This is a genomic window from Bradyrhizobium sp. LLZ17 (assembly GCF_041200145.1).
In the GTDB taxonomy this organism is placed as follows: domain Bacteria; phylum Pseudomonadota; class Alphaproteobacteria; order Rhizobiales; family Xanthobacteraceae; genus Bradyrhizobium.
In genome coordinates, this window is record NZ_CP165734.1 from 1,526,710 (window position 1) to 1,584,380 (window position 57,671).

Below are 57,671 nucleotides of genomic sequence, written 5' to 3' on the forward strand. Positions count from 1 at the left end.
GCCAATCAAAGACGTTGCCGCCCGGAGCAAATGCTGTGTTCACGACCGTGCCCTTGTTGTCGAGGCCCGAGATCGTGCCTTCCATGCCGAACACATAGTTGTTGGCCTGCCAGTTGTAGCCGATCTGGGCGCCGCCCATGAGGCCCGTCCCGCGCTGACGATAGCCCTGCCCCGACGTCAGATCGCCGAACGGCGCGCCGACCCCGTTGTTGATGAATTGCTCGTTGGTCCAGGCGCCGCCGATGTGGCCGCCGACATAGAAGCCGGTCCAGTTGAACAGCGGCTCGATATAGGCCGGTGCCTTGGTGTACGGCCGCGCGCCGAGATCAGCGGCAGAAGCAGCGCCCGCCGAAACCAGAGCGGTCGCGCAGGCGAAGGCGGCAATCAACTTGTTACGCATGGTACACCCCGTGTCCTTTGATGGATGCACGCTCACACGCAGTTCTTACTCAAATTTGAATCAAGAGAGTTAAGGCGCCGGATCGGCGTATAACCGGCTTTGAATCCGCCCGCGCTGTTGCACGCGCGCAACGCGCCGCGTGCGCTTTAACGCGGCGTTATCCTTGACGAATTTCCGCGACACCGCCCGGCGCCGCTTTCGAATGCACGTGCTCCGGCCGCACGCCGAGCGCAATGAAGCGCGCCGTGATGCCCTGAAGCCACGGCAGCGCGCTGATGAGGCGCAAGAGCAGCGGCACCTTCAGCGGCCGGTCGCCGCCTCGCAGCGCGCCGCTGATGATATTGTTCTGCACGATCACCTGCATTCGCTGCGTCATCTTCACCGGAAACTCGCGGCGGCGCCGCACGGCATCGAGTTCGTCATCGGATGGACAGCCCCGCGTCAGTCGCGCAGCCAGCAGGTTTGCCGTCGCAACCGCATCCTGCACGGCGAGATTGACGCCGACGCCGCCGACCGGCGACATCGCATGCGCGGCATCGCCGATGCAGAGCAGGCCCGGCCGCGTCCAGCGCGTCAGGCGGTTGATGGCAACGGTGAGCAGCTTGACGTCGTCAAAGCTTTTCACGTCGGCAATTCCGCCCTTGAGGACCGGCGCCATGCGCACGATGTCGTCGAGCAGCGCCTGCAATCCCCTCGCCTTCACCGCATCGTATTGCCCCTTGGCGATGACATAGGCGCATTGCCAATAATCACCACGGTCGAAGGTGACCATCATCCTGCCGGGCTCGACCCGCGCGAACAGGTTTTCGGTCTGGTCGGGCGTTCGGCCCGCACGGAACCACAGCACGTCCATCGGCGCGCCGATCTCCTCGACCGCGAGGCCGGCGCGCTCGCGCAGCAGCGAATGCCGGCCGTCGCACGCGACGGTAAGATCGGCCTCGATGTCGATCGTGCCGTCCGGCGTCTTTGCGCGCACGCCGGTGATGGTGTCGCCGCGGCGGATCAGGTCGACCGCCTCCGTGCTCATCATCACCTTGAGCGAGGCGAAGCGGCGGCCGGCCTCGCGCAGGAAATTCAGAAAATCCCATTGCGGCATGAAGGCGATGAAAGGATATTTGGTGCGCAGCCGGCTGAGGTCGGCGAGCCGCACATGCGTGCCGCCAAACAGGCCCTCCATCTTCTGCAGCTGCTGATGCGGCAGCTTGAGAAACGCGTCGATGAAGCCGAGCTCGTCCATCACCTGGAGCGTCGAGGGATGCACGGTGTCGCCGCGAAAGTCGCGGAAAAAATCCGCGTGCTTCTCCAGCACCACAACGTCGATACCGGCACGCCCCAGGAGATAGCCGAGCATCATGCCGGCAGGGCCGCCGCCGACGACGCAGCAGCGGACTTTGATGGAGCGGGTTGCGGGGTGATCTGACGTGGTTCCATCCATGACCCGGCCTCACGACTGCATCGATCCTTGTTGACCGATTGTAGCGCAGGCAGGCGTCCAAGGCATGTTCAATTGTTGCTGCGGTTCGCCGTGCGAAACGTCTTGATCTCCGACACGCTGCCGTCGCGATAGGTCAATTCGATCGACATGAATTGCGTTGTCGGCGGAAGCTTCTGGTAAAGCAGCATGCCCGCCGAGACCGCAGTGGGATCCCGGAGATCGCAGGGCGGCAGCTTCAGCACCTTGTCGGGCACGGCTGTGTCGAACCCGATCCGCGCCTCGCGGATGGCGCAGCGGTAGGAGACCAGGTGCGTGTAGTACACCAAGAGCCCGTTGAACTCGCGGAATGACAGCCAGCTCGTAGCGGTCATGTCGAGGATCTTGCGTTGATCCCGGATCAACGCCGCTTCGGGGTCGAACTTGATCGGGAACGGTCCCTGCAAGTCGCCGGATTGATCGACATAGCGGACCTCGATCGTGCCGGCCTGCGCATCCGGCGGCAATTCGATCGACGGATTCGGCATCCGCCTGCGCGTGCGCGGATCGAGCGTGTCGATGAAGCCGGTCTCGCGGAAATCGCCATTGCCGGCCATGCGCCAGGATACTCCCAGCGTCGGATCAGCAAAGGAGAACGTCACGCTCCAACCGCCATTGTGGCGCGAGAAGCTCGCGATCGGCGCGTTGGTTGTCTCCTCCTTCGGCACGCGCGGCACCGAGACCGGCGGCAGTGCCGCAAGCTGCTGCGGCGGCGGATCGGCCGGCCGCGCGGCGGCGGCGGCATCCTTGGCGATGCCGCTGAGAAAGACGTCGTCGACCATCTGGTCGAAATAGACCGGCACCTGCTTGTGCTTGACGGTGTCGGCCATCTCGCTGACCAGACGGCGCGTATGCTGCGCCACCTGCACCAGATTCTCGCCGGGCTGGAGCAATTCCCTGGCGAAGGTGCGCGTGAACACCGAATTGGGATTGGCATCGTCATTGGAGAGACGATCGAGCGCGGTCTGGCGGGGACCTGCCGAGAACACCGAGAACACGCCCTCGGGCAATTGCGTCATCGGCGCGAGCCCGCCACCGCCGGCGACCGCGCGGGTGCCGCTGCGCTCGAACGGATTGTTGCGGCAGGCGTCGAACACCAGGATCGATGTCCGCGCCTTCTTGTTCTGGAGACGTTCGACGATGCGGTCGGCCAGAACCGAGGCGTCGCGTACCAGCTCTTCCTGGCCTTCCGCCGCCGCCGGCACGTCGGTCGGCAGCAGGTAGTTCTGGCCCGCGATCTCGAAGCCGTGGCCGGCGTAGAAGAAGAACGCGGTGTCGCCGGGCTCGATCGCCCGGTCGAAGGCGAGCAACGTCTCGGAGAATTGCTGCCGGTTCTGGTTCTCGGCAACCATCACCTGGAAGCCGAGCTGCTTCAGCGTGTCGCCCATGGTGCGGGCGTCGTTGACGGCCTTCAGGAGCTTCGGGACGTTCTTGTAGTCGTTGTTACCGACGACGAGCGCGACGCGCTTTTCGGCATGTGCGGCGCTTGCGAAGCTGCCGAGGCCTGCCACGGCAGCAAGTGCCACCAGGAATCTGAAAAGCCGATGTCGCATCGAAAATCCCGTTGCAGGATCGCCCGACCGGATCGATTTGACCGCTTTCGGGGAGCTCTCGCCACTGATGTCGTAGTCGGCTAACGCATTGGCAGGGTTCAACCGGGCGCGGAGGTTCCGACCAGGCCGGCGGTGGCCGCGGAAAAGCGAGCCGCGCCCGTTATTTGGGCAAAACCCCAGAGTTTTTAGGGCCTTCCCGCGGCTGCTCCATTGACTTTAGCCGATTCCCCCTATGTTCCGGGTCGACGCGGCTCGGTATCGAAGAGGGATTCCTGAGCCTTGCGCTTTGTTCGCGTGAGTCAGCACCCCCAGCTTCTTTGAAAGCGCGCCGTTTCGGGGTGGAACGCGACAGCCTTATTACCCTCGATTCCGAACGGCGGTTTCGACCAGAGGCTCAATGTCCTTTACCAATCTCGGACTATCCGAAAAAGTCCTCGCTGCAGTGGCGGCCACCGGTTACACCACCCCCACCCCCATCCAGGAACAGGCGATCCCCCACGTCCTCGCTCGCAAGGATGTGCTCGGCATCGCCCAGACCGGCACCGGCAAGACCGCGGCCTTCGTGCTGCCGATGCTCACCATCCTCGAAAAGGGTCGCGCCCGGGCGCGCATGCCGCGCACCCTGATCCTCGAGCCGACCCGCGAACTCGCGGCGCAGGTCAAGGAGAACTTCGACCGCTACGGCGCCGGCCAGAAACTCAACGTCGCGCTGCTGATCGGCGGCGTCTCGTTCGGCGACCAGGATGCCAAGCTGACGCGCGGCGTCGACGTGCTGATCGCAACCCCGGGCCGCCTGCTCGACCATACCGAACGCGGCGGCCTCCTGCTCACCGGCGTCGAGCTGCTCGTCATCGACGAAGCCGACCGCATGCTGGACATGGGCTTCATTCCCGACATCGAGCGCGTCTGCAAGCTCGTCCCGTTCACGCGGCAGACCCTGTTCTTCACCGCGACCATGCCGCCGGAAATTCGGCGCATCACCGAAACCTTCCTGCACAATCCGCAGAAGGTCGAAGTCTCCAAGCCCGCCACCACCGCGGTCACCGTTACGCAGTGTCAGGTTCCGGCCGGGCGCGAGGCGCATGAGAAGCGCGAATTGCTGCGACGCCTGCTGCGCGAGGCCAAGGATCTCCAGAACGCGATCATCTTCTGCAATCGCAAGCGCGAAGTCGCCGTCGTTCACAAATCGCTGCAGAAGCACGGGTTCAGCGTCGGCGCGCTGCACGGCGACATGGACCAGTCAGCCCGCACAGCGGCGCTCGAACAGTTCCGCAAGGGCGAACTGCCGCTGCTGGTCGCCTCCGACGTCGCCGCCCGCGGCCTCGACATTCCCGAGGTCAGCCACGTCTTCAATTTCGACGTTCCTCACCATCCCGACGACTATGTTCACCGCGTCGGCCGCACTGGCCGCGCCGGTCGCTCCGGCATGGCGATCTCGCTCGTGACGCCGCTCGACCAGAAGTCGATGGTGGCGATCGAAAAGCTGATCGGCCAGACCATTCCGCGTGCCGAGGGCGACTTCGAAGTCCGCACCGATGCTTCCGATGCGAGCGAGCGTCCGCGCGAACAACGCGGCCGTGAGCGTTCACGCGCCGGACGCGGCAAGCCGGCGCGCGGTCGCGACCGTGAGCGCAGCCACGAACCGCGCGAGGCGCGGCCTCCAGCCGAAACACGCTCCGTCCCCGAGCCGAGACCTGAACGCGAGCCAAGAGCTGAGCGTGAAGCAAGGCCTGCACGCGAGGCAAGGCCTCCGCGCGAAGCCAAGCCGTCATCCGAGGCGCGCAGCGGATCGCGCCCACCGGCCAATCCATCGCACGTGCCCTCGATTGGCCGGCCCGAGCCGCGCCGCCAACGTGAAGCCGATAACGAGCCCGGCGATCACTCGCATCTGCCGGCATTTCTGCTGCGGCCGGTTCGCTCCCCCGCCGGCGCCTGAAGTGCGTTGCGCTGCAGGCTTTGGTTGCAAAAGACACAACCAGCACTTTTTGGGTGCATTCAGCCACGTACATTTACGGGTCGTTCACGATCGTCCGTTAGCCTACGAACATAATTTATAGCTATTGCTGCGATCGGCTGCGCACCGATCGTCGTGGGGAATGTTCAGTGGTCAACGTGCTTGACGAACACGAACGCACGATGGCGTTCGCCGACGTGGCGCTCGGTCAAATCCGGTCGCTCAAGCAGACCGCGATTCCCCGCAATTACGAGATCTGGTACGTCTACGCCACCGGCTACAACGCGCCGCTCAACAAGATCATCAACGAAACGCTCGCGCGCAGCGGCAAGCTGACCGAAGCCGATCTCGAACAGATCCACGATACCTATCTCTCCCACATCAAGACCACCGATCGGATCGACAAGGTCGGCGCGCGTGTGATCGGCGAGATCGACGATGTGATGAATGTCCTCGGTCACGCGCTCAACATGAACGGCACCTACGATTCCAGCCTGTCGGACGCGACCGAACAATTGTCGTCGGCCAAGAGCCGTGAGCAGATCGGGACGATCGTCGAGAGACTGCTGCGCTCGACCGGCGAGATGCGCGAGGCCAACAAAGCACTGGAAGACCGGCTGACGCTGTCGAAGCACGAGATCAACAATCTCCAACAGAGCCTCGAAGCGATCCGCACCGAAAGCCTGACCGATCCGTTGACGGGATTGGGCAACCGCAAATATTTCGATCGCATGATCGCCTCGGCCGTGCAGAACGCACTTGCCTCAGGCGAGCCGCTGTCGCTGCTGCTGTTCGATATCGATCACTTCAAGTCCTTCAACGATTCGTATGGCCATCTCACCGGTGATCAGGTGCTGCGGCTGGTCGGCGTGTCCTTGAAACAGAGCATCAAGGGCCAGGACATCACCGCGCGCTATGGCGGCGAGGAGTTCGCCGTCGTGCTGCCCAACACCGCCCTGCGCCAGGCGCTCACGGTCGCCGACCATATCCGCCACGCCGTGATGGCGAAGGAATTGAAGAAGAAGTCGACCGGCGAGATCCTCGGCCGCGTCACCGTCTCCGTCGGCGTCTCCTTGCTGCAGCAGGGCGACGACACCGACGCGCTGATCGAACGCGCTGACGCCTGCCTCTACGCCGCCAAGCGCAACGGCCGCAACCGCGTGATCTGCGAAGCCGATCCCGAATACGCGATCGAGACGCGCAGCCGCGTGGCGTAGCCATCTCCAATCCGAGAACTGCTCAACCCTCATGGTGAGGAGGCGCGCAAACCCGTCTCGAACCATGACGGCCCCCGGTCTAGCTGTGGTCTGTCAGGAGGTTGTCCATCTGGTCTGAACCGAGGAAGCTGAGGTTGCGAAGCTTCAGTGTTCCGAGGAGAGACCAGATGAACGTCCACAAGAATGCGCCTTTGACGCCCAAAGGTCGAGAGGCGATGGTCCGAAGCGTGGTCGAGGGCGGGCTGACGCAAGCCGCCGCGGCTGACCTGTTCAACATCTCGTCGAAGACGGTTGCCAAATGGGTCAAGCGGTTCCGCGCTGAAGGTGTTGCTGGGTTGCGAGATCGTTCCTCCAAGCCCCATTCATCGCCGAGCCAAACCCCGCCAGCCACGTGTACACGCCGCGAACAAACGGAAAAGCCGAGCGCTTCATCCAGACCGCGCTTCGGGAATGGGCTTACGCCAAAGCCTACCCAACATCAGATCGGCGCGCTCAAGAGCTGCCGATCTGGCTGCATCAATACAACTGGCACCGTCCCCATGGTGGTATAGACTCACAAATCCCGATCAGCCGACTTGGTTTGACCAGGAACAACCTCTTGAGGCTCCACATCTAGCTCGCGGCCATGCTTCGAAACGACCGCCGCGCGGTCTTCTCAGGATGCGGCTTGACTTTGCTCCGGGAGCTACGACATCTGGAGCTGCATTGCCGGCCTCCTGCACCTCCCCCGCGCACGCAAAGGTGTTGTCGTCTTGCCAAACCCAATTGATTTTCACCTGCCGCAACCGTCCTACACCAGGGACGAACTGCTGAGGTCGAGCGAAGGCGGCTATTTTGGCCCCGGCAACGCGCAATTGCCGGCTCCGCCCATGCTGATGATGGACCGCATCACCGAGCTCAGCCTGGACGGCGGTGAATTCGGCAAGGGACACATCGTCGGCGAACTGGATATCGCGCCGGGCCACTGGTTCTTCGATTGCTACTTTCGCGGTGACGCCATGATGCCGGCCTCTCTGGGGCTCGATGCCATGTGGCAGATGATCGGCTATTGGCTGGGCTGGTCGGGCTCACCGGGAAAGGGCCGCGCCATCGGCGTCGGCGAGGTGGCGTTCACGGGATCCGTCACACCGCAGACGCGCCGCGTGCGCTACGAGGTCGCGATGCGCCAGGTCAGGCGCGGCAAGCTGGTCCTGGGATTTGCCGACGGGCGCGTGCTTGCCGACGGCACCTGCGTTTACATGGCCAAAGATATGAGGGTCGGCCTGACAAGGGCCGTGGATTGAAGTCGCGTGGCGTGGGCAAAGGCGGAACGCGCCGTGCCCACCATCTCTCCACATCGCAATCCTAACGGTGGGCACGCTTCCGCCTTCGCTCTGCGAGCTACGGCGGACGAGTCGCTTTGCCCACCTTACGAACCGAGCTCTTCGCTGCCTTCCTAGCCACTCTCTTCTTCGCGGGATTGTTCGCGGCCTTCTTCGCGACCTTCACCGCCTTCGGCCGCTTCTTCACCTTGGCGCGCTGGGCGGCAGCGAGCGCGGCCCTCGCCCAACGTACGAGATCCTCGGAATCGTCGAACAGGCGCGCCGGCAGCTCCCAGTAGGAGTTCACCACCACGGTCTTGGCGCGCGTCGAATACTGGAATGGTTTTGAGCCTTCGGCCTCGTAATTCGGGATGGTCTGCTCGTCGGCGCGGAAGAACAGGCCGGCGCGCAAAGCAAGCGCGAAGTTGATGCCGTCGGCGGAGATGCCGTAGCCGGAAAACATTTTGCGGATCGTGACCGGGCCGAAATCGGCGAACAGGTCGATCAGGAATTCGCGGTCCATGGCCCCGGTGCCTTCCCATCGTCGTCCCGGCGCAGGCCGGGACCATAACCCCAGGGAGTAGTTTAGCGAAGACTGGCAATCTTGACAGCGCCGGTACGGACACCGCGCATCATCGCGAGATCACGCGGTATGGGTCCCGGCCTTCGCCGGGACGACGGCGGAGCGAGAGGCGCGAGCCGGGCCTACCCGTCGATCTTGGCCGGGCGCAGCTCGACCGACTCGCCGCAACCGCAGGCGGAGATCTGGTTGGGGTTGTTGAAGACGAACTGGGCCTGCATCTTGTCGGCCTTGTAGTCCATCTCGGTCCCCAGCAGGAACAGCACGGCCTTGGGATCGACCAGGATCTTGACGCCCTTGTCCTCGACCACCTCGTCGGTCGGGCGGACGTCATGGGCGTATTCGACCGTGTAGGACTGGCCGGCACAGCCGCCGTTCTTCACGCCGACGCGCAGGCCGACGATCTCCGAGTCGGCGCGCTGGGTCAGCTCGCTGATGCGCTGGGCGGCGGCATCGGTCAGCCGCATCACTTGCGGGCGGGGCCGCCGCGGCTTGGCGGTGGATGCTGGTGTCGAGCCGGACGATATCTGGGTCATGTCAGTGATGTGGTCCGTTGCGGAGCAAATTCAATGCCAGTTCTGCAAAGCGAGGTGAGTCAGCGTCACCACATGTTGAGCACGAGGCGGGCCTCGTCGCTCATGCGTTCCGGCGTCCAGGCCGGCTCCCAGACCACCTTGACGTCGACCACGCCGACGCCGGGAACGCTGGCGACCGCGTTCTCGACCATGGTCGGCAGCTCGCCGGCGGCCGGGCAGTTCGGGGTCGTCAGCGTCATCTGCACGTCGACCGAACGATCGTCCTTGATCTCGACCTTGTAGATCAGGCCGAGCTCGTAGATGTCAGCCGGGATTTCCGGGTCGAACACGGTCTTCAGCCCGGCGATGATCTCGGTGGTGAGACGCTCGGTCTCTTCCGGCGGCAGCGCCGACCGGGTTTCCATCGGATTGGTTTTGATTTCGGCGGTGTCACTCATGCGAACAAATCCCGCGCCTTCAACAGCGCCTGAGCCAGATGATCGACTTCTTCCCGCGTATTATACATGCCGAACGACGCCCGGCATGTGGCTGTGACGTTGAACCGCTCTAAAAGCGGCATCACGCAATGGGTGCCGGCGCGCACCGCTATGCCCTGGCGGTCGATCACGGTGGCGACGTCGTGGGCGTGCGCGCCCTTGAGCTCGAACGAGATCACCGGACCCTTGCCACGGGCGGTGCCGATTAGGCGCAGCGAGTTGATCTCGCGCAGGCGGCCCTGGGCATAGGTGACGAGATCGTGCTCGTGCGCGGCGATGCGCTCCTTGCCGATCGAATTGACGTAGTCGATGGCGGCGCCGATGCCGACGGCCTCGACGATGGCCGGCGTGCCGGCCTCGAATTTGTGCGGGGGATCGCCGTAGGTGACGATCTCGCGCGAGACCTCGCGGATCATCTCGCCGCCGCCGTTGTAGGGACGCATCGCGACGAGGTGATCGTACTTGGCCCAGAGCACACCGATGCCGGTCGGTCCGTAAACCTTGTGCCCGGTGAAGACATAAAAATCGCAGCCGATGTCCTGGACGTCGACGGGCAGATGCACCGCGCCCTGGCTGCCGTCGACCAGCACCGGAATGCCGCGGGCATGCGCGATTTTTACGACGTCCTTGACCGGGACGATGGTGCCGAGCGCATTCGACATCTGCGTGATCGCGACCAGCTTGGTCTTCGCGGTCAACAGCTTTTCGAATTCGTCGATCAGGAAGTTGCCCTCGTCATCGACCGGCGCCCATTTGATCACTGCGCCATGACGCTCCCTGAGGAAGTGCCAAGGCACGATGTTGGAGTGGTGCTCCATGATCGAGATGACGATCTCGTCGCCCGCCTTGATGTTCGGCTCGCCCCAGGACGACGCGACCAGGTTGATCGCTTCAGTGGCGTTGCGGGTGAAGATCACTTCCTCAGGTCGCGGGGCGTTGATGAACTGCGCGACCTTGATGCGGCCGCCCTCATAGGCTTCGGTCGCGGCGTTGGCGAGATAGTGCAGCCCACGATGCACGTTGGCGTATTCGCTCGTATAGGCCTGCGTCATGCGATCGAGCACGACTTGCGGCTTCTGCGCGGATGCGGCGTTGTCGAGATAGACCAGCGGCTTGCCGTAGACCTGCATGGCGAGCGCCGGGAAATCCTGGCGCACGCGGGCGACATCATAGGCGCCGTTCTTGACTGCCGGATGCGTGCTCATTGGCGCCGCTCCAGCCAACGCTCGGCAATGCCGATCACGTGCTCGCGCAAGCCGTCGTCGGCGATTTGCTCGATCGCTTCGCCGACGAACGCCTGGATCAGCAGCGCCTGCGCTTGCTTCTCCGGCAGGCCGCGCGCTTTCAGGTAAAACAGCAGGTTGTCGTCCAGCGCGCCGGCGGTGGCGCCGTGGCCGCAGGAGACGTCGTCGGCAAAAATCTCGAGCTCGGGCTTGTTGTCGGCTTCCGCCTCGTCCGATAGCAGCAGCGCGCGGGTCATCATCTTGCCGTCTGTCTTCTGCGCGTCGGGACGGACGATGATGCGGCCCTGGAACACCGAATGGGCACGGTCGTCGATCACGGCCCGGAAGATCTCGCGGCTGACGCAGTTCGGCACGGCGTGGTCGACGACCAGCGTGGTGTCGCCATGTTCGGTCTTTTTCAGGAGGTTCACGCCATTGATCGCGAGCTCACTGCCCTCGCCCGCCAGCGTGATGAAGCCCTGGAGGCGGCTGACCGCGGCGCCGCTGGTCATGTTGAAGAAGTTGACCTTGGTGTTGGCGCCGACGGTGACGAATTGCGAAGTGATGTTCACGGCATCAGGCGCATCGTCCATCAGGCGGATATAAGCGACGTCGGCGTCATCGCCGATCCAGAGGATCACCGCGTCGCTGACCTGGTAGGCGCTCGTGTTTCCGGCCGCGACGAAGCTTTCGATGATCGTCGCCCGGGCACCCTTGCCGATGCGCAGATGCGAGCGCGTGAACGTCGAGGCTGACGATGCGGTGGCGACATGGATGAGCTGGATGGGCGCGGACGGCTGGGCGCCATCAGCGACCGAGATCACCACGCCATCGGTCGCCATCGCTGCATTGAGCGAGATCACGGCGTCGCTCGAAACGGTCTGCAGGAGATCGGCGGCAGCAGGATTGGCCTTGCTCTCAAGCACCTCACGCAGCGTCTTGACGCTGACCTCGGAGCCGAGCGCCTTCAGGTCCGACAGGTCGGCCGCGAACACGCCGTCCACCAGCACCAGCTTGCGGGCACCCGCGATCGCACTTGCCTTCACCGCATCCGCGGCGCGCTTCAACGCGGCCGCATCGGGGCTGGCCGCCAGCGGCAGCACCTCGCCGAGCAGTGCGCGCAGATCGGTGTATTTCCATTCCTCGATCCGGCGGTGCGGCAGGCCGAGACGCTCATAGGCCTCGAACGCCTCGCGGCGTGCCGCGATCACCGCCGGCGAACCCGGCAGCCGGCCTTCGGCGCTGGTGAAGAGATCGCTCACCGCGCGGCCCTTTCCGGTCTTTGCCACAGCAACGTTCATCACAAAATTCCTTACGCGGCGTCCTCGAACTGGGCGTAGCCGGATGCTTCCAGCTCCAGCGCCAGTTCCTTGCCGCCGCTCTTTACGACCCGGCCCTTCGACATCACGTGCACGACGTCGGGCACGATGTAGTTAAGCAGCCGCTGATAATGGGTGATGACGACCATCGCGCGCTTGGGCGAACGCAGCGCGTTGACGCCGTCGGCGGCAATGCGCAGCGCGTCGATGTCGAGGCCGGAATCCATCTCGTCGAGGATGCAGAGGCTCGGCTCGAACAGCGCCATCTGAAGCACCTCGTTGCGCTTCTTCTCGCCCCCGGAGAAGCCGACATTGACGCCGCGCTTGAGCATGTCCTGCGGAATGTTCAGCGACTTCGAGACCTCGCGGACTTTCTTCAGGAAGTCCGGCGTCGAATATTCGCTTTCGCCGCGCGCCTTGCGCTGCGCATTCAGCGCCGTGCGCAGGAAGGTCATGGTGGCGACGCCGGGGATCTCCACCGGATACTGGAAGGCCAGGAACACGCCCTTGGCCGCGCGCATGTCGGGCGACATCTCCAGAAGATCCTCGCCCCTGAACAGGATCTGGCCGCCGGTGACTTCATAGCCGGGCTTGCCGGCGATCACGTGGGACAGCGTCGACTTGCCGGAGCCGTTCGGCCCCATGATCGCGTGCACCTGGCCCTCGTTCACGGTCAACGTCAGCCCGTGGAGGATCTCACGCTCCTCGACACGAACCTGCAGGTCTTTCACTTCAAGCAAAGCAGCCATAATCTTTTTTCCATCTATCCCCTCATCCTGAGGAGCGCCGTAGGCGCGTCTCGAAGGATTGAGGCCAAAATCTTCCCGTATCCATCCTTCGAGACGGCCGCTTATGCGGCTTCCTCAGGATGAGGCCGGAGCTAGCCGACCGATCCTTCCAGCGAGATCGAGATCAGTTTCTGCGCTTCCACCGCGAACTCCATCGGGAGCTGCTGGAGCACGTCCTTGACGAAACCGTTGACGACCAGGCCGACGGCTTCTTCCTGGGAGAGCCCGCGCTGCACGCAGTAGAACAGCACGTCCTCGGAGATCTTCGAGGTCGTCGCCTCGTGCTCGAACGTCGCCGACGAGTTCTTGGCTTCGATATACGGCACGGTGTGCGCGCCGCATTTGTCGCCGATCAGCAGCGAATCGCAGGCGGTGAAATTGCGCGCGCCGGTCGCCTTGCGGTGCGCGGTGACAAGCCCGCGATAGGTGTTCTGCGACTTGCCGGCGGCAATGCCCTTGGAGATGATCCGGCTCGTCGTGTTCTTGCCGAGATGGATCATCTTGGTGCCAGAGTCGACCTGCTGATAGCCGTTCGAGATCGCGATCGAATAGAACTCGCCGCGCGAATTATCGCCGCGCAGGATGCAGCTCGGATATTTCCAGGTGATCGCGGACCCCGTTTCGACCTGGGTCCAGGAGATCTTGGAATTGTCGCCGCGGCAGTCGCCACGCTTGGTGACGAAATTGTAGATGCCGCCCTTGCCTTCCGAATTGCCGGGATACCAGTTCTGCACCGTCGAATATTTGATCTCGGCGTCGTCATGCGCGACGAGCTCGACCACAGCGGCATGCAGCTGGTTCTCGTCGCGCTGCGGCGCGGTGCAGCCTTCGAGGTACGAGACGTAGGAGCCCTTGTCGGCGATGATCAGCGTGCGCTCGAACTGGCCGGTGTTGCGCTCGTTGATGCGGAAGTATGTCGACAGTTCCATCGGGCAGCGCACACCCGGCGGCACGTAGACGAACGAGCCGTCGGAGAACACCGCCGAATTCAGCGTCGCGTAGAAATTGTCCGAGGTCGGCACCACGGAGCCGAGATATTTCTGCACGAGCTCGGGATGCTCGCGGATCGCCTCCGAGATCGGCATGAAGATCACGCCGGCCTTCTTCAGCTCCGCCTTGAAGGTGGTCGCAACCGAGACCGAATCGAAGACGGCATCGACCGCGATCTTGCGCCGGGCCGGATCCTGATCACCGGGCTTGGGCTCGACGCCCTCGAGCATCGCGACTTCGCGCAGGGGAATGCCGAGCTTCTCGTAGGTCTTCAGGATCTCCGGATCGATCTCGTCGAGCGAGGTGATGGTCTTCTTCGGCTTCGGCGCCGAAATAATAGAGGTCCTGGAAGTCGATCCTGGGATAGTCGACGCGGGCCCAGGTCGGTTCCGTCATGGTCAGCCAGCGCCGATAGGCCCCTAGCCGCCACTGCAGCATCCAGGCGGGCTCGTTCTTTTCCTCGGAGATGAACTTGACGGTCTCTTCCGACAGCCCCCTGGGGGCCTTGTCGGACTCGATCAGAGTCTCAAACCCATAACGATACTGGTCGACGTCGATGCGCTTGACGCGCTCGACCGTCTCTTGGACGGCTGGCATTCTATCCTCCGCTCGCGGTTTCAAGGACCGCGGTGGATCAAACTCGGACGAGTATTACGATGTTTGCGTGCCGAAAGCACGTGCTTAGAACCGTTCAAGCCGTGTTTCGTCGCTCTCCCTTAAGTAGGGTATTCCCGAGCTTCCGCCAAGCCTCTAACGCCGTATTGATGTCCTCGGGTCCCGTGGACCAGCCCAGACTGAGGCGCACCGCTCCCTGGGCGGTGGCCGGATCGAAGCCCATCGCCGAAAGCACGTGGGACGGCTGGACCTTCCCCGACGAACAGGCCGAGCCGGACGATACAGCGATGCCCTCGAGGTCGAAGCCAATCACGGCCGTTTCAGCCTTCAGCCCGGGGGCGGTGAATAGGACGGTATTTGGCAACCGCGTCACATCATCCGCGAAAACCCTTGCCCCGGCTATCGCCCGAATGCCGTTTTCCAAGCGATCCCTGAGGCTTGCCATGCGCTCCGCATCCTCCGGGAGAGCCTCAAGCGCGGCCTTCACCGCCGCCCCGAAGCCGGCGATGCCCGCGACATTCTCGGTTCCCGCCCGCCGGCCGAGCTCCTGGCCGCCGCCGCGCAGCACCGGTTCCAATCCGGCCAGCCCTTCGGCGACAACCAGCGCACCGATACCCTTGGGACCGCCGATCTTGTGTGCAGAAAAGGTCGCAAGATCTGCGCCCAGAACGTTCATATTAAAAGCAATCTTGCCGAGCGCCTGAATTGCGTCGACGTGCATCAGGCCGCCGGATTCATGAACGATGCGGGCGGCCTCGGCGACCGGCTGGAGCGCTCCGGTCTCGTTGTTGGCTGCCATGATCGACACCAGTGCCGGGGGCCGTCGGCGAGCAGCGCCTTCAGATGATCGAGATCGACCACGCCGGAGCGCGTGACCCGGATCTGGCTGATCGAAGCGGCTGGGAATCGGCCCCCGGCCAGCACGGAGGCATGCTCGACCGCCGAGATCAGGAGCCTCTGCACCGGACCGGCCGAAGCACTCCGCAGCCCGGCCGACAGCGCCAGCGCGTTGGCCTCGGTTCCGGTGGAGGTGAAGACGACGTTTCGCGGCACCGCGCCCACCGCCTTGGCGAGCGCCGCGCGGGCGTCCTCGACCAGCCGTCGCGCCTCCCGCCCCTCGGCATGGACCGAGGACGGATTGCCGATCAGCTCCCAGGCAGCCACCATCGCGGCCCGTGCCTCGGGCCGCAGCGGCGTGGTCGCATTCCAGTCGAGATAGACGCGGTCGGGCATGAAAGTAATATATTACCTGTCCTGGTGGTATCGGCCCCTGCGGCCCCGATCCCCGACATGGGCCAGCACCGGGCGCTTGGCAACCGCGATTCAGATCCGCTCTTGATCAGCGCCTGGCCATGACGCGGCTGTAACAGGCTAACACGTTGAGCCGATTGCGGGATGTTCAAGATGCTTGCTTTTTGACCCATGCCTCATGTTAGAACGCGCGCGTCAGTTCACCGCGCGCCGCTCGCGCATCCGAGGGCGCCGCTCCACCCTTCCATTCGCGGTCTGGTCGGCAGAGCAGTCCGATGCAGTCCGCACAATCGGTTGGTTGTTGAGGACCGTCTTCAAGGGATCAAGAGATCATCCATGCCTGAAGTTATTTTCACCGGCCCCGCTGGCCGCCTCGAGGGCCGCTATCACCCGGCCAAGCAGAAAAACGCGCCGATCGCGATGATCCTGCATCCGCATCCGCAGTTCCACGGCACGATGAACCATCAGATCGTGTACCAATGCTACTACGCGTTCGCACATCGTGGCTTCTCGGTGCTGCGCTTCAATTTCCGCGGCGTCGGCCGCAGCCAGGGCTCGTTCGATCACGGCACCGGCGAATTGTCCGACGCGGCAGCGGCGCTCGATTGGGCCCAGACCATCAATCCGGAGGCGCGCGCCTGCTGGGTCACCGGGTTCTCCTTCGGCGCCTGGATCGGCATGCAGCTTCTGATGCGCCGACCGGAGGTCGAGGGTTTCATTTCGATTGCGCCGCCGGCCAACCTCTACGACTTCTCGTTCCTCGCACCCTGCCCGTCCTCGGGGCTCATCGTGCACGGCGAGAAGGACGCGGTGGTGCCGCCGAAGGACGTCAACACGCTGGTCGAGAAGCTCAAGACGCAGAAGGGCATCGTGATCGACCAGCAGGTCATCCCCGGCGCCAACCATTTCTTCGACAGCAAGCTCGAGCCGCTGATGGAAACCATCACCGCGTACCTCGACATGCGGCTCGCCAACGTGCGCTGAGGCTCATCCGTGGCCGCGTTCATCGCCTTGCTCCGTGCCGTCAATGTCGGCGGCACCGGCAAGCTGCCGATGAGCGAGCTGAAGGCGATGTGCGAGGAGCTCGGCTTCACCGCCGTGCACACCTACATCGCCAGCGGCAACGTCGTCTTCGCCAGCCGCAAGTCGGAATCGGCAATCAAAAGCGCACTCGAAAAGCGCCTGCACGCCTATGCCGGCGCGCCGGTCGGCGTGCTCGTGCGCAGCGCCGCCGAGATGGCGCAGGTCCTGGCCGACAATCCCTTTCCCAAGGCCGCACCCAACCGCACCGTCGCGATCTTCCTCGACAAGGCGCCGCCGGCGGATGCGCTCGCCGGAATCCGCGGCCAGAACAAGGAGGAGGTCCGCCTCGGCCGCCGCGAGATCTACGTGCATTACGGCGACGGCATGGGCACGTCGAAGCTGGTCATCCCCGCCGCCAAGACCGGCACGGCCCGCAACATGAACACAATCGCGACGCTCGCGAAGATGGCCGCAGAGATCTAGGCGAGCTTCAGCGCGGCGATACCTCCCAGCACCAAAACGATCCCGGCGATTTTCATCGCGCTCAGCGTCTCGCCGAACAGCATGACGCCCATTGCGAAGGTGCCGGCGGCACCGATGCCGGTCCACACCGAATAGGCGACGCCGACTTCAAGCACCTTCAGCGCCCGCCCGAGCAGCAACACGAAGGCGGCGAGCAGCAGCAGAGAAATGATGCTCCAGCCGATGCGCGTGTAGCCTTCGGCATATTTCATCGAGATTGCCCAGCCCACATCGAGTGCGCCGGCGATCACCAGCATCAGCCAGGCCACGGATGGCGACATGGCTCAGGCTGCGAGCTTTAGGAGGTGCGCGTCGTGGCGCGCCAGGAACGCGCGCAGCAATTGCGGATAGTCCGCGCCCACAGCTGTTTGAACGCTCGGCCGCTTCGCCAGTTCTGTTCGCCAAGCTCGCACCTTCGGCACATCGCTGAAGATGCCGAGCTCGGTCACCTCGTCGAAGACGTCGAAATAGCGGAAGACGGGTGCGAACACGGCATCGACCAGGCTGAACCTATTGCCGCCGAAAAACGGCCCAGCGCCAAGTGCAGCCTCGACACGCGCAAATTTCGCCGATAGCGCCAGGCGCTTGCTTTCGAACGTCGCCGGATCCGTCGTGGTCTCCAGCCCCCAGAGGTCGCCGAGGATCGCGGAGCCGAATTCCATCCAGGCGCGATGTTCGGCGCGGGTCAGCGGATCGGCCGGATGCAGCTTCGCACCTGCTTGCGTCTCCTCAATGTATTCGCAGATCACGTTGCTCTCGAACAGCGCGACCTCACCCTTGTCGGTCGACACCACCAGCACCGGTACCTTGCCGAGGGGTGACAGTTTCAGGAACCAGTCGGGCTTGTTGGCGAGATCGATGTCGATCCGCTCGAACGGTACGCCCTTCTCGTTGAGCGCGATCACGGCGCGCTGCACATAGGGGCAAAGCTTGTGGCTGATCAGTTTGAGCGAAGTGGTCATGACGACAATCCCGGCGGTTGGATGCACTCGCTCCAACATAGATGCACTTGCATTGATCCGTCAAGATCCATGCATTTGCATTGACCGGCGAAACTCACGGCCGCGCGATCACTCCGCCCGTCATCGGCATCGGCACGCCCGTGGTAGCGGGATACGACAGCGGCAGGCCCTTGAGGCCGCGTGCGGCGAGGAATCCGAACGCCTGCGCCTCGATGGCGTCGGAGGCCCAGCCGAGCGTCTCTGCGGCTTCGACGGTGGCCGAGCCCACCCGCTCCCGCAGCATGCGCAGCATGGTGAGGTTACGCGCGCCGCCGCCGCAGACGATCCAGCTTCGCGGCCGCCGCGGCAGCAGAGGAATGATGCGGGCGATCGCGGCCGCGGTGAAGGCGGTGAGCGTCGCGGCGCCGTCGGCCGGCGCGACATCGCCAAGCCTGAGCGCGGCAAAGTCGTTGCGGTCGAGCGATTTCGGCGGCGGCGCTGCGAAGAACGGCAGCTCCAGCGCGCGCACGATCCAGGCCTCGTCGGCCTTGCCGAGCGCGGCGAACTTGCCTTCCGTATCGAAGGCTTGGTTCATGCTGCGGTACATGAAATCGTCGAGCAGCGCGTTGCCGGGTCCGGTGTCGCACGCGATCAGCGTATCGTTGCCGTCGATATAGGTGATGTTGGAGACGCCGCCGATATTGACCACGGCGATCGGTCCTTCGCGCTCGAGCGATTGCGCCAGCGCCCGGTGGTAGACCGGGACCAACGGCGCGCCCTGCCCGCCGGCCTCGACGTCGGCAGCGCGGAAATCGTGCATCACGGGGATATGGATGGCTTTCGCCAGCGCCCGCGCATCGCCGATCTGCACCGTCAGCCGCCTTTCCGGGCGGTGCAGCACGGTCTGGCCGTGGAAGCCGACAATGTCGATCTCCTCCGGCTTCATCCGGTTCTGGGCGACGAAGGCGGCGACCGCCTCGGCATGCGCCAGTGTCACCGCGCGTTCCGCCTCGGCCAAAAATCCCGGCCGGGCATCGCGTTGCAACAGGTGAACGGCCTCGGACAGCGCCTGGCGCAGCAGATTCCGCTCGGCCGGGCTATAGGGTCTGTAGCCGGACGGCCCGAACGCCTTCACCTGCTTTCCGTCGGTTTCGATCAGCGCGACGTCCACCCCGTCCAGCGAGGTGCCGCTCATCAAGCCGAGTGCCGTCAACATCATGGATCAGCGTCCTCAACAGACCCGCTCCGGCATGCCGATCTTGTGCCAGAGGGACACATCTTATAACCACAGCGCCAAGTGGCGGGCGGCAATCGAGTTCCCACGGAAGACCCTTAAATTGCGCCCAAAACAGTAAACCAAGAATTGTCAGGCCCGCCGACAGATGACTGCATTTAAATCGGATTTCCTCAACACGCTGCAAGAACGTGGATTCATCCACCAGTGCTCCGATTTCGAGGGGCTGGATGCGCTCGCCGCCAAGGGCGAGGCCATCGCCTATGTCGGCTACGACTGCACCGCTCCGTCGCTGCATATCGGCAACTACCTGACCATGATGATGCTGCACTGGCTGCAGCAATCCGGCAACAAGCCGATCACGCTGATGGGCGGCGGCACCACCATGGTCGGCGATCCCTCCGGCAAGGACGAGACGCGCGCGATCCGCACGGTCGCCGAGATCGAGGCGAACAAGGCCTCGATCCGCGGCGTGTTCGCAAAGGTGCTGCGCTATGGCGACGGCAAGAGCGACGCCATCATGCTCGACAATGCCGAGTGGCTGACCAGGCTCAACTACATCGAGATGCTGCGCGACGTCGGCCGGCACTTCTCGGTCAACCGCATGCTGACCATGGACTCCGTACGGCTGCGCCTCGAGCGCGAGCAGGAGATGAGCTTCATCGAGTTCAACTACATGGTCTGCCAGGCCTATGACTTCGTCGAGCTCGCCAAGCGCACCGACTGCCAGCTCCAGATGGGCGGCTCGGACCAGTGGGGCAACATCATCATGGGCGTCGATCTCGGCCGCCGCATGGGCACCCATCAACTGTACGCGCTGACGACGCCGCTGCTGACGACCGCGTCGGGCGCCAAGATGGGCAAGACCGCACAAGGCGCGGTCTGGCTCAACGCAGACCAGTTCTCGCCGTACGATTTCTGGCAGTACTGGCGCAACACCGAGGACGCCGACGTCGGCAAATTCCTGAAGCTGTTCACGACGCTGCCGATGAGCGAGATCAGGAAGCTCGAGGGGCTCGCGGGCTCGGAGATCAACGAGGCCAAGAAGGTGCTCGCCACCGAAGCGACCGCGCTGCTGCACGGCCGCGACGCCGCCAACGAGGCTGCCGAGACCGCACGCCGCACCTTCGAGGAAGGGGCATTGGCCGAGACCCTGCCCACGGTCGAAATTCCGCGCGGCGAGCTGGACGCCGGCGTCGGGGTGCTGAATGCCTTCGTCAAGGCGGGCCTGGTCGCCTCCAACGGCGAGGCGCGGCGCCAGATCAAGGGCGGCGGCCTGCGGGTCAACGACGAGTCCGTCACCGACGAGAAGATGACGCTGACGCCGGCCAGTCTCACGCCGGAAGGCGTGATCAAGCTGTCGTTCGGCAAGAAGAAGCACGTCCTCCTCAAGCCTGCATAGGCGTATGAGCTTTTGATGCTTGTCAGGGCGCATCGAAGCGCGCTCCTTGACGGCAATGGATCAGAACACGCCGAGGCAAAGCGGGACTGCGACGCAGCACAGCGCGGTGCGCACCGCGCTCGTCGTGCTGGCGCTGTGCTTCACGCTCGCTGTGCTCGGGCGGGGCTTGAGCGAAAGCTTCACCGTCTTCCTGAAGCCGATCGCGGAAAATTTCGGTTGGGACCGCGCGCAGGTCGTCTCGATCTATTCGCTGACCTGGCTCGTCAGCGGTCTGACCGCACCGCTGGTCGGCCGCCTGTTCGATCATTCCGGACCGCGCATCGTCTATGCGCTTGGCCTGTTGCTGCTCGGCTCCGCGTTCCTGATTGCCGCGCACGCGCACTCGCTCTGGCAATTTCAGCTCTCGATCGGATTGTGCGTCGGCATTGGCGTTGCCTTCATCGGCAACGTGCCGAACTCGATCCTGCTCGGCCGCTGGTTCGGGCCGCGGCTGCCGACGGCGATGGCGGTGGTCTATTCGGCGATGGGCGGCGGCGTGGTTGGCGCTGCTGCCGGCCTCGCAGCTTCTGATCGATCATCTCGGATGGCGCGAGACCTACCAGCTGTTCGGCGTTTTGCGCATTGGGGCTGCTGGTGCCGCTGATGCTGCTGCCCTGGCGCCTGTTCGCGTCAGGCTCGCCGCATGTCAGCAAGAAGACTGATCCCGATTTCGTCGATCACGGCTGGACGCTTGCCGCGGCGATGCGCCACCACGCCTTCTGGGCGCTGTTCTCGACGTTCTTCTTCACCGCCGTCGGCATGTATGCGATCGCAGCCCAGATCGTGGCTTATCTGATCGATGCAGGCTTCCCGCCGCTCCAGGCCGCGACCGCCTGGGGCTTCTCGGGCGTGGTGCTGGTGTTCGGCATGCTCGGCGTCTCCGCGCTCGACGGCCTGATCGGGCGCCGGCCATCGGTGCTCCTGAGCTACGCGATCTCGATCCTCGGCATCGCGCTGCTCTGGCTGTTGCAGTATTCGCCGAACCTCATCCTGCTCACCGGCTTTGTGGTCTGCTTCGGCAGCATGATGGGCTCGCGCGGACCGCTGATCACGGCCACCGCGATGAAGATTTTCCGCGGCAAGCGGGTCGGCACCATCTACGGAACAATCTCGATCGGCAGCGGACTGGGCTCGGCGTTCGGCTCCTGGAGCGGCGGCCTGATCCACGACGCCACCCATGGCTACAACGCGCTGCTCGTCTTCGCACTTGCGAGCGTGGTGCTCGGGATGATCCCGTTCCTGGTCGTGCCCGCCTTGCGGCGTTAGGTGTCATGGAGGTAACCTGAGCGCATTCGTGTTACCGGAAAATTACGGTCACGCAGCGCGGGACACGTGCAAAAAATGCCGTTCGGCAGGGCTCAAATCCCAACCTGGGGTGTTTTGTCCGATATGACGAAAATGTCAGCTTGAATTCATGCCGGGGCCGCTTGCGAGGTGGAAGCGAATGCGGTCCAAGTCGGAACATCGAATAGAGGGCGCAAACCAATGAACTTTCCCTTTCTCTCTCGCTACGAACCGGTTCTCCTGAGCCTGTTTCGCTTCATCACCGGACTGCTGCTGTTCCAGTATGGCGTCGCAAAATTGTTCAAGTTCCCGGCGCTGCCCTATTTCGCCGACATCCCGCCGCTGATCTACGCGGCCGGCACGATCGAACTGGTGCTGGGAGCGGCCCTGATGCTCGGCCTGTTCACCCGGCTCTCGGCGTTCATCCTGTCGGGCGAAATGGCGTTCGCTTACTTCATGGGCCACATGCTCAAGACAGGCACGCCGGTGCTGCTGCCGCTGCTCAACGGCGGCACCGCCGCGATCCTGTTCTGCTTTGCCTGCCTCTATCTCTCGGCGGCCGGTGGCGGCGCGGTCAGCGTCGATGCGCTGATCGGCAAGGAGAGCGATGCGACAGGCGGCGCTTTCGCGCGTTGACGCGCTCGTAATCGACACGCAAGCAAGACGGCACCGGCAGATTGTCGGCGCCGTCTCAACGTGCCCCGAGCAAGTTCCATATGACGGCCAGTGCAGCGACAAGCAGCACGAACATGATGATGCGGTGAACGACTCGGTTCATTGCCGGTCCCGTCAGGCTGGGTAGCCCCAAAAGTCTCAGCTTAGCCCTATCGCCGCGCGAGACTGCAACCGCTCGATAGCGGTCGTGCCGATCCCGTCGGACTGTCGCCCGACTGCGCCGACGGCAGCTCGTCAAACGGCGTATTCTGCTTGCCGGTGTTGAACTCGAATATCTTGCGGAACAGGCCCGGCGCCATCGCCGAGATCGGGTTGACGCGCATCACCGGCGCGGCCGGCGTGCCGACGACCTCGTAGGTGACACCAATCAATCCTTCATTGTTGCCACCGCCGAGGAAGATGCCGAACAGCGGGATCTGGCCAAAAATATTGTTGACGCCGTACATGGGCACGAAGGTGCCGCTCATGCACACCTGGTTGCCGGGATAGTCGATCGAGCCCTCGATGGTGCCGCCGATCATCGGTCCTTTCACCACACCGTTGCGGACCGTGAGTGCGCCGTTTTGCCGGGTGAACTCGGCACGCAACGCCGAGAAGGCGACGCCGCTCTGCGCGCCGTTGGGGCTGCCAGCTGCGACTCGATCGAGCTGATCCATTCCTTTGACGGTGAAGTCGCGCACATTGATCAGGCCTTCCCTGGCCGTAGGCTCCGACGTCGGCGGCTCCATCGCCACCACGATCTGGCCGCCGAAGACCTTGTTGGTGGTGTCGGTGAAGCGCAGCAATGCGCCGGCGTCGTCGGTCTGGAGGTAGATCACTTCGCGGCTGCCCTGCGCGCGCCCGCCGCGCAGATCGGCTGCCACCGGCGTGTTCTGACCGATCCTGCCGCTCAGCGAGAAGGCCTTGATGGCGCCGCTGCGTTTCGACATCTTGGCATCGACGCTGCGCATCGCCTCGCCGTTGAAGCCCGCGACCGCACCGAGCTTCACGTCGATGTCGAAATCGACATTCTTCAGCTTGCTCTTGGAATCATCCTTGGAATTGCCCGAGATCGCCGATTTCAGGAAGCCCCGGCCGTCGAACACGTCGCCGCGCATCGTGCCCCTCACCACGCCGTCCTGGCCGCGCTCCACCTTCAGCGACGTCTTGTCGCCATCGGACGGCGAGTAGGTCGGGAAGTTCGCGTTCATGAGGTCGCCGTTCGGATCGACTTCGATCGAGCCCTTGATCGAAGCGCCACCGCCTTCGATGACGATGTCCTCAAGCCGCGTCGATTGTGCCGTCGGCACCACCTTGAAGCTCGCCTTGCTCGATTTGCCCGGCAGCTTGACCCAGCCGGGAAGGATGTTGTCGAGCTTGACCGAGGTCAGGTCGGCCTCGATCCCGAGCTTCGTGGTCTGGTCGGGACCACCGGCAATCTTGCCTGACAGCTTGATCGGCACCGACCCGCTGACCGCCGGACTGAGGTCGAAGCCCAGGCGTGCGCGACCGGCATCATCCAGCGTCGCCTGGAGTTTGACGTCCGCATCGCCATCGGTCAGCTTGCGATAGTCGAGCGAGGCCGCCTGCCCGTTGATCTTGACATCGCCCTTGACCTGATAGCCCTGGTTGTTGGCGACGATCTTGAGATTGTTGGCCTCCAGCTTCTGGTTCATCACCAGCTTGTCGGCAGCAAATCCGTTGAGGTCGGCGGTGACGGCGTAGACGGTATCGGCCCTGGTCAGCTCGCCCTTGACCGGCAGGCCGAGCTGAATGTTCGCCGTGAACGTTCCCTTGCTGGTGTTGGGATCGACGACAGTCGACGACAGATCGCTCAGCCGATCGTTGGAGAGCATTTCGGCCGCCGCCGGCACCGGACCGTCGACGCGGAATCTGGTGCGCGACGGCGACGGTTTCGGCGCCATGTCCGGCACCTCGAAGACGAAATCGGAGATCGTGACCTTGCGGCCGGTGGGCGTATCGGCGATGCCCTGCCCGATGTTCACCGTCGCCGTGCGGCCGGTTACGTGCGCCTTGAGATCGGCATCATGCACTACCGGCATGCCATCGACGGGACGGACGGCAACACCGTTCGCCACGATGTTGACCGAGAGGCCGTCGTCGGGAATGGGTGGTCCCCTGCGCGGAAGATTCTTCACCGGCGAGTTGATGCCGACCTCGATGCGCTGGAGGGAGCCGCGCTCGATCCGCTCGATCACCCATTGGCGCAATTCGGGCACGATCAGCGTCGGCCACATCCGCTTCAGCGCGGAGGCCGACATCGGCGTACCCGCAAAGCCGAGCGTCAGACGCGGCTCGCCCGAATAGTCGATTGCACCGGTGCCAGCGACGCCGATCTCGCCGTTGGAGATATCGGCCTGCGTCAGCAGCATGCGCTTGTGGTCGGTGTCGAAGCGGAAACCGATCGCGATGCGGTTGAAGACCAACGGCGGCTCGTTGTCGATGCCGCCGAGCAGGATCGAGCCTCCGCTGAAGCCGAGCTGCCAGTCGTTGCTGGTGCCGTTCGGCGGCTCGAGATGCGCCAGCAGCGTCAGGCGGTTGGCACCGGACAAGATCTTGAACGGCGCGACCAGCACCCGCCGTCCCGCATCCCATTCCACATTGATCTCGGCCGAGTCGATCGCCATCGGATAATCGGGCGTGTCGGTATCGATGATATTGCCGGCACCGATCGTGACCTTGCCGCGGAAGAAGGTCGGCACGCCGTCGCGGCCGAGCTCGCCCTTGAGCTCGCCGGTCAGAGGCAGGTCGGCGGTATAGGTCAGATCCTTCACCCGCAGCGCCAGCAGGATGTTGGAGGTCAGAGCTTGTCGGCACGGATGTCGATCGAACGCACGCCGTTCTCGCTCGGCCCGATCGTGGCGCGCAGCGACCACGGCCGCGCGCCTTCCTCGCCGAGGCTGAGGGCGACACCGCCATGGCTCGGCCGGCGCAGGCTGAGCGTGATGTTCTCAAACGTCCATTTGCTGCCGCGCTGCTGGTCGTCGACGATCAGATTGCCGTTCTTGAGACCGATCTCGTTGAGGTTCTGGCCGTCGAGGCCGGTCAGGCTCAGGCTGTCGAGCCAGTCGAGCCCCTGAAGAATTCCGCTTTGTGCGGTCTGAGCCGCGGCCTGGGACGGGTCCGGGCTTGCGGGCGCCATCCCGAAAGGTGGCGGCGGGACGCCGTTGCGCGGGAAGGTCGGTGGCAGGCCCGCTTCCCTCTTGGATGCGACACCGGTTGCGAGCGGTTTCGCCGTATCGCCGGCGGACACCGTGACGGTCCCGTCGGGTGCGATCCGGATCGCAAGCTCGGCATCGACGAGATTGAGGCTCTCTGCGCGCAGGTGCCCCGTCAGGAGTCCGGCCCCCGATAGCCTGACCTCGGCCTTGGGCGCGCTGGCCACGATGGCATGGTCGTGATCGCGAACGATGATGTCGCGGATGCGCACGGCGATACGGATCCGCCCCGCCCGCTCGATCTGGGTGCCGCCGACCTCGACGGTGTTGCCGTGGCCGATATTGTCCTCGATCGCCGCGGCGAGCCAGGGCGTCGCCATGTCGAGATTGATGGGACCGGCGCCAAGCCGCCACCACAGCGCGCCGAAACAGCCGGCGAAGATGACGATCAGTGCGCCCAGGACAACGGCGAGCCGGCGAAGCCAGCGTCCGCTCGGCACCACCCGCCGAAACGACGAGAACCGATCACCCACGCGGAAGCGCGAACCGGAACGCGACAGCAGGCGGCGCGCGCGATGGCCCGCCTCCTCCTCCTGATCCGGATCCCAGTCGGCCTCGTCCCATTCCGGTGGCTCCTGTCCGCCACCGCGCCGATCGAAATCCCGAGTGTGATCCTGGGGCGACGTATTCCTTGCCATTGCCTCTCGATACAGGCGCCCGTCGTGGGATCGAGCGCCGCCGGGACTGCAGCCATCGACAGGGATTGAAGCTCCCCGCCCCGGCATTGCCGCCATACCTCGGATGTTCCTGCTGTTCGTCATTTCGCCCCGGGAGCGCGTTCAACGAGCAGTGGGGTGGTGCGTGGAATTTCTTGTAACCATACTCCGGCGTCGTCAAACTTGCCCAGCCGAGGGCACCCAACCGGCATGCCGGACGAGAGCTGCAATACCGCTTTGGTTGACCCGCCGAAAGCGACGAAAGGAAGGCGTATGTCCAAGAAATCCCGAAAGAAATCGTCCAAAACGCCCTCCGGCAGTCCGATCGCTAAAAAGAAGGCCCCGAAAACCCGGGCCTCGACTCAGACGCGCCCGGCCAAAACAGAGCGGGCATCGGCAGGCAAATCAACCAAGACAAACGCCAAGACAAACGCCAAGCCAGCATCGCACAAGGCCGCATCCAAACAGTTAAAATCTTCTGAAAAGGCGTCTCAGCCTGGTGCCCCCGCGCCAGCCTTGGTGGAGGGGCAAAAGGCACCGGGTTTCCGCCTGCCCCGCGACGGCGGCAGCGTGGTGACGCTGGCCGATTATGCCGGCCGGAAGCTCGTGCTGTTCTTCTACCCCCCGCGCCGACACGCCCGGCTGCACCCGCGAGGCCGTCGACTTCACCCGGCTTAAGGGCGCCTTTGCAGGAGCAGGCACGGCCGTGCTCGGCATTTCCGCCGATCCGTTAAAGGCCCAGGAGAAGTTCCGCGACAAGCACGGCCTTGGCATTCCCCTGATCTCGGACGAGACCCACGAGATGCTGGAGGCGTATGGCGCTTGGGGTGAAAAATCCATGTACGGCAAGCGCTTCCTCGGGATTCTTCGCACCACGGTCCTGATCGGGGCCGACGGCAAATTGGCCAGGATCTGGCGCAATGTCCGTGTCGACGGCCATGCCGACGAGGTGCTGGCAGCGACAAGGAGTCTTTAACCAGCTCGTTAGATTCGAGAGGTCCCGTTTCCGGAAAATTAACCATGACCGGCCCAGATTGCGGCGGCAATTAAGCCGTCAGGAACCGTTCCGACCGGCGCGGGAGTGCCGATGTCGAAAAGTTCTGCCCAATATTCGCAGTACCCCCAGCATCACGCTCACGACCACGGACGGTCCTTCCATCGCCGTCTTGCCACAGCGGCAACAGCAGCGATCCCCCTTCCCGACACCGACGACGCCTACACCATCGTGCATCACGGCAAGCAGGTTCGCCTGGGGCCCGTGGTGTTCTGGATCGTGGTCGGCACGATCGTGCTGCTCGGCCTGTGGTCGGCGGCCACCGCTACCTATTTCGCCTTCCGCGACGACGTCCTGACCCGGCTGATCGCCCGCCAGGCCGAGATGCAATACGCCTATGAAGACCGCATCGCCGAGCTGCGCGCCAAGGTCGACCGCACCACCAGCCGCCAGTTGCTCGACCAGGAGCAGTTCGACCAAAAGCTCGACCAGATCATGAAGCGCCAGACGGCGCTGGAGTCCCGGGCCACGGCGCTCGGCGCCATGCCCGACGTGACCGGATCGATTCCCCGCGCGACCCCGCAGCGCGGCGAGACGAACCAGACGACGCAGGGCACGCCGAAGCCGTCGCCGATCAGCGACACCGTGATCTTCGTGGCCCCGCCCGATCGCGAAGCGCGGCTCGAATCGCGGGCTCCGACCGTGATGGCCCCGCCGGTCAATCAATTCGCCAAGAACCAGGGCTTCGACAATGTCCTGGTCCGGCTTACGACGTCGCTTGACCAGGTCGAGCGCCGCCAGATCGCGGCGCTCAGCGCCGTTGAGGAAGGCATGGATTCGCGCATGCGGCGGATGCGCGGCGTGGTCAGCGATCTCGGCCTGAACATCGCTAATCTCGAAGCGGCCGTGCCGCGGTCCGCCATGGGCGGTCCGTTCGTGCCGGTGAAGCTTGCCGCCAACGCCGGGCCGTTCGAGAAGCAGCTCTACCGCATCAATCTCACCCGCGCCGAGATGGACCGGCTCAACCGGACCCTGGCGCTCGTGCCCTATCGCAAGCCAGTCGTCGGCGAGGTCGAGTTCACCTCGGGATTCGGCGTGCGCAGTGATCCCTTCCTCGGCCGGCCCGCGATGCATACCGGCCTCGACTTCCGCGCCGCGACCGGCGACCCCGTTCGCGTCACCGCCAACGGCAAGGTGGTTTCCGCCGGCTGGTCAGGTGGCTATGGCCGCATGGTCGAGGTCGACCACGGCAACGGACTTGCGACCCGTTACGGCCATCTCTCCGAGATCGATGTGAAGGTCGGAGAGATCGTCAAGATCGGCCAGGTGGTCGGTCTCGTCGGCTCGACCGGACGTTCGACCGGCCCGCATCTGCATTACGAAACCCGCATCGACGGCGAAGCGGTCGATCCGCAGAGGTTCTTGCGCGCCGGCGTGCGGCTCAGCGCAGGCTAGGCCTGCGCACCACGTTGTTTCGGCGGACTTGCTGGCATGGCGCTGAAGCGCCAAAGCCGAAGAAAGGGCCGGCAGCCAGCCCTGACTACTGGCCGCGCTCGTGGCCGACTTCGCCGGTGATGACGTCGCCGAACAGCTCCCAGGCCTGCCCGTTGAAGCGCATCAGCTGCATCTGCTCGATCGGGAAGTAATCGTCCGGCGAGGTGTTGACCATGATGCCGGGCAGCATCAAATCGGTGTGGAAGTCTTTCAGGTTCGCGGCCTGCTTCATGACGTTGTCGCGCGTGAGAGTGTCGCCGCACTGCTTCAACACCTGCGCCATCGCCTCGGCCTGCACGTAGCCGTAGACGTTGTTGGCATTGGTCTTGTCGCCGTCGGGATAATATTTGTCCATGAATTCGCGCCATTCACCACGGCCGGATCCTTGTCCCACGTCGGGTCGGTCGGGTCCTTCAGATAGACGGTCGAGATGATGTCCTTGGAATAATCGAGCCCTGCGGGCTTGAGCACCGAGGCGACCGAGGTCGCGGTGTTGGCGAGGAAGAACTTCGGCTTCCAGCCGAGCTCGCCGACCTTGCGGATCGCCTGCGCCGAACCTTTCGGCGCCGCCCATGAGAAGAAGATGTCGGCGCCGGAATCGTGCAAGGCGACGATCTGCGAATCGATCGAGGGATCGCTGACCTCGTAGGATTTGTCGGCGATGATCATGCTGGCCTTGTCGCCGAGCCCGTCCTTCAGGCCCTTGAACTGGTCTTTGCCGGCGTCGTCGTTCTGCCAGAACACCGCGATCTTGCCGTTCGGAAAATTGTCTCGGATGTACTTGGCGTAGATGCGCCCCTCGCTCTGGTAGTTGGGCTGGAAGCCCATGGTCCATGGGAAATTCTTGGGGTCGCCGAACTTGGTGCCGCCGGAGGCGACGAACAGCTGCGGCACCTTCTTGGCGTTCATGTATTTCATGATCGCAGAGTTCGACGGCGTGCCGAGCGCCTGGAAGATCAGCAGCACCTCGTCGCTCTCGACCAGCTTGCGCGCCTGCTCGATCGCCTTCGGCGGGGAGTAGGCGTCGTCATAGCTGATGAAGTTGATCTTGCGGCCGTTGATCCCGCCCTGGTCGTTGATCATCTTGAAGAAGGCGGCCTCGGTCTTGCCGATCACGCCATAGGACGACGCCGGCCCGCTATAGGGCATGATGTTGCCGATCTTGATTTCGGTGTCGGTCGCTCCGGGGTCGTATTTCTTCTGCGCCAGCGCCGGTGTCATGGCCACTATGGCGGCAGTAAACATGGCGAGGGCAGCAAGGCTTTTGCGACGACCCGACATCGTTCTCTCCCGGTGTTTTCTAGTCTTGTTTTGCCGGGAGTGTCGCAAGGCGAGCGGCGGCTGGCAAGCCGCACGAATTTCCGCGGCATGAAACGCAGAACCGGGACTTGCGGCATGCGCTGCAACAGATTGTTCGTCAATGACGAGCAACGCGCTACCAATGAACATTGCAGGCACGGCGTCGACCATGGGCGGGCGGCGCGACATCTCCTTTCCGCCGCAATCCTCGCGTGTTGTTCCATCGCCGGCACGGGATGGAGGACGACGCGATGAAATTACTTACAAGCGGCATCATAAGCGCAAGTCTGATGTTGGGATGCTCTTTGCTGATCGCCCCAATGGCTCTCGCGGCGCCGCAGACATGCTCGGTCGAGAAGCTTCAGGGCCGCTATGTGTTTACTGGTCAGGGCACGAACTATCATTACGGCGCGTTTGACTTCGACGGGGCAGGAAAGTTTTCGGGCAAACAGACCTCCCTGCGTCATGCGATCGTTCAACGTGAAGCTCTCAATGGCACGTACACGATTGATCAGGACTGCACGGGAACGATCACCCTCAAGGTCAACCCGGTGGCACCGCACACTGGGACGTCTTCTTGACCGATGACGGGAAGAAGGGACGCATGATCCGAACCGATTCCGGTGTGGCGGGCGTCCGCACCTTCGAGCAATAAAGCAGCTCAAATCAACGGCTCGTCCTGACGGTCGATCTGCATTTGGGGTTGGGAGCGCCGGCGATCAGACCGCGCCTTTCGGCCGCGACACTAGCTCGATCATCTTGCCTTCATCGTCGTCGGGCATGGCAGCCTTTGCGCGCGCATAGGATTCGACCGCGGCGCGCGCGACCAGCGGTTTGTCGGCAAGCAGGCTCTCGGCGAGCTTCACGGCATAGGCGGCGTCCTTGTGCCGCAGCGCCGACGTAAACGTCGCTCCGGAAAAATCGCGGGCGACCATGCGCCTGGAATGACGCTGCACCTGCGGGCTCGCGGCGACGCCGGCCTGAATCGAGTCCAGCACGAGGTTCATGTCGAGCCCGGCTTGTTCGGCGATCGCAAGCCCCTCGGCCAGGCCCGCGATCTGAATCGCGCCCATCAAATTGTTGATGAGCTTGTAGACCGTGCCGGAGCCGACCGCGCCGAAATGGCGAATGGTCGAGCCGATCGGTTCGAGGAACGGCCGCGCGCGCTCGAGGTCGGCCGCGTCGGCGCCCACCAGCAGCGTCAGCTTTCCGGCTGCCGCCGCATCCGGCAACCCCGTCACGGGGCAGTCGATGTAGATCAGCCCGCGTGCGTTCATCTCGCGGCCCATTTCGCGAGCGTGGTCATAGGAGACGGTCGAGCATTCGATCGCGATGGTGCCGGCCTTCGCCGACTTGGCTGCGCCATTGAGTCCCAGCCAGACCGCCCGGGAGGCCTCGTCGTCGGCAACCATGGTCACGACGGCGTCGGCATCGATCGCGGCATCTTCAGGCGAGGTCGCCCAATGCGCGCCGCGCGCGATCAGGTCCCCGGCCTTCGCGTTGCTGCGATTCCACAGCGCCACCGTGAAGCCCGCATCGAGATAGCGGCCGGCCATGCCGTGGCCCATCCGCCCAAGCCCGATAAAGGCGACGCGGGTCACGGCTAATCCACGTCCTCGATCTCGGAGGTCACGGTGCCGAACGCGCGCTGCGCCAGCGTCGCGGCCATGAAGTCGTCGAGCTCGCCGTTGAGCACGCCCGAGGTGTCCGAGGTCTGCACGCCCGTGCGCAGATCCTTCACCATCTGATAGGGCTGGAGTACGTAGAGCGGATCTGGTGGCCCCAGCCGATATCGGTCTTGGCGGCCTGGTCGGCAGCGGCCTTCTCTTCGCGCCGCTTCAGCTCCATCTGGTAGAGCCGCGCGCGCAGCATGTCCCAGGCCTGCGCCCGGTTCTTGTGCTGGGAGCGGCCGGCCTGGCAGACCACCGCGACGCCGGTCGGAATATGCGTCAACCGCACCGCGGATTCGGTCTTGTTGACGTGCTGGCCGCCAGCGCCGCCGGAGCGCATGGTGTCGACGCGGACGTCGGATTCCTTGATGTCGATCTTGATGCTGTCGTCGATCACCGGAAACACCGCGACCGACGAGAACGAGGTGTGTCGCCGTGCGTTGGAATCGAACGGCGAGATCCGCACCAGGCGGTGCACGCCGGCCTCGGTCTTCAGCCAGCCATAGGCGTTGTGACCGGAGACCTGGATGGTTGCGGACTTGATGCCGGCCTCTTCGCCGTCCGACTCTTCCATCACCTCGACCTTGAAGCCGCGGTTTTCCGCCCAGCGCGTATACATGCGCAGCAGCATCTGCGCCCAGTCCTGGCTTTCGGTGCCGCCGGCGCCGGCATGGACTTCGAGATAGGAATCGAAACTATCGGCCTCGCCCGACAGCAGCGCTTCGAGCTCGCGCCGGGCGACTTCCTTCTTCAAGGTTTTCAGCGCGGCTTCGGCTTCCGCGACCACGCCGTCATCGCCCTCGGCCTCGCCGAGCTCGATCATGCCGATATCGTCTTCGAGCTCACGCTCGACCTTGCCAATGCCCGAGAGCGATCCTCAAGCGAGGTGCGCTCCTGCATCAGCTTCTGGGCCTTCTGGGGATCGTTCCAGAGGTTGGGATCTTCTGCGAGCTTGTTCAGCTCAGCGAGGCGCGCCGTCGATTTCTCGACGTCAAAGATGCCTCCTCAGCAGCCCGACTGACTGCTTGATCTCTTCTACCAACCGTTCGATTTCGGCGCGCATGTCGTTCTCTGGTCTCGCGGGGATGTCCGCGTCTGATTGCAACGCCGATGTAGCGGCGACGGCTGCAAAGCGCAACCGCTGCCCTCGCCGGTCTCCGGCGTTATCCGCTAGTACAGCCCGCCGGTGCCGGGACGCATGAAGAAGCCGGAATCAGGCTGCTGCTGCGACGGCGGCGCGCCGCGCCGTCGGCGTCGGCCACACCGATGACCGAGTAATTGTCCGGCGGCGCCGTGCCGGGCTTGAAGGCTTCGAGGATTGTTCCCGACGTCTGACCGGGAGCGGCGCGCATGCCGGATTTGGCATCGACCCTGATCAGCTTGATGCCGGCGGGCACCTTGAACGGCACAGCGGGCTTGTCGGCGAGCGCAAGCTTGAGGAAATCGCGCGCGATGGGGGCTGCCAGATGACCGCCGGTGGCGGCGTTGCCTCTGCCGAGCGGCCGTGGTTTGTCGTAGCCCATGTAGATGGCGACCGCGACATCCGGCGAGAAGCCGACAAACCAGGCGTCCTTCGCCTCGTTGGTCGTGCCGGTCTTGCCGGCGATCGGCTTCCCGACTTCCCTCACGACGGTCGCGGTACCCGCCTGGACCACGCCTTCCATCAGCTCGGTGATCTGATAGGCAGTCATGGGGTCCAGCACCTGCTCGCGGCGGTCGATCAGCTGCGGCTCAGGCTGGTTCTTCCAGCCGCCCGGAGCGTCGCAGCCGCGGCATTCGCGCTGGTCGTGCTTGAAGATGGTGTGTCCGTAGCGATCCTGGATGCGGTCGATCAAGGTCGGCTTCACGCGGCGGCCGCCATTGGCCAGCATCGAATAGGCCGTGACCATGCGCATCGCCGTGGTTTCGCCGGCACCGAGCGCATAGGAGAGATAATTCGGCAGCTCGTCATAGACGCCGAAGCGGCGCGCATATTCGCCGATCAGGGGCATGCCGATGTCCTGGGCGAGCCGCACCGTCACCGTGTTGAGCGATTGGCGCAGAGCGTTCCGCAGTGTCACCGGTCCCTGATACTTGTTCGTCGAGAAGTTTTCCGGCCGCCACACGCCGGCGCCCTGCCCCTGGTCGATTTCGATGGGAGCATCGAGCACGACGGTCGATGGCGTATAGCCGTTGTCCAGCGCCGCCGAATAGACGATCGGCTTGAACGACGAACCGGGCTGCCGATAGGCTTGGGTGGCGCGGTTGAACTGGCTCTGGTCGAACGAGAAGCCGCCGACCATCGCGAGCACGCGCCCGGTCCAGGGATCCATCACCACCATCGCGCCCGACACTTCGGGGATCTGGCGCAGCCGGTATTGGCCTTCGACCGGTTGCCCCTCCTTGCTGTAGAGCGGGTCGGCATAGATCACGTCGCCGGGCTGGAGCACCTGCGAAACGGCAGACGCCGCGCGGCCCTTGGCGGCTCCCGTCGCCGCCTTCGCCCACTTGACGCCATCGAGGGTAATGAGGCCGGTCTCGCGCTGCTTGCTGATGGCACCGCCGAGCTCGCGGGTCGGCTGGAAGCCGATCCGCGCCGACTGATCGCTGGTCTCCAGCACCACCGCCATGCGCCATGGCGAGATGTCGGAGAGCGACTTGATCTCGGCGAGCTTCACGCCCCAATCGCCCGAAATATCGAGTTTGCTGATGGCGCCGCGATAGCCCTGCTGCTCGTCATAATTCACGAGGCCGGCGACCATGGTCTTGCGCGCCATGACCTGGATCTTCGGATCGAGCGTGGTGCGCACCGAAAGACCGCCCTCGTACAGTTTCTTCTCGCCATAGCGCTCGAAGATGTCGCGGCGGACTTCCTCGGCGAAATATTCGCCGGCGAAGGTGTGGGCGCCGTTGGAACGGTTGGTGACGACGAGCGGCTCCTTGCGCGCCTTGTCAGCGTCAGCCTGCTTGATCCAGCCGTTCTCCTGGAGGCGATCGATCACGTAATTGCGGCGCTCGATGGCGCGGTCGCGGTTACGCACCGGATGCAAGGTCGCCGGCATCTTCGGCAACGCCGCGAGATACGCCGCTTCCGCAACCGTGAGCTCGTTCACCGACTTGTCGAAATAGACGAGCGAAGCGGCGGCGATGCCGTAGGCGCCGAGGCCAAGATAGATTTCGTTGAGATAGAGCTCGAGGATCTTGTCCTTCGAATAGGTCTTCTCAATCCGCATCGCGAGCAAGGCTTCCTTGATCTTGCGGGCGAACGAGACCTCATTGGTCAGAAGGAAGTTCTTCGCGACCTGCTGGGTGATGGTGGAAGCACCCTGCGGACGGCGGTTGGAGCCGTAGTTCTGCAGATAGACCAGACCGGCGCGGGCCATGCCGGTGTAGTCGATACCGCCGTGCTCGTAGAAATTCTTGTCCTCGGCGGCGAGGAACGCGTTGATCACGAGTTTCGGCACCGCCTGGATCGGCAGGTACAGCCGCCGCTCCTTGGCGTATTCACCGAGCAGCGAACCGTCGGTCGCGTGCACGCGGGTCATTACCGGCGGCTCGTAATCCTGAAGCTGAGAGTAATCCGGCAAGTCCTTGGAGAAATGCCAGATCAGGCCTGCCACGGCACCGACACCGACAAGGAACAGCACCGTTCCTGCGGCGAACAGGAAGCCCATGAACCGCACCAGCAAGCGCATTATCTGTTTATCCGTTCAAACCTGGATCAGCCCATAGGCGCCCGAAACGGCCGCCATCCTCACGTCGCGAATTCACCGGCGTACTCAATCACATCAAAGCCGGAGCGAAACACGCTTGCCGAGCGGGATTCTCGTCGATTCCGGAACCCGCTTCGCCGGTTTTATAAAGCGCCCGCTGTGGCCAAACTAGGGCTTAACAGCGGGACCCGACATTCCCCCCTTAATTGCCCCTCTTAACTGCCCTTCTCAATTGCCCGGGGCCGCCGTCGCCATCTGCTTGGCCAGGAACGCGTCGATCGCCTGGCCCATCGAGGCCACGGCACGCGACCGCCAGCCTTCGGAAACCAGGTGCTCGAGGTCGCCCTTGTTGGAGACATAGCCGATCTCGACCAGCACCGAGGGCACGTCAGGCGCTTTCAGCACCCGGAATCCGGCCGACTTCAGCGGGTGCTTGTGCATCCGCACCGTCGACTTCATTTCGCCCATCAAGAGGTGGGCGAAACGGTTTGAAAAGGTGCGGGTTTCCCGCTGCGTAAGGTCGATCAGGATGTCGGCGACGTCGGTCGGCTCCTCCGCGAGGTTGAAGCCGGCGATCGCGTCCGCGCGGTTTTCGGAGTCCGCCAGCCGCTCGGCCTCGGCGTCGGACGCCTTGTCCGACAGCGTGTAGATCGTGGCCCCCTGCGCATCCCCCTCCGCGCGCGGCAGTGCATCGGCATGGATCGAGACGAACAGCGCGGCCTTGAGGTTGCGGGCGATCTTGGTGCGGTCATTGAGCGGAATGAAGGTGTCGTCGTCCCGCGTCATCACCACGCGGTATTTGCCGGTCTTTTCCAATCGGTCGCGCAGCGCCAGTCCAAAGGCCAGCACCAGGTTCTTTTCGCTCTCGCCGCTCGACTGCGTGCCGTTGTCGATGCCGCCATGGCCGGGATCGATCACGACGATGGGACGGCCGTCAGCCGGCGCGCCGGGTTTCTGCGCCGGCTCGGGCGCGCCCGCGGGGACCGTTGTCGGCGGCACGCCGGCGATCGTCGGCCGCAGTTCGGGGCGGTTGTCCGGGGCGGGCGATTGCAGGAAGGCGGCCCGATCGACCTCCTCGAATTCGAGCACCAGCCGGGCCGGCTGGCCATTGGCGGCCTCCAGCACGTAGGAATTGGCGATCCTGGCAGGTCCCGTCAGGTCGAACACGATTCGGGAGCCGCCAGGCATGACGAGCCCGTAGCGGAAGGCCTTGACCAGCCCCCGCCCCCGACCCCGGTGCCCGGAGCCAGCTGAAAATTGACCTGGGGAACGTCCACCACCACCCGATACGGGTCGGCGAGCGTTGTGGCGCGGAAGCTGACGGTCTGGTCGAGGTCGAGAATGAAGCGGGTCTGCTTGCCGTCGCCAGCCAGCCGGGCGGCCGACGCGATCGGAAAATTCGCTACCGCAACAGAGGGTTGCGGCTGGCTTTCCGCTGCGCTCAGGCGCGAGGAATCGGCGTATGGCAGGGCTGCCGCACAAACAAGCGCACATCCCAGCAAAACCCGTTGATTGGTGCGGCTCGCCACCGATTCCGTGCCTCCGAGCAGCCTCTTTAACGCAATAGAACCACAGGGTTAATCCATCCTTAATGACACAGGCGCGAAACTCGCTGACTGTGACCGGCGTGCGACGCTCCCTTGCACCGGTGGCCTATTCCTCGTATGTACGAAGTGCTGACGGCCGATAATTTCCGGTTGTGTCGCATTCAGCCTCCCGGTGCAGCGCCGGAACTCTCAAGGTCTGGGAATTCCAGCGTTTTTCCGTTCTCCTCTAAGACCAGCGCGGTGCGCGGCAGCGAGGTGGAGCGGGGCAAGCCCCGGCGGCGAACGGTCCCTGGCTACCACTCGCGTATCGGGGACAGTTTCGACAGCGACATAACCCGTTACCCGGTCCCTTGATCCCAAGGGAGCGATTCGTGATCCCAGGGCGAGCGCACCCGCGCCATGCCTGGCCAACAGCAACTGATTAAAGGGCGGCCCCGCCGTCCGATGTTTCATACGGGCCGACGCTTGATGCGCCAGACTGTGCCGACGAATTCTGAAGGATCATTCGCGACGCTGCGGAGCGAAACTCCCGCGCGCCGCCTTGGTCCTCCGGCTTCCGATTCGGCAAGGCGCGAGAGACGGCGTTTCGGCCTTCCCCTCACCCCCCGAATCAGGTGGACCGTCGCGTCACCCGGCAGCGCAGATCGCGCCCACGGTGAATCGCGCCCGCCGCCGCCAAGAGTTAAGACATGCCCAACAAGATGTTGATCGATGCCACCCACCCGGAAGAGACCCGGGTTGTCGTGGTCCGCGGCAATCGCGTCGAAGAGTTTGATTTCGAGACCGCGCAACGCAAGCAACTACGCGGGAACATCTATCTCGCCAAGGTCACCCGGGTCGAACCCTCGCTTCAGGCCGCCTTCGTCGAATATGGCGGCAACCGCCACGGCTTCCTCGCCTTCAGCGAAATCCATCCCGACTATTACCAGATCCCGGTCGCCGACCGGCAGGCGCTGATCGAGGCCGAAGAGCAGGCCCATCGCGAAGCCGAGGAAGAGAGCGAGAACCGCTCCCAAGGCCGCCGCCGCTCGCGCCATCGCAACTCCCGCCGCCGCGGTCATGGCGAGCGTGTCCAGAGCGAGATCGTCGGTGCCGGTCCGACTGCCCAGCCGGTCGAGGGCGGGCACCTGCCGGAGCACACCGAAGGCGCTCCGCACGAGGGCGAGCATCTGCACGCCGACGCGGACCATCACGGCGAGCACGAAGGCCACGATCACCACGACCATCACGACCACGACCATGGCGAACATGATCACGATGATCATCATGCCCATGATGATGGTCACCATCACGATCATGACGACCATGGTCATGACGGCGAGCACGATCATCACGACCACGATCATCATCACGACCATGGTCATGCCGACGAGATGCCCGCGCCGGTTGCAGCCGTCGGCGCCGAGCCCGCGGTCGCGACAGAGACCGCCGAGCCGCACGAAGCCGCCGCTTCCGAAGCGCACGCTGAGGCTCTCGCCGAAGCCGTGACATCTGCCGCAGAACCGGCCGATGCCGTGTACTCTGCCGGGGTGAGCGTCGAGGCTCCTCATCAGCCGTCCGACGAGGAGGACGACGAAGACGAGGACGACGAGGATGCCGAAGAGGAGGTCGTCAGATCCGTAGGCGGTGACGACGTGCTCGAAGAGGTGCCCGTGCGCACCTTCCGGCCGCGCCGCCAGTACAAGATCCAGGAAGTCATCAAGCGCCGCCAGGTGATGCTGGTGCAGGTCGTCAAGGAAGAGCGCGGCAACAAGGGCGCAGCTCTGACGACCTATCTCTCGCTCGCCGGCCGCTATGCCGTCCTGATGCCGAACACCGCCCGTGGCGGCGGTATCAGCCGCAAGATCACCAGCGCCCAGGATCGTTCCCGGTTGAAGGAAGTGGTGCAGGATCTCGACGTGCCCGAGGGCATGGGCATCATCCTGCGCACGGCAGGCGCTGCCCGCACCAAGCCCGAGATCAAGCGCGACTTCGAATATCTGATCCGGATGTGGGAGACGGTGCGCGACCTGACGCTGAAGTCGCAGGCCCCGACCCTCGTCTACGAGGAAGGCTCGCTGATCAAGCGCTCGCTGCGCGACCTCTACAACAAGGAGATCGACGAGATTCAGGTCGCCGGCGATCCGGCTACCGCGAAGCGCGCGACTTCATGAAGATGCTGATGCCGGCCAATGTCAGCGCGGTGAAGCAGTATCGCGACGGCCAGCCGCTGTTCTCACGCATGGGCGTCGAGAGCCAGCTGGATGCGATGTTCTCGCCGACCGTGCAGCTGCGCTCCGGCGGCTATATCGTGATCAACCAGACCGAGGCGCTGGTCTCGATCGACGTCAACTCCGGGCGCTCGACGCGCGAACACCACATCGAGGACACCGCGCTCAAGACCAATCTGGAGGCATCCGAAGAGGTCGCCCGCCAGCTTCGCCTGCGCGATCTCGCCGGCCTGATCGTCATCGACTTCATCGACATGGACGAGAAGCGCAACAACCGCGCGGTCGAACGCAAGCTGTCCGACTGCCTGCGGCAGGATCGCGCCCGCATCCAGGTCGGCCGCATCTCGCATTTCGGCCTGCTGGAGATGTCGCGGCAGCGCATCCGCGCCAGCGTGCTGGAATCCTCGACCGATCCGTGCCCGCATTGCGGCGGCACCGGCCACGTCCGTTCGGTCTCCTCGGTTGCGCTGCAGCTGCTGCGCGGCCTGGAAGAGATCCTGATGAAGGGCGCGACCCACAATCTCGTGGTGCGCACCCGCACCGACGTCGCGCTCTATGTGCTGAACCACAAGCGCGGTCATCTGCGCGATCTCGAAAACGGATTCAAGGTCACGTTGTCGGTGATCGCCGATCCGACCGTGAGCGGGCCGCAGGCCTATGTGATCGACCGCGGCGAGCAGGTGCACACGCTCGAGGCTGCCAAGGCTTTGCTGGCCGCACAGGCGGCCGCAAGCCCGCCGCCCCTCGCCGAAGAGGCCTATGACGAAGAGGAGTTCGATCCGGAGACCGAATCCGAGGTCGAAACCGAAGAGACCGAAGGGCTCGCCGAGGAGCTAGCTGCCGGCGAAGCTGCGCCCGATCAGGACGGCCAGCGCCGCAAGCGCCGCCGGCGTCGGCGCGGTCGCGGCGGCCCGCGCGAGGGTGAGTCTCGCGAGGATGGCGGGCCCGCATTGCCCGAGGGCGCTATCGCGGCTGCCGAAGCAGAAGAGGACGCCGAGCCGGAGGGCGAGGAGCAGGCGGGTCAGCCTCGCGGCGAGCAGGACGCCGGGGCGGATCGTCGGCGCCGGCGTGGTCGCCGAGGTGGACGCCGTCGGCGCGGTGGTGGCGAGGAAGGTCTCGCCGGCTCCATCGGCGATGATCTCGCTGCCAGTGCGCCGTCCGAAGCGACAGATGCCGTTGCCGATTTTGACGGGTCGGCCGGCGAGGCTGCGCCCTCGATTGCGCATTCCGAAGAGATCAATGCGGTCGAGCCGCAGGTCGCTCAGCCTGAGCCGCGCGCCGAGTCGCAAGCCGAAGCCCGAGCCCAGCCGCAGCCCGCAATCGCAGAGGAAGAGCCCGCCGACGACAAGGCCGCAAGGCGCCGCTCCACGGTCCGGGAAAAGGTGAGCTTCCTGTCGAGCAGCCAGCCCGAGTCCGCAGCTCCGGTGTTACCAGCTCCGGAGCCGGTTGCTCCGCCTGCGCCTACGCCGGAACCCGCACCGGCAGCCGCATCCGAAACGCCGGCCGCACCGCGTCGCGCCGGCTGGTGGTCGCGCCGATTCGGCGGCGGCGAATAGAACCAACGCTCAATAGAAAACGCCCGGCCTGGCCGGGCGTTTTTCGTTTCAGGCTCGCGACACCGCTACGACGGCAGTTCGTCATCACCGGCCGGCGCCACGTCGCGCGATGCGATCTGGCGGAGCTGGTCGTAGAGATCGGGCGCCTCGCTGGTGCAGAGACAGACGCCCTTGGCGGACGGTGCCTCGCCGGCGTTGAGGTAGGCGTGGCCCATGGTGCTGTCGAGATAGATGCCGTCGCCCTCGCCAAGGATCTCGGGCGAATAGAACTCGGTGTGGACGGCGACGCGTCCGCTCGTCACCAGAAAATACTCTTCGCCGGCATGGCGCAGCAGCGGACCGAACTCGTCCAGCGAGCGGGCGCGGACCTCGGCCATGATCGGCACCATGCGTTTGCCGATCAGGTCGGTGCATTGATAGGTGTAGGTGTAGAACTTCGTCGTGATGATTTGCCCCTGCCCGCCCCGGCAGATGCTCCGTCGCGCGGTCACCGGTCGCCCCTGCACAGGGGTTGCGGAGGCCGGATTGAACAGCTCCGCAATCTCCATCTTCAGGCCTGAGGTGAGCTGAAGCAGCTTGTCATAGGTCAGCGACATCAGGCCGTTCTCGACCTTCGAGAGGGTCGAGAGCGCCATGCCGGTCCGCTCCGCCACCTGCTTCAGCGTCAGGCCGCGGGCCTGGCGGGCGGCCTTGAGGCATTGCCCCAGCTGGGAATTCGCACCGTCGGGCGTGGTGATCTCGCTCATGCAGCAATCCTAGCACGGCAACTGAAAACTTTGTTGGCCGATGCGTCTAATCTTTTCGACCAAACTCACCACCATGCGTCCTGCATGTCAGTCGGACGGGCAATAATCCCATCATTTGTGCACGAAGCGCCCCGGTCTGACGAATATTGGTGCGCCGTTCCCACTTTCCGATATGCTAAATTGTTTTCACAATCTGAAAGGATGCGGCGTTGTCAGGACTTTGCGACACGAGCGCCGTTGAACTGCGCCGCCTGTTGGCCGCGCGGGCGATCTCGCCCGTCGAGCTGCTCGACGCCTGCCTGTCGCGCATCTCCACCATCAATCCGGCCGTCAACGCCGTCGTCACGCTCGACGAACCGGGCGCGCGTGCCGCAGCCAAGGCGGCCGAAGCCGCCATCCTGCGCGGCGAGGATCGTGGCGCGCTGCACGGGCTCCCTGTCCTCATCAAGGATACCCAGGACACCGCCGGCCTGCGCACCACCTATGGCAGCCCCCTGTTGCGCGACAATGTACCGGCCGCCGATCAGGGCTCGGTCGCGCGGCTGCGCGCCGCCGGCGCCATCATCTTCGGTAAGACCAACACGCCGGAATGGGCGGCGGGCGGCAACACCCGCAATCCCGTGTTCGGCGCCACCGGCAATCCCTTCGATCCCATGCGCTCGGCCGCCGGCTCCTCCGGCGGATCGGCGGTGGCGCTCGCCTGCGGCATGGCTCCGCTCGCCTCGGGCTCAGACACCGGCGGGTCCTTGCGCAACCCGGCAGGCTTCTCCGGGATCGTCGGCATGCGTCCCTCCTACGGCGTGGTGGCGAGCGAAAAGCGCGCCTTCGGCTGGTCCAATCTGTCGACCGATGGGCCGATGGCGCGCAACGTCGGAGACACCGCGCTGATGCTGTCGGTGATGGCGAGCGACGACGCGCGCGATCCGCTCGCCTACACGCTGCCCGGCGAGCCCGTGCGCGGCCGCGGTGAACGCTGGGCCGCGCCGCGTCCCGCAGATCTTCGCAAGCTGCGTCTTGCTTTCACTGAAGACTTCGGCTTCGCACCGACCGAGCAGGCCATCCGCCGCGTCTTCCGCGACCGCGTGACGAGGCTTGCGCCGCTGTTCGCCGAATGCCGCGAGGCGACGCCAGATTGCAGTGGCGCGGATCATGCCTTCGCCGTGCTGCGCGCCGACCTGTTCCTGGCGATGCACGGCAAGAACTACAAGGAGCGGCCCGAGATGCTCGGTCCGAATGTCCGCGCCAATGTCGAGGAAGGATTGAGCTACACCCTCGAAGACCACGCCCGCGCCGCAACGACGCAGACGCGGATCTATCGCGCCTATCAAAGCTTCTTCGAAAATCACGACGTGCTGGTCAGCCCGACCATCACGCTCAGCCCGCGTCCGTGGTCGGAGGTCTATCCCGCCGAGATCGACGGCGTGCCGACGAAATCCTATTTCCACTGGCTCGCGCTCGCCTACGCCGTCACGCTGGCCGGCCATCCCGCGATCAGCATTCCGCTCGGCCGCGACGAAGCCGGCCTGCCCTTCGGTCTCCAGATCGTGGGCCCACGCGGCGGCGACGCCGTCGTGCTCGCCATTGCCGCGAGCCTCGAGGCTGCCTTCGCGGACGATGCGCAATTGTGCCGGCCGGTGCCCGACCTGGCGCGATTGGCCGTGGCGCCGCCGCTGTCGGCGGCCCCAGGCTTCCTCATCTGGGAATAGATCAACACGAGCTAGCCGCGCCGCCGGATCGCCGGCACATCGGAGATGAGCATGACCGAGTTGTCGAACCGGAAGACCAGCGTCATCGCGTTCGTCCTGCTCTATATCGCCTACTGCATCTCCTATATCGACCGCGCGGCGATCTCGCTGGCGCTGGCGCAGATCGGCAAGGACTTCAATCTCCAGGCCGCCGATCTCGGCATCGTCATCAGCGCGTTCTTCCTAGGCTACGCCGCGATGCAGGTGCCGGGCGGATGGCTCTCCGACCGCTTCGGCTCGAAATATGTGGTGATCGTCACCATCGTGATGTGGTCGCTGTTCACGGCGTTCACCAGCCTCGCCTGGTCGCTGACCTCGCTGATCGCGATCCGCTTCATCTTCGGCATCGCCGAGGGTGCCTTTCCGCCGGCGAGCATTCGCGCCATCGCGGAGGTGTTCAAGAAGGACAGCCGGCCAAAGATGGCGGGGCTGCTGCTGTCGTCGAACTATGCCGGCAGCATGCTTGCGCCGCTGATCATGGCGCCCCTGATCCTCTGGCTCGGCTGGCGCCATGCGTTCAACGCGATCGGCATTGCCGGCATCGCTTTCGCGGTGTTCTATTTCGTGTTCGTTCCGTATCTCGGCCGCTCAGGCGAGACCAAGGCGGGCACGCCGGCGAAGTCCGAAAGCCGCGCGCCGATGCGCGAGCTCATGAACAATCCCCTGCTGTGGCAGCTGATGGTGGTGTGGTTCGGCCTGAGCTGCGTCAACAAGGGTCTGGATTCCTGGATGCCCCTCTATCTGCTCCAGCAGCGCGGGCTCGACCTCAAGACCGTCGGCGTGGTGGCGCCGATCCCGTTCGTGATGGCGACCATTGCGACCGCGATCGGCGGCTGGGTCATGACGACATTCTTCAACGAGCGCGAAAAATATCTGCTGATCGGCAGCTCCGCGTTGACCGGCATCTTCCTCTACGCCATGTACAAGGCGGAAACGATCACGATGCTGATCACCTACCAGTCGCTGGTCTATTTCTTCAAATCCTTCGTGCTGGCTTCGGTGATCGCGCTTCCGACCAAGCTGCTCCGTGACGACCAGATTGGATCGGGCGTCGGCATGGTCAATCTCGGCGGCCAGAGCGCGGGCTTCGTGGCCCCTGCCGCGATCGGCTTCATCGTGACCGGAACCGGATCGTTCGACGCGGCTTTCGGCTTCCTGGTCGCGATGACCGCGCTGTCCGTCGTCGTTGCCGCGACCATCAGCACGGCTCAGCCGAAGCTTGCCGTGAAGCCGGCCTGACTGGGAGAATTCGCCGAATGCAAAGCGCAATCGTCCTCGGCGGCGGCATGATCGGCGTCAGCGCGGCGCTGCATTTGCAGCGACGCGGCTGGGCAGTCACCCTCGTCGACCGCAGGGAGCCAGGCCGCGAGACCAGCTATGGCAATGCCGGAATGATCCAGGCGGAAGCCGTGCGGCCCTATGCGATGCCGCGCGACATTGCGACGCTCCTGAAGATCGCGACCGGCCGCACCAATGACGTGCGCTACAGCTTCTCGTCGCTGCATCGCCACCTCGAGCCCCTGCTCCGCTATTGGTGGCATTCGGCGCCGAAGCGGCATCGCGAAGCGATCGAGGCCTGGGCACGCCTGATCGCCTATGCGACGCCCGAGCACGAGATCCTGATCCGCGAAGCCCACGCCGACAATCTGATCCGCCGCGCCGGCTATCGCCTCTTGCATCGCGATGCCGCGGCGTTCGAGCTCGCGATCAAGACGGCGGAGCAGAACCGAGCCGATTTCGGCGTGAACTTCCGCGTGCTTTCCGGCGGCGAGCTTGCGAAAGCCGAGCCGCTGCTGCGTGACGATCTTCCCGGCGCCATCCACTGGCTCGACACCTGGACCGTCTCCGATCCCGGAGCGCTGGTCACCGCCTATTCCGAGCTGTTCCAGCGTCTCGGCGGTCGCATCCTGCTCGGTGATGCACAGACCTTGCAGCAGACCTCCTCGGGATGGTCACTGAAAACCGACAACGGACCGATCGATGCGGCCAACGTCGTCGTGACGCTCGGACCATGGTCGCCCGATCTCCTGCAAAAATTCGGCTACCGGATTCCGCTAGTCCGCAAGCGGGGCTACCACATGCACTATAGCGGCGGTCCTTCGCTCGACCTGCCGTTGGTCGATACGGCAAGGGGCTACGCCATGGGACCGATGGCGAAGGGGATCCGCATCACCACCGGCGCCGAACTGACCGGGCCTGACGCGCCGGCAACCCCGGTACAGCTCGCGAGCGCCGAGGCGTCCGCGCGAGAGCTGCTCGATCTCGGCAAGCGCGCCGAACCGGAGCCGTGGTTCGGCACCCGACCCTGCACGCCCGACATGCTGCCGGTGCTCGGACCCGCCCCGCGCCACCGCGGCCTCTGGATGAATTTCGGCCACGGCCATCAGGGCTTTACGCTCGGCCCCGCGAGCGGACGCCTGCTCGCGGAAATGATGAGCGGCGAGACACCGTCGATCGATCCGACGCCATACCGGCCGGAGCGGTTCTAGCGCGCGAGACTTTGGCGGCGAGGGTCGCGTCGCCATCACCCGGGGCGCGCGGCCAGCACATTCTTGATGCGCTCGGCATCGGCAGGCGTCGCCGGGTTGTAGATGACCATGCCGAGATCGGGCCGGCCATCCACCGCAAAAGCCGAATATTCGAACGCGATCGGGCCCAGCACGGGATGGCGCAGATGCTTGACGCCATCGCCATGGCTGCGGACATCGTTGTCGCGCCACAGCGCGGCGAATTCCGGGCTGAGGCGGCAGAGTTCGTCGACGAATTCAGCGACATGCGAGACCGCGCCGGCCCGCGCTGCGTCCGCTCTGAAGGCAGCGACGACGAAGCGAGCCACGCTCTCCCAATCATACTGCGCGGCGCGCACGCGGGGCTCGCAAAAGATCAGGCGCAGGATGTTGCGCCGTTCCGGCGGGATTTTGGCATAGTCGGTCAGCACGATGGTTGCCGCGCGATTCCAGGCGACGACGTCCCAGATTGCGGTCCTGATAATGGCAGGACTGCTCTCCAACGCATCGAGCACGCGTTGCAGCCGCGGCGACACTCTCGCTGGCCTGGTAGCGGACCTCAGGCGGGCGGCCGAGGCCGATCAGGAACAGGTGCTCGCGCTCGACATCGGTCAGCATCAAGGCGCGGGCGATGCGGTCGAGCACGTCGGCGGATGGCGCACCGCCGCGGCCCTGCTCCAGCCACGTGTACCAGGTCGGGCTGATATTGGCGCGCTGGGCCACCTCCTCGCGGCGCAGCCCGGGCGTGCGCCTGCGACTGCCGGCGAAGCCGAACGCGGCGGCGTCGAGCCGGATGCGGCGGTCCTTCAAATAGGTCCCAAGCAGGTTGTCGTTGGCGGTCTCGCTCATCCTGTTAGGTATTATACCCTGATAATCTCACTACTTTACCCGGATAACCCTAGCGCAGATGGTCGCCTCCACCAACCCTGGAGATTGCTCATGCGTGTATTCGTCACTGGCGCCACCGGCTTTGTCGGCTCCGCCGTCGTTTTGGACCTGATGGCCGCCGGCCACAGCGTGCTCGGCCTCGCCCGCTCCGATACCGGTGCGGCAGCGCTCAGTGCGATGGGGGCCAAGGTCCATCGCGGGTCGCTGGAAGATCATGCGTCATTGCGCAGCGGCGCGGCCGCCGCCGACGGGGTGCTGCACCTCGGTTTCAACCATGATTTCTCGAAATTCCAGGACAATTGCGAGCTCGACCGCCGCGCGATCCTGGCGCTCGGCGAAGAGCTCAAGGGCTCCGAGCGCCCTCTCATCGTCACATCCGGCGTTGCGCTGCTTGCGCCTGGCCGTGTTGCGACCGAGGACGACGAGACTGCACATCGCTTTCCGCGCGTGTCGGAAGCAACGGCGCTGTCGCTGGCCGGCGTCCGCGCCGCCGTGGTCCGGCTGCCGCCGTCGACCCATGGCGAGGGCGACCACGGCTTCGTCCCGATCCTGATCAACCTCGCGCGCCAGAAGGGTGTGTCGGCCTATGTCGGCGACGGCGGCAACCGCTGGCCTGCCGCGCATCGCGTCGATGCGGCACGGGTCTACCGGCTTGCGCTCGAGCACGGCGCGGCTGCACCGCGCTATCACGCGATCGCCGAGGAAGGCGTGCCGTTCAAGGCGATTGCCGAGGTGATCGGCCGAAGGCTCGGCCTGCCCGTGGTCTCGAAATCACCGGAAGAAGCGGCCGACCATTTCGGCTGGTTCGCGCGATTCGCCGGCGTCGACGTGCCGACGTCGAGCGCCAAGACGCGCGCTCTGCTCGGCTGGCAGCCAAAGGAGAAAGGGCTGATCGAGGATTTCGACCAGCCCTATTACTTCAAGGCCTGACCGCGGGCCGGCCCGGCTTCCAGATCAGTCCGTCGTGACGGCGGTTTCCATGTCCGTCGGATCGATCTGCCGGCTCAGCCGCGCGTTGAGCTTGTCGCGATCGAGCTCACCCTCCCACCAGGCGACAATCACGCAGGCCACGCCGTTGCCGCAGAGATTGGTCAGCGCGCGGCACTCGCTCATGAACTTGTCGATGCCGAGCACGATCGCCATGCCCGGCACCAGGCGCGGATCGACCACGGCGAGCGTTGCCGCCAGCGTGATGAAGCCTGCGCCGGTGATGCCGGAGGCACCCTTCGAGGTCAGCATCGCCACGATCAGGATCGTCAGCTGCTGGCCGAACGTAAGATCGAAGCCGAGCGCCTGCGCGATAAACAGCGTCGCCAGCGTCATGTAGATGTTGGTGCCGTCGAGATTGAACGAATAGCCGGTGGGCACCACCAGGCCGACCACCGACTTCGAGCAGCCGAGCCGTTCCAGCTTCTCCATCAAGGATGGCAGCGCGCTTTCCGACGACGAGGTGCCGAGCACGATCAACAGCTCGTCCTTGATATAGGCCAGGAACTTGAAGATCGAGAAGCCCGCGATGCGCGCGATAGTGCCGAGCACCACGAGGACGAACAGCGCTGCCGTCAGGTAGAAGGTCGCAATCAGCCCCATCAAGTTGAGGATCGCGCCGGTGCCGAACTTGCCGATGGTGTAGGCCATTGCGCCGAACGCGCCGAGCGGCGCCGCGCGCATCACGATCGAGATGACGCCGAACACGGCATGCGCCGCGTCGTCGATGAAGCTGCGGATGGTATGGCCCCGCTCGCCAAGGCCCATGATGGCGAAGCCGAACAGCACCGAGAACAGCAGCACTTGCAGGATCTCGCCGGTCGCGAAAGCACCGACCACGGTGTCAGGGATAATGTGCAGGATGAAGTCGACGGACCTCTGGCCCTCGGCCTGCTTGGCGTAATTGGCAACCGCGTTCGCGTTCGCGGCCGCGCTGCCGAAGCCGGCGCCCGGCTTGATGATATTGCCAATGAGGAGGCCGATCACCAGCGCGAAGGTCGAGACGACCTCGAAATAGACCAGCGCCTTGACGCCGATGCGCCCGACCTTCTTGGCGTCCTGGATGTGGGCGATGCCGGAGACGACGGTGCAGAAGATGATCGGCGCGATCACCATCTTGATCAGCTTGATGAAGCCGTCGCCGAGCGCCTTGATCCAGTCGTTGGTAGCAACCGACGGCCAGAATGAGCCGACGATGGCGCCGAGCACGATGGCGATCAGCACCTGGACGTAGAGAATTTTATACCACGGCTTTGCGGCGGTCGGCGCGACCGGCGCCCCCGCCATTGTTGTCGTCGTCATTGTTTCACTCCCCCTCAAACTCAGAGCCAGCCAAGAGCAACTTGGCCGGCCCTGTCAATTGGAACTGCTCGGTTTGCGCGCTTTACCGGCGATCGATGATCCGGCGTGCCGCCGGCATCAATGTCGCACCTAGCGCGTTCTTGACCAGAGACGCCGCGATGAACGGCAGCAGGCCGACCTGCCAGGCCTTGGTGGCACCAAGACCCAGGCCAAAGGCCAACCAGCCGAAACCGGCGGCGAGAATGACGATATGACCGACGGCCATCGCTGCGAACAGCCAGACCACGCTGCGATCCCAGCCCCGCTCGGCGAGCCAGCCGGTGACGAAGGCGGCGCCAACGAAACCGAACAGATAGCCGGCGGTCGGGCCGAGCAGCGGCGCAAGTCCACCAACCGGACCTGCAAACACCGGAAGCCCCATCGCGCCTTCGGCGAGGTAGGCAACCATGGTTGCGCTGCCAAGACGCCAGCCGTAGGCGGCGCCGATCATCAGCACCACGAGCGTCTGCAACGTCATAGGCACGTAAGGCAGCGGCAGGCTGACCTTGGCGGAGAGCGCCATCAGCGCGGTGCCGAGCGCGACCAGCACAAATCCGCGCAAGCGGCCTGCAGTTTCGCCCGGTCGGGCGGGCCACACTAATGCGGCGAGAGGAAAATGCGGCGTAGCGGCGGATTCGACGGTTTGGTCAGACAAGATGCACTCCGGAAGGCTGTTCGAAACTCGCGGCTATTTAAGCCAGTGAGCGATCCGGTCAACTGCCTCGCGCATCTCCGCGGCCGAGCGCGCATAGGACAACCGTATGAACGAGCGGCCATGGATGGGATCGAAGTCGAGGCCGGGGGTCGCCGCAACGCCGGCCTGGTCCAGCATCTGCTTGGCGAAATCGAAACTGTCGGAGGTGAAGCCCGAGACGTCGGCATAGAGGTAGAAGGCGCCGTCCGCAGGCAGGAATCGGGTCAGGCCGGCCTTGGGCAATCCCTCGATCAGAATGCGGCGGTTCTCCTGATAGCCGTGCTTGATCTCCTCCATCTCCGCCGCGCCGTCGAACGCAGCTTCGGCGGCGATCTGCGACAGCGACGGCACCGAGATCGAGAGGTTCTGCTGGAGTCGTTCGATCGGGCGCACCAGGACGTCGGGCACCACCATCCAGCCGACGCGCCATCCCGTCATGCAAAAATATTTCGAGAACGAATTGATCACCACTGCGTGCTCGGATAGCTCTGCCGCCGTCACCGCCGGAAAGGCGTAATCAAGCCCGTGATAGATCTCGTCGGAGATGAAGCGGATGCCTGCATCTTCCGCCGCGGCGATCAGGCTGGAGAGCGCCTCCCTCGACATCATCGTCCCGGTCGGATTGGCGGGGCTGCCGACGAGCACGCCCTTGAGCGGCGCCTTGCGATGGGCGGCGAGCAAGGCCTCACCGGTCAGCGCGTGTCGCGTCTCGTTGGTGGTCTCGATCAGCACCGGCTCGCAGCCGAGCGCGGTGAGGATGTGGCGATACGGCGGATAGCCCGGCACAGTCACCGCGACGCGATCGCCAGGCTCGAACATCGAGAGGAAGGCCAGGATAAAGCCACCGGATGAGCCCGTGGTCACCACGATCCGCTCGGGGCTGACGATGCAACCATAGGCATCGCGATAATGCCGCGCGATGCGCTCGCGCAGGCTGGGGATGCCGAGTGCCGAGGTATAATCGATCCGCGCGGCTTCGAGCGCCGCATGCGCAGCCGCAATTGCCGTCTTCGGCGCGCCGGCCGCGGGCTGGCCGACCTCCATATGAATGACATGGCCGCCGGCCGCCTCGATCCGGGCCGCGGCCGCCATCACGTCCATCACCATGAACGGGGGAACATCGCTGCGGCGGGACGGCTCAAGCCACTGCCCCGCCCGGTTCCTCAAGGTCGCATCGTGCATCGATTTCTGCTATTCACTGGCGGAACGGTCCGTCCGGTCCGGGAAACCGGGCGCTTGCGCCCCAGACTGGCCGCATTATACGGCTCATAAGGGCATATCGCCTATCCGGTCCCCCGCCAATCACCAAAAACCAGATGCCCTTGAAGACCGTTTGACCCAGACCGTTTGATGTTGCTCCAGATCGCATTGCGCAAGAAGGCCTCGGCGCTGACCGCCCTCGTGACGGCGGCGGCGATGGTGCTGTCACCGTTCTCCATGGCACGGGCGCAGGAAGGCGGCAAAGGACCGCCGGTCCTGCGCGACACCGAGACCGAGCAGTTGTTGCGCGAATATACCCGCCCGATCCTGCGCGTCGCCGGTCTGGAGAAGCAGAACATCCAGATGGTGATCATCAACGACAACTCGTTCAACGCGTTCGTCGCCGATGGCCGCCGCATCTTTGTCAATTATGGTGCGATCCTTCAGTCGGAGACGCCGAACCAGATCATCGGCGTGCTTGCGCACGAGACCGGACATCTGGCGGGCGGCCATCTGTCCAAGATGCGCGAGCAGCTCGCCACCGCCCAGACCCAGATGATCATTGCCATGCTGCTCGGCGCCGGTGCGCTGGTCGCCGGTGCCAGCCGCGGCTCGAGCAGCACCGGTAACAACGGGCTTGCCAATGCGGGCGCAGCTGTCATTGCCGGACCGCAGGAGATGATCCGCCGCTCGCTGTTGTCCTACCAGCGCCAGCAGGAGGAGAACGCCGACCGCGCCGGCGTGAAATTCCTGACCGCGACGCAGCAGTCGCCGAAGGGCATGTACGAGACGTTCAAGCGCTTCACCAGCGAGAGCCTGTTCGCCGCACGCGGCGCCGATCCCTATCTGCAGTCGCACCCGATGCCGGCGGAGCGCGTCGCGGCCCTCCAGGAGTTCGCCAGCACCAGCCCCTATTGGGACAAGAAGGACGATCCTGCCCTCCAGCTCCGCCATGACATGGTGCGCGCCAAGATCTCCGCCTTCATGGAGCGGCCGGAGACGGTCTATCGCCGCTATCCCCTGACCAACGACACCATGCCGGCGCGCTATGCCCGCGCCATCAGCACCTATCTGCACGGCGATCTGCGCAGCGCCCTCGCCCAGATCGACGCGTTGATCCAGGCCCAGCCGAATAACCCGTATTTCTACGAGGTCCGCGGCCAGGCCCTGCTGGAGAGCGGCAAGCCGGCCGACGCCATCGCTCCCCTGCGCAAGGCTGTCGCGCTATCGAACAACGCGCCGCTCATCGAGATGTTACTTGGGCAGGCTCTGGTTGGAACCGATAATAAGGCCTACACGGACGACGCCATTCGGATTCTCCGTGCCGCGGTGGCGCGCGAGCCGGAAGCGCCGCTCGGCTACATGCAGCTCGCGATGGCCTATGGCCGGAAGGGAGACTACGCCGAGGCGGATCTCGCATCGGCCCAGGCCGCCTACCTGCGCGGCGACAACAAGACCGCCCGCGAGCTCGCCACGCGCGCGAAAACCAGATTCGCCGTCGGCACGCCCGGATGGGTCAGGGCCGACGACATCGTGGCGTCGAAACCGCCGCGCAACTAGAACGACGCCTTGTTACCCTTGTTACAATGTCTGCCACCATGACGCTACGACACCGCGTTTAGGTCCCCCGGGACGCTTTTTCGAAACCTGCTCTGGATAAGAGGATTTGCCAATGCCTTCGCTGCGCCTGCTTGCTCCCGCGCTGTTTGCGCTCGCCATGTTTGGCGCAACCGTGCCCGCGTCGGCCGACAGCTTCTCCGATGCCCAGCGCACCGACATCGAAGCGATCATCAAGAATTATCTCGTCAGCCATCCCGAGGTGCTCGAGGAGGCCATGACCGAGCTCAGCAAGCGTCAGGCCGCGGCCGAGACCCAGAAGCACGAAGCCAGCATCGCCCAGAACTCGGATGCGATCTTCAACTCGCCGCGCCAGGTCGTGCTCGGCAACAAGGACGGCGACGTCACCTTCGTCGAGTTCTTCGACTACAATTGCGGCTACTGCAAGCGTGCGATGAGCGACATGCTCGACCTGATGAAGGCCGATCCGAAGCTGAAGGTCGTGCTGAAGGAGTTTCCGGTGCTGAGCCAGGGCTCGGTCGAGGCCGCCCAGGTCGCGGTCGCGGTGCGGATGCAGGATCCGAGCGGCAAGAAATATCTCGACTTCCACCAGAAGCTGCTCGGCGGCCGCGGCCCGGCCGACAAGGCGCGCGCGCTTCAAGCCGCCAAGGAAGCCGGCCTCGACACCGCGAAAATCGAAAAGGACATCGCCAGTCCGGAAGTGCGCACCACCATCGAGGAAAACTTCAAGCTCGCCGAGACCATGGGCATGAACGGAACGCCGAGCTACGTGATCGGCAAGCAGATCGTGGTCGGCGCCATCGGGCTCGACGGCCTCAAGGAAAAGATCGGCCTGGCCCGCTGCGGCAAGGCGACCTGCTAACAAGGCGACCTGTTAACAAGGCGACTTGCTGGTCAAACCTCCTACAACTTCACGCATGCAACCAGGCCGGCTGAAAAGCCGGCCTTTTTCGTTGCCCAAAGCGCGGCACAAATCCTGGCGTGAATCCGGCGCGGACGTTCATCCCGCGTTTAAGAAACAAATGCCGCGGAACAGCCGAAGTTCCGGAACAACTCAAATCTCCTTTCGTTGGTGGCGCGGGCAATGACGCAAGGAAACACGTGAGGAGAATACGATGTTGAACCGCTTTATGATTTCGGTTGCCGCACTCGCGCTCGTCGCAGGCACCGGTCTGGCGAACGCACAGGGCACGATGAAGAATGAGAGCGGCGGCGCCGGCGCACAGCCGATGCAGCACTCGCAGTCCTCCGGCGGCGCCACCGAGCGCGGCTCGATGGGCAAGGAATCGAGCCATGAGAAGGGCACGGTCGGCCAGGCCGGCGGCTCCAGCAGCATGAAGTCCGGCACGTCCGCCGAGGACAAATCCTCCGGCGCGTCCAAGGACGAGCGCTCCGGCCGCGAGATGAACAAGAACGCGGCTGAGGAGAAGTCCGGCGCGACCAAGGGCCAGCGCTCCGACGAACGCGCGCAGGGTCAGCAGGACAAGTCCAAGAGCATGAGCCAGGACACCAGCAAGTCCGGCAAGGACCAGAAGGACATGAAGGCTGAGGGCACCAAGAGCGGCGCCAGCAGCACCAACAATGCCGAGAACATGAAGGGCACCGAGCGCACCAACCAGAACGCTCAGGGCCAGACCGGCACCAGCACCAACCGGAATGCTCAGGGTCAGAGCAGCACCAACACCACGGTCGGCCAGGCCGCCGCCGGCGCCAAGCTCTCGACCGAGCAGCGGACCCAGATCACGTCCGTGATCCGCGACGAGCACGTGGCTCCCGTGAACAACGTCAACTTCGCGATTTCGGTCGGCACCCGCGTTCCGCGCGAAGGCATCGAGCTTCACCCGCTGCCGTCCCGTGTCGCCACGATTTATCCGGAGTGGCGGAGCTACAGGTACGTGCTGGTGCACCAGCAGATCGTGATCGTTGACCCCAATACCTACGAGATCGTCGCCGTACTCGACGTGTAAGGCGGATCGCGGTTAACGTCCGGGGCGGGCAGCAATGCCCGCCCCTTCGCATTGGCGCCGGCAGCCATGGTTCGGGCTGGTTAACAAGCAATTTCCGTAGTTTCCGCACAGGTTTTTGCGTCCTGGATGAGGGGCTTGAAGCGGCCCTGGAGCCCCTTCAAGGCTTCCCCTAGCCCGCTTTGTTACCTATAACCCCCGCCACGCCGAAGCACCTCTGCCGGGATTGGAATGGCCGAACCTGCAACCGATACGATCCTCGTCCTGAACGGGCCGAACCTCAACATGCTGGGGACGCGCGAGCCCGAGAAGTACGGTCATGACACGCTGGCCGACGTCGAGACGCTGTGCCGGGCGACGGCGGCGCAGTTCGGTCTCAAGGCCGACTGCCGGCAGTCCAACCGCGAGGGCGAGCTGATCGACTTCATCCACGAGGCGCATGCGCGCAAGATGAAGGGCATCATCATCAATGCCGGCGGCTATTCGCACACGTCGATCGCGTTGCACGACGCGCTGCTCGCGGTGCAGATTCCGACAGTCGAAGTGCATGTGACCAACATCCACGCCCGCGAGAGCTTTCGCCACCACTCCTACACCGCGCGCGCGGCCTTCGCCTCGCTCTGCGGTTTCGGCATCGAGGGCTACCGCCTCGCCATCCAGGGCCTTGCCGCCAAGCTCGGCATCAAGCCCAAAGCCTGACGCTCCTCATCACACAGAACATTCGGATCAAACAACATGGCGCGCCAGCCAGACGATAAAGCAGCCGCAAAGTTTTCCAGCGAGGATTCCGCACTCGTCCGCGAGCTTGCGTTGCTGCTCGATGAGACCAGCCTCACCGAGATCGAGATCGAACGGGCCGGCCTGCGCCTGCGCGTCGCGCGCAACATCAGCGTTGCCGCGACCATGCCCGCTCCGGTCGCGCATGCCGCCCCTGTGGCGGTCGCCGCGGCGGCGACCGCACCCGCGGCTGCGGACATGTCGAAACATCCGGGCGCCGTGACCTCGCCGATGGTGGGTACCGCCTATTGGGCGCCGGAGCCAGGCGCCAAGCCCTTCATCGAGATCGGCAGCAAAGTCTCGGTCGGCCAGAACCTGCTGATCATCGAAGCCATGAAGACCATGAACCAGATCCCCTCGCCGCGGGCCGGCACGGTGACGCAGATCCTGGTCGAGGACGGCCAGCCGGTCGAGTTCGGCGAACCGCTGGTGATTATTGAGTAAAGCGAATGGGGAGTAGCGAATAGCGAATGGTGTCCCCATTCCTTACCGCTATTCGTCATCCGCCGTTCGCTCCTCCCCATTCGCCCGCTGAGGCACCATGTTCGACAAGATCCTCATAGCCAATCGCGGCGAGATCGCCCTTCGCATCCTGCGGGCCTGCAAGGAGCTCGGGATCGCGACCGTCGCCGTGCACTCCACCGCCGACGCCGACGCCATGCATGTGCGCCTGTCCGACGAGAGCGTGTGCATCGGGCCGCCGCCCTCGAAGGACAGCTATCTCAACGTGCCGGCGCTGTTGGCAGCCTGCGAGATCACCGGCGCGGATGCGGTCCATCCCGGCTACGGTTTCCTGTCGGAGAATGCGCGCTTCGCGGAAATCCTCTCCGAACACAATCTGCATTTCATCGGGCCGAAGGCCGAGCACATCCGGCTGATGGGCGACAAGATCGAGGCCAAGAAAACCGCCAAGCGGCTCGGTATCCCGGTCGTGCCCGGCTCCGACGGCGGCGTCGGCCCCGAAGACGACGCGATGGCGATCGCGAAGAAGATCGGCTTTCCCGTGCTGGTGAAGGCGGCGGCGGGCGGTGGCGGCCGCGGCATGAAGGTCGCGCAAAGCGAGGCTGACCTGGCCCTGGCGCTGCAGACCGCGGCCAACGAGGCCAAATCCGCCTTCGGCGACGCCTCGGTCTACCTCGAGAAATATCTCCAGAAGCCGCGCCACATCGAGATCCAGATTCTCGGGGACGGCCGCGGCGGCGCGATCCATCTCGGCGAGCGCGACTGCTCACTGCAACGCCGGCACCAGAAGGTCTGGGAGGAAGGTCCCTCGCCCGTTCTCGCCGCCGCTGCACGGGCGAAGATCGGCGAGACCTGCGCGAAGGCGATGCGCGAGATGAAATATCTCGGCGTCGGCACCATCGAATTCCTCTACGAGGATGGCGAGTTCTACTTCATCGAGATGAACACCCGCATCCAGGTCGAGCATCCCGTCACCGAGAGCATCACCGACATCGACCTCGTGCTGGAGCAGATCCGCATCGCCGCAGGCGGCGATCTGCCGGCCAAACAGAGCGAGGTCCAGATCATCGGCCACGCGATCGAGTGCCGCATCAACGCCGAAAACCCGCAGACCTTCCGCCCCTCGCCCGGCCGGATCTCGCAATATCACCCGCCCGGCGGGCTTGGCGTCCGCATCGATTCCGCGGTCTATCAGGGTTACACCATCCCGCCCTATTACGATTCCCTGGTCGGCAAGTTGATCGTGCATGGCAAGACCCGCAGCGAGTGCCTGATGCGGCTGCGCCGGGCACTCGACGAGATGGTGGTCGAGGGCATCGAGACCACGCTGCCGCTGTTCCGGGACCTGGTCCGTCAACCCGCCATCATCGACGGCGACTACCACATCCACTGGCTGGAACAGTATCTCGCCGGCCAGGTCGATCCCGGCGGGAAATAATTTCCGCCCCCTTGGAACCCTTCGGCGCGCATCGCGTTCTGGACGGTTGGGCAGTTCCAAGGGGGCGTTTTGGACTTCGCTAATCGTCAGAAAGCGAGATCGTCGTGACCGCCGAGGCGCAACGGCTGCGCGCGCTTTGGCAGATCCTGCTGTTCACGGCGGGACTCCTGGTGCTGACCTGGATCAGCGCGGGGTCCGTCTACCTCGTCAACAA

At 64.5% G+C, this 57,671-nt stretch carries 37 protein-coding genes and 13 pseudogenes (2 of these 50 only partly in view); 25 read left to right on the forward strand and 25 right to left on the reverse strand.

Annotation, left to right across the window (positions count from 1 at the left end):
• From AB8Z38_RS07670 to AB8Z38_RS07680, 3 genes are all read right to left on the reverse strand, one after another.
• Positions 1-400 carry the 5' portion of an outer membrane protein gene (locus AB8Z38_RS07670; RefSeq protein ID WP_369723967.1) on the reverse strand. It extends 371 nt beyond the left edge of the window, so the window shows 400 of its 771 coding nt (coding positions 1-400); it begins with the start codon at positions 398-400; its stop codon lies beyond the left edge, outside the window.
• A 157-nt stretch (positions 401-557) separates the two neighbouring features.
• Complete coding sequence (locus tag AB8Z38_RS07675; protein ID WP_369723969.1) at positions 558-1,835, reverse strand: FAD-dependent oxidoreductase; 1,278 nt, start codon at positions 1,833-1,835, stop codon at positions 558-560.
• Positions 1,836-1,903: 68 nt separating this feature from the next.
• Entirely contained in the window at positions 1,904-3,424 is a 1,521-nt protein-coding gene (locus AB8Z38_RS07680) for a caspase domain-containing protein (RefSeq protein ID WP_369723970.1), read from the reverse strand.
• 397 nt (positions 3,425-3,821) lie between these two features.
• Between AB8Z38_RS07680 and AB8Z38_RS07685 the strand changes: the two genes are divergently transcribed.
• The 5 genes and pseudogenes from AB8Z38_RS07685 (at position 3,822) to fabA (ending at position 7,878) form a co-directional block, all read left to right on the forward strand.
• Positions 3,822-5,360, forward strand: a complete 1,539-nt coding sequence (locus tag AB8Z38_RS07685; protein ID WP_369723971.1) for a DEAD/DEAH box helicase — start codon at positions 3,822-3,824, stop codon at positions 5,358-5,360.
• 167 nt (positions 5,361-5,527) lie between these two features.
• Positions 5,528-6,595 carry a GGDEF domain-containing protein gene (locus tag AB8Z38_RS07690; protein ID WP_369723972.1) on the forward strand — a complete coding sequence of 356 codons (1,068 nt, stop codon included), beginning with the start codon at positions 5,528-5,530 and terminating at the stop codon, positions 6,593-6,595.
• A gap of 215 nt (positions 6,596-6,810) precedes the next feature.
• Positions 6,811-6,927 (forward strand): annotated as a pseudogene (locus AB8Z38_RS07695) (helix-turn-helix domain-containing protein); the annotation flags it as partial.
• Positions 6,928-6,989: 62 nt separating this feature from the next.
• Positions 6,990-7,211 (forward strand): annotated as a pseudogene (locus tag AB8Z38_RS07700) (integrase core domain-containing protein); the annotation flags it as partial.
• A gap of 136 nt (positions 7,212-7,347) precedes the next feature.
• The gene (gene fabA / locus AB8Z38_RS07705; protein WP_369723975.1) at positions 7,348-7,878 is read left to right on the forward strand and encodes a bifunctional 3-hydroxydecanoyl-ACP dehydratase/trans-2-decenoyl-ACP isomerase; all 531 of its coding nucleotides are present in this window, start codon (positions 7,348-7,350) and stop codon (positions 7,876-7,878) included.
• A 97-nt stretch (positions 7,879-7,975) separates the two neighbouring features.
• Here fabA and AB8Z38_RS07710 read toward each other — a convergent pair whose 3' ends face one another.
• The 8 genes and pseudogenes from AB8Z38_RS07710 to AB8Z38_RS07745 form a co-directional block, all read right to left on the reverse strand.
• Positions 7,976-8,419 carry a TfoX/Sxy family protein gene (locus AB8Z38_RS07710; protein ID WP_369723976.1) on the reverse strand — a complete coding sequence of 148 codons (444 nt, stop codon included), beginning with the start codon at positions 8,417-8,419 and terminating at the stop codon, positions 7,976-7,978.
• Positions 8,420-8,601: 182 nt separating this feature from the next.
• Positions 8,602-8,943: an iron-sulfur cluster assembly accessory protein gene (locus AB8Z38_RS07715; RefSeq protein ID WP_063203306.1), complete on the reverse strand. Its 342-nt coding sequence runs from the start codon at positions 8,941-8,943 to the stop codon at positions 8,602-8,604.
• 134 nt (positions 8,944-9,077) lie between these two features.
• Positions 9,078-9,449: an SUF system Fe-S cluster assembly protein gene (locus tag AB8Z38_RS07720; RefSeq protein WP_369723978.1), complete on the reverse strand. Its 372-nt coding sequence runs from the start codon at positions 9,447-9,449 to the stop codon at positions 9,078-9,080.
• Positions 9,446-10,693, reverse strand: coding sequence for a cysteine desulfurase (locus tag AB8Z38_RS07725; RefSeq protein ID WP_369723979.1), 1,248 nt, complete (start codon positions 10,691-10,693; stop codon positions 9,446-9,448). Before AB8Z38_RS07725 ends, AB8Z38_RS07720 begins: the two co-directional genes overlap by 4 nt.
• Complete coding sequence (gene sufD, locus AB8Z38_RS07730; protein WP_369723981.1) at positions 10,690-12,012, reverse strand: Fe-S cluster assembly protein SufD; 1,323 nt, start codon at positions 12,010-12,012, stop codon at positions 10,690-10,692. The genes AB8Z38_RS07725 and sufD overlap by 4 nt, the downstream gene beginning before the upstream one ends.
• An 11-nt stretch (positions 12,013-12,023) precedes the next feature.
• Positions 12,024-12,779 (reverse strand): Fe-S cluster assembly ATPase SufC, encoded by a 756-nt coding sequence (sufC, locus tag AB8Z38_RS07735; protein WP_369723983.1) that lies wholly within the window; start codon positions 12,777-12,779, stop codon positions 12,024-12,026.
• A 131-nt stretch (positions 12,780-12,910) separates the two neighbouring features.
• Positions 12,911-14,405: pseudogene (gene sufB / locus AB8Z38_RS07740) on the reverse strand (Fe-S cluster assembly protein SufB).
• Between the two features lie 94 nt (positions 14,406-14,499).
• Positions 14,500-15,656: pseudogene (locus AB8Z38_RS07745) on the reverse strand (cysteine desulfurase family protein).
• Between the two features lie 354 nt (positions 15,657-16,010).
• Here AB8Z38_RS07745 and AB8Z38_RS07750 point away from each other — a divergent pair.
• Together AB8Z38_RS07750 and AB8Z38_RS07755 are read left to right on the forward strand one after the other, a co-directional pair.
• Complete coding sequence (locus tag AB8Z38_RS07750) at positions 16,011-16,658, forward strand: alpha/beta hydrolase (protein ID WP_369723985.1); 648 nt, start codon at positions 16,011-16,013, stop codon at positions 16,656-16,658.
• A gap of 9 nt (positions 16,659-16,667) precedes the next feature.
• Positions 16,668-17,180 (forward strand): DUF1697 domain-containing protein, encoded by a 513-nt coding sequence (locus tag AB8Z38_RS07755; protein WP_369723987.1) that lies wholly within the window; start codon positions 16,668-16,670, stop codon positions 17,178-17,180.
• Here AB8Z38_RS07755 and AB8Z38_RS07760 read toward each other — a convergent pair.
• The 3 genes from AB8Z38_RS07760 to AB8Z38_RS07770 form a co-directional block, all read right to left on the reverse strand.
• Positions 17,177-17,500, reverse strand: a complete 324-nt coding sequence (locus tag AB8Z38_RS07760; RefSeq protein ID WP_369723988.1) for a multidrug efflux SMR transporter — start codon at positions 17,498-17,500, stop codon at positions 17,177-17,179. The two genes, AB8Z38_RS07755 and AB8Z38_RS07760, sit on opposite strands and share 4 nt — an antisense overlap.
• 3 nt (positions 17,501-17,503) lie before the next feature.
• Positions 17,504-18,181, reverse strand: coding sequence for a glutathione S-transferase family protein (locus tag AB8Z38_RS07765; protein WP_369723990.1), 678 nt, complete (start codon positions 18,179-18,181; stop codon positions 17,504-17,506).
• Positions 18,182-18,275: 94 nt separating this feature from the next.
• The gene (locus tag AB8Z38_RS07770) at positions 18,276-19,379 is read right to left on the reverse strand and encodes an anhydro-N-acetylmuramic acid kinase (RefSeq protein ID WP_369723991.1); all 1,104 of its coding nucleotides are present in this window, start codon (positions 19,377-19,379) and stop codon (positions 18,276-18,278) included.
• A gap of 163 nt (positions 19,380-19,542) precedes the next feature.
• On the opposite strand from AB8Z38_RS07770, the gene tyrS reads away from it, so the two are divergent.
• The 3 genes and pseudogenes from tyrS (at position 19,543) to AB8Z38_RS07785 (ending at position 22,755) form a co-directional block, all read left to right on the forward strand.
• Positions 19,543-20,796 (forward strand): tyrosine--tRNA ligase, encoded by a 1,254-nt coding sequence (gene tyrS / locus AB8Z38_RS07775; RefSeq protein ID WP_369723993.1) that lies wholly within the window; start codon positions 19,543-19,545, stop codon positions 20,794-20,796.
• 55 nt (positions 20,797-20,851) lie between these two features.
• A pseudogene (locus AB8Z38_RS07780) lies at positions 20,852-22,101 on the forward strand (MFS transporter).
• Between the two features lie 219 nt (positions 22,102-22,320).
• Positions 22,321-22,755 (forward strand): DoxX family protein, encoded by a 435-nt coding sequence (locus AB8Z38_RS07785; protein ID WP_369723995.1) that lies wholly within the window; start codon positions 22,321-22,323, stop codon positions 22,753-22,755.
• Between the two features lie 188 nt (positions 22,756-22,943).
• On the opposite strand, the pseudogene AB8Z38_RS07790 reads toward AB8Z38_RS07785, so the two are convergent.
• Positions 22,944-26,737 (reverse strand): annotated as a pseudogene (locus tag AB8Z38_RS07790) (DUF3971 domain-containing protein).
• Positions 26,738-26,941: 204 nt separating this feature from the next.
• Between AB8Z38_RS07790 and AB8Z38_RS07795 the strand changes: the two are divergent.
• Both AB8Z38_RS07795 and AB8Z38_RS07800 read left to right on the forward strand, forming a co-directional pair.
• A pseudogene (locus AB8Z38_RS07795) lies at positions 26,942-27,644 on the forward strand (peroxiredoxin).
• A 111-nt stretch (positions 27,645-27,755) separates the two neighbouring features.
• A complete protein-coding gene (locus AB8Z38_RS07800) occupies positions 27,756-29,117 on the forward strand; it encodes a peptidoglycan DD-metalloendopeptidase family protein (RefSeq protein WP_369723997.1) in 1,362 nt (453 codons plus the stop codon).
• A gap of 85 nt (positions 29,118-29,202) precedes the next feature.
• Here AB8Z38_RS07800 and AB8Z38_RS07805 read toward each other — a convergent pair.
• Positions 29,203-30,437 (reverse strand): annotated as a pseudogene (locus AB8Z38_RS07805) (ABC transporter substrate-binding protein).
• A gap of 269 nt (positions 30,438-30,706) precedes the next feature.
• Between AB8Z38_RS07805 and AB8Z38_RS07810 the strand changes: the two are divergent.
• The gene (locus tag AB8Z38_RS07810) at positions 30,707-31,036 is read left to right on the forward strand and encodes a hypothetical protein (RefSeq protein WP_369723999.1); all 330 of its coding nucleotides are present in this window, start codon (positions 30,707-30,709) and stop codon (positions 31,034-31,036) included.
• Positions 31,037-31,174: 138 nt separating this feature from the next.
• Here AB8Z38_RS07810 and AB8Z38_RS07815 read toward each other — a convergent pair whose 3' ends face one another.
• The 4 genes and pseudogenes from AB8Z38_RS07815 to AB8Z38_RS07830 form a co-directional block, all read right to left on the reverse strand.
• A complete protein-coding gene (locus AB8Z38_RS07815) occupies positions 31,175-32,056 on the reverse strand; it encodes an NAD(P)-dependent oxidoreductase (protein ID WP_369724000.1) in 882 nt (293 codons plus the stop codon).
• 2 nt (positions 32,057-32,058) lie between these two features.
• Positions 32,059-33,188 (reverse strand): annotated as a pseudogene (gene prfB / locus AB8Z38_RS07820) (peptide chain release factor 2).
• Between the two features lie 107 nt (positions 33,189-33,295).
• Positions 33,296-35,799, reverse strand: a pseudogene (locus AB8Z38_RS07825) (penicillin-binding protein 1A).
• Between the two features lie 246 nt (positions 35,800-36,045).
• Positions 36,046-37,346, reverse strand: a pseudogene (locus AB8Z38_RS07830) (N-acetylmuramoyl-L-alanine amidase).
• A gap of 707 nt (positions 37,347-38,053) precedes the next feature.
• Here AB8Z38_RS07830 and AB8Z38_RS07835 point away from each other — a divergent pair.
• Positions 38,054-41,130, forward strand: a pseudogene (locus AB8Z38_RS07835) (Rne/Rng family ribonuclease).
• A gap of 65 nt (positions 41,131-41,195) precedes the next feature.
• Here AB8Z38_RS07835 and AB8Z38_RS07840 read toward each other — a convergent pair.
• On the reverse strand, positions 41,196-41,876 hold the full coding sequence (locus tag AB8Z38_RS07840) for a helix-turn-helix domain-containing protein (RefSeq protein ID WP_369724001.1): 681 nt from the start codon (positions 41,874-41,876) through the stop codon (positions 41,196-41,198).
• 209 nt (positions 41,877-42,085) lie between these two features.
• On the opposite strand from AB8Z38_RS07840, the gene AB8Z38_RS07845 reads away from it, so the two are divergent.
• Genes AB8Z38_RS07845 through AB8Z38_RS07855 form a run of 3 tightly spaced genes read left to right on the forward strand, consistent with a single transcriptional unit; the run spans position 42,086 to position 46,110 of the window.
• Positions 42,086-43,582, forward strand: a complete 1,497-nt coding sequence (locus AB8Z38_RS07845) for an amidase (RefSeq protein WP_369724003.1) — start codon at positions 42,086-42,088, stop codon at positions 43,580-43,582.
• 51 nt (positions 43,583-43,633) lie between these two features.
• A complete protein-coding gene (locus tag AB8Z38_RS07850; protein ID WP_369724005.1) occupies positions 43,634-44,860 on the forward strand; it encodes an MFS transporter in 1,227 nt (408 codons plus the stop codon).
• A gap of 17 nt (positions 44,861-44,877) precedes the next feature.
• Positions 44,878-46,110: an NAD(P)/FAD-dependent oxidoreductase gene (locus AB8Z38_RS07855; RefSeq protein ID WP_369724006.1), complete on the forward strand. Its 1,233-nt coding sequence runs from the start codon at positions 44,878-44,880 to the stop codon at positions 46,108-46,110.
• Positions 46,111-46,145: 35 nt separating this feature from the next.
• Here AB8Z38_RS07855 and AB8Z38_RS07860 read toward each other — a convergent pair.
• Positions 46,146-46,977 (reverse strand): annotated as a pseudogene (locus AB8Z38_RS07860) (helix-turn-helix transcriptional regulator).
• A gap of 90 nt (positions 46,978-47,067) precedes the next feature.
• On the opposite strand from AB8Z38_RS07860, the gene AB8Z38_RS07865 reads away from it, so the two are divergent.
• Positions 47,068-47,946 (forward strand): SDR family oxidoreductase, encoded by an 879-nt coding sequence (locus AB8Z38_RS07865; protein WP_369724008.1) that lies wholly within the window; start codon positions 47,068-47,070, stop codon positions 47,944-47,946.
• Between the two features lie 24 nt (positions 47,947-47,970).
• Here AB8Z38_RS07865 and AB8Z38_RS07870 read toward each other — a convergent pair whose 3' ends face one another.
• From AB8Z38_RS07870 to AB8Z38_RS07880, 3 genes are all read right to left on the reverse strand, one after another.
• On the reverse strand, positions 47,971-49,305 hold the full coding sequence (locus tag AB8Z38_RS07870; protein ID WP_369724010.1) for a dicarboxylate/amino acid:cation symporter: 1,335 nt from the start codon (positions 49,303-49,305) through the stop codon (positions 47,971-47,973).
• Positions 49,306-49,387: 82 nt separating this feature from the next.
• Entirely contained in the window at positions 49,388-49,942 is a 555-nt protein-coding gene (locus AB8Z38_RS07875; RefSeq protein ID WP_369726765.1) for a biotin transporter BioY, read from the reverse strand.
• 90 nt (positions 49,943-50,032) lie between these two features.
• Positions 50,033-51,220 (reverse strand): pyridoxal phosphate-dependent aminotransferase, encoded by a 1,188-nt coding sequence (locus tag AB8Z38_RS07880; protein ID WP_369724012.1) that lies wholly within the window; start codon positions 51,218-51,220, stop codon positions 50,033-50,035.
• A 168-nt stretch (positions 51,221-51,388) separates the two neighbouring features.
• Between AB8Z38_RS07880 and AB8Z38_RS07885 the strand changes: the two genes are divergently transcribed.
• From AB8Z38_RS07885 to AB8Z38_RS07915, 7 genes are all read left to right on the forward strand, one after another.
• Complete coding sequence (locus tag AB8Z38_RS07885) at positions 51,389-52,798, forward strand: M48 family metalloprotease (RefSeq protein WP_369724014.1); 1,410 nt, start codon at positions 51,389-51,391, stop codon at positions 52,796-52,798.
• 112 nt (positions 52,799-52,910) lie between these two features.
• Positions 52,911-53,678 carry a DsbA family protein gene (locus AB8Z38_RS07890; protein ID WP_369724016.1) on the forward strand — a complete coding sequence of 256 codons (768 nt, stop codon included), beginning with the start codon at positions 52,911-52,913 and terminating at the stop codon, positions 53,676-53,678.
• A 253-nt stretch (positions 53,679-53,931) separates the two neighbouring features.
• On the forward strand, positions 53,932-54,783 hold the full coding sequence (locus tag AB8Z38_RS07895; protein WP_369724017.1) for a DUF1236 domain-containing protein: 852 nt from the start codon (positions 53,932-53,934) through the stop codon (positions 54,781-54,783).
• 228 nt (positions 54,784-55,011) lie between these two features.
• Positions 55,012-55,479 (forward strand): type II 3-dehydroquinate dehydratase, encoded by a 468-nt coding sequence (gene aroQ, locus AB8Z38_RS07900; RefSeq protein WP_369724019.1) that lies wholly within the window; start codon positions 55,012-55,014, stop codon positions 55,477-55,479.
• Positions 55,480-55,515: 36 nt separating this feature from the next.
• The gene (gene accB, locus AB8Z38_RS07905; RefSeq protein ID WP_369724021.1) at positions 55,516-56,001 is read left to right on the forward strand and encodes an acetyl-CoA carboxylase biotin carboxyl carrier protein; all 486 of its coding nucleotides are present in this window, start codon (positions 55,516-55,518) and stop codon (positions 55,999-56,001) included.
• Positions 56,002-56,098: 97 nt separating this feature from the next.
• A complete protein-coding gene (accC, locus tag AB8Z38_RS07910) occupies positions 56,099-57,457 on the forward strand; it encodes an acetyl-CoA carboxylase biotin carboxylase subunit (RefSeq protein ID WP_369724023.1) in 1,359 nt (452 codons plus the stop codon).
• A gap of 104 nt (positions 57,458-57,561) precedes the next feature.
• Positions 57,562-57,671, forward strand: partial view of a CHASE3 domain-containing protein gene (locus AB8Z38_RS07915; protein WP_369724024.1) — the 5' portion only. The gene runs 1,417 nt beyond the window's last position; only the first 110 of its 1,527 coding nucleotides appear in the window; it begins with the start codon at positions 57,562-57,564; its stop codon lies off the right edge, out of view.

Bases quoted from the DNA above. Each gene is read 5' to 3' on its own strand.
- aroQ (WP_369724019.1), top strand. From the start codon at position 55,012: ATGGCCGAACCTGCAACCGATACGATCCTCGTCCTGAACGGGCCGAAC.
- AB8Z38_RS07760 (WP_369723988.1), bottom strand. From the start codon at position 17,500: ATGTCGCCATCCGTGGCCTGGCTGATGCTGGTGATCGCCGGCGCACTC.
- AB8Z38_RS07865 (WP_369724008.1), top strand. From the start codon at position 47,068: ATGCGTGTATTCGTCACTGGCGCCACCGGCTTTGTCGGCTCCGCCGTC.
- AB8Z38_RS07850 (WP_369724005.1), top strand. From the start codon at position 43,634: ATGACCGAGTTGTCGAACCGGAAGACCAGCGTCATCGCGTTCGTCCTG.
- AB8Z38_RS07800 (WP_369723997.1), top strand. From the start codon at position 27,756: ATGTCGAAAAGTTCTGCCCAATATTCGCAGTACCCCCAGCATCACGCT.
- AB8Z38_RS07895 (WP_369724017.1), top strand. From the start codon at position 53,932: ATGTTGAACCGCTTTATGATTTCGGTTGCCGCACTCGCGCTCGTCGCA.
- AB8Z38_RS07880 (WP_369724012.1), bottom strand. From the start codon at position 51,220: ATGCACGATGCGACCTTGAGGAACCGGGCGGGGCAGTGGCTTGAGCCG.
- AB8Z38_RS07675 (WP_369723969.1), bottom strand. From the start codon at position 1,835: ATGGATGGAACCACGTCAGATCACCCCGCAACCCGCTCCATCAAAGTC.
- AB8Z38_RS07725 (WP_369723979.1), bottom strand. From the start codon at position 10,693: ATGAGCACGCATCCGGCAGTCAAGAACGGCGCCTATGATGTCGCCCGC.
- AB8Z38_RS07870 (WP_369724010.1), bottom strand. From the start codon at position 49,305: ATGACGACGACAACAATGGCGGGGGCGCCGGTCGCGCCGACCGCCGCA.
- AB8Z38_RS07715 (WP_063203306.1), bottom strand. From the start codon at position 8,943: ATGCGGCTGACCGATGCCGCCGCCCAGCGCATCAGCGAGCTGACCCAG.
- AB8Z38_RS07885 (WP_369724014.1), top strand. From the start codon at position 51,389: ATGTTGCTCCAGATCGCATTGCGCAAGAAGGCCTCGGCGCTGACCGCC.
- sufD (WP_369723981.1), bottom strand. From the start codon at position 12,012: ATGAACGTTGCTGTGGCAAAGACCGGAAAGGGCCGCGCGGTGAGCGAT.
- AB8Z38_RS07840 (WP_369724001.1), bottom strand. From the start codon at position 41,876: ATGAGCGAGATCACCACGCCCGACGGTGCGAATTCCCAGCTGGGGCAA.
- AB8Z38_RS07680 (WP_369723970.1), bottom strand. From the start codon at position 3,424: ATGCGACATCGGCTTTTCAGATTCCTGGTGGCACTTGCTGCCGTGGCA.
- AB8Z38_RS07710 (WP_369723976.1), bottom strand. From the start codon at position 8,419: ATGGACCGCGAATTCCTGATCGACCTGTTCGCCGATTTCGGCCCGGTC.
- AB8Z38_RS07770 (WP_369723991.1), bottom strand. From the start codon at position 19,379: ATGATGTTGACGGCACTCGGCTTGATGAGCGGCACCTCGCTGGACGGG.
- accC (WP_369724023.1), top strand. From the start codon at position 56,099: ATGTTCGACAAGATCCTCATAGCCAATCGCGGCGAGATCGCCCTTCGC.
- accB (WP_369724021.1), top strand. From the start codon at position 55,516: ATGGCGCGCCAGCCAGACGATAAAGCAGCCGCAAAGTTTTCCAGCGAG.
- AB8Z38_RS07685 (WP_369723971.1), top strand. From the start codon at position 3,822: ATGTCCTTTACCAATCTCGGACTATCCGAAAAAGTCCTCGCTGCAGTG.
- tyrS (WP_369723993.1), top strand. From the start codon at position 19,543: ATGACTGCATTTAAATCGGATTTCCTCAACACGCTGCAAGAACGTGGA.
- AB8Z38_RS07785 (WP_369723995.1), top strand. From the start codon at position 22,321: ATGAACTTTCCCTTTCTCTCTCGCTACGAACCGGTTCTCCTGAGCCTG.
- AB8Z38_RS07855 (WP_369724006.1), top strand. From the start codon at position 44,878: ATGCAAAGCGCAATCGTCCTCGGCGGCGGCATGATCGGCGTCAGCGCG.
- sufC (WP_369723983.1), bottom strand. From the start codon at position 12,779: ATGGCTGCTTTGCTTGAAGTGAAAGACCTGCAGGTTCGTGTCGAGGAG.
- AB8Z38_RS07890 (WP_369724016.1), top strand. From the start codon at position 52,911: ATGCCTTCGCTGCGCCTGCTTGCTCCCGCGCTGTTTGCGCTCGCCATG.
- AB8Z38_RS07720 (WP_369723978.1), bottom strand. From the start codon at position 9,449: ATGAGTGACACCGCCGAAATCAAAACCAATCCGATGGAAACCCGGTCG.
- AB8Z38_RS07765 (WP_369723990.1), bottom strand. From the start codon at position 18,181: ATGACCACTTCGCTCAAACTGATCAGCCACAAGCTTTGCCCCTATGTG.
- AB8Z38_RS07810 (WP_369723999.1), top strand. From the start codon at position 30,707: ATGAAATTACTTACAAGCGGCATCATAAGCGCAAGTCTGATGTTGGGA.
- AB8Z38_RS07750 (WP_369723985.1), top strand. From the start codon at position 16,011: ATGCCTGAAGTTATTTTCACCGGCCCCGCTGGCCGCCTCGAGGGCCGC.